A 57,671-nucleotide genomic window follows, 5' to 3' on the forward strand; every position below is an offset into this window, starting at 1 on the left:
TACAGCACCGAACCGAGCATGATCGCCAAAATGACCAAAAGTACAATCGGACTCAGGTTATACCAAAACACCGACTGTGTCGGGTCTATATAGTGCATAACCAAGCCAAAAGATAAATTTAGCACCACTAAAGTCAGCACAATTGCCAACGAACAAATAGTGGTCGACCAAAATAAGCTTTTCTGATGTCCTGAAGAAGAAAGTATTTCCATCGCCAAATAGCCTGCCTCACTGCATACCTGCACATTCATCATAAAATAAAAAAGCGGGGAAATCCCGCTTTTTCACGATGATGAGTTAACAGGATTATTCTTCACGAATCCCTGTTAAATCTACAGAGGCTGCATCGATATTGACATCGATATAACCATCTTTTTTCTTTTTTGCAAGGTCGCTACGGCTACGTTGCAAATTGTCTAGATATGCTTGATCAATATCGCCAGTGACATAAACACCATCAAATACTGAACAGTCAAACTCGCTGACTTCTGGCACTTTTGGAATACGAATTGCATCCTTTAAATCTTCCAGGTCTTGGAAAATTAAGCGGTCAGCACCAATAATTTCACGAATTTCTTCAACAGTACGATCCGATGCAATCAGTTCAGTCTTGGCTGGCATATCAATACCGTACACGTTTGGATATTTCACCATTGGTGCAGCCGATGCAAAATAGACATTTTTTGCACCTGAATCACGTGCCATCTGAATAATTTCATTACAGGTTGTACCACGGACGATTGAGTCATCGACCAATAGAACGTTTTTACCTTTAAATTCAAGCTCAACTGGGTTGAGTTTTTGGCGCACTGATTTTTTACGTTGTTGCTGACCTGGCATAATAAAGGTACGTCCCACGTAGCGGTTTTTCATAAAACCTTCGCGGAATTTAATACCTAACATATTTGCAAGTTCAAGCGCAGAGGTACGACTGGTATCTGGAATTGGAATAACCACATCAATACCGTGGTCTTCGCCCCATTCTTTCAAAATGCGGTTTGCCAGTTTTTCACCCATTTTAAGGCGAGCTTTATATACAGAGATACCATCAATGGTCGCATCTGGACGAGCAAAGTACACATACTCAAAAATACATGGGAAGTATTTTGGATCTGTTGCACATTGCTTAGTGAATAATTCACCATCTGCATTGATATAAACAGCTTCGCCTGGTGCGATATCGCGTTCAACCTTAAAGCCAAGTGCAGTAATCGCAACCGATTCAGAAGCAATGATATATTCAGTCTTGCCCGACTCAGTCACACGTGAACCATAAATTAATGGACGAATACCATTTGGATCACGGAAACCTACTAAGCCTTGTCCTGTCACCATTGCAACAACACCGTACGCACCGCGGCAACGCTGATGTACACGATGTACAGCATAGAAAATATCTTCTGGAGTTGGATGTAAAGTTCTCAGTTTTTGCAACTCATGTGCAAATACATTCAACAATACTTCCGAATCCGAATCCGTATTCATATGGCGTAAATCTGTTTCAAACAGATCTTGACGGATATCATCGGCATTGGTCAAGTTACCATTATGCGCCAAGGTAATCCCGTAAGGAGAGTTCACATAAAATGGCTGCGCTTCTGCACTGCTTGATGAACCCGCAGTTGGATAACGCACATGCCCAATACCATAGTTTCCTTGTAAGGCACGCATATGGCGGGTATGAAACACATCACGCACCAAGCCATTGTCTTTGCGCAAAAATAAACGCCCATTATGACAAGTAACAATACCTGCTGCATCTTGTCCACGATGCTGCAACATCGTTAAAGCATCAAACAATAATTGGTTAACTGGCGCATGACCAGCAATCCCAACAACTCCACACATAGCAACCTCGCAGACAAGCTTGGATTAATTAAAAGGGTTTTTAGTTGAATGTTCTGAGCGATTCCCTAAGGAACTTCCCTGCCCAAAAGAGGAGTCATCCGAAGTTACAACTTCAGCCTGACCCTGATGATTCATGTGTTTAATAGCATCACTAGCAACATCTTTTGATAAGTCGGTTGCAAGCGGTGCATACGGCAATAATGCCTGAACAAATAAGGAATGTTGCCATGATTGGGCACTGTGTAACCACGGTGCAAGACTTTGCATGACAATCAGGACAATAAATAAGCTCTTGACTACACCAAACATCCCACCGGCAAGACGATTGAGCGGGTCAAGTTTGAGCGTTTTAAGAATACCACTTAAAATTGATGTTACTATCCATGTCAGCACAATAATCGCCAACGCCACACAGGCAAACGCAGCCACTTTTTGCACCATAAGGCTATGGCTAAAACCAGACATAAATGGTGCAAGCGTACTCGCCAAACTGGTCGCAACAAACAGTGCAAGAATCCATCCTAGCAAACTTGCCAATGCACTGAGTAAGCCTCGTCGCAATCCGTTAATGCAGCTAAACACCAAGATTGCAAGGACAATAATGTCTATGGTATTCATAAATTTACGTCATAGCACGAATACAATCTTGCACCAAGTCAGGACCTGTATAAATCAGACCACTGTAGATCTGAACTAGACTTGCACCCACCTGTTGCTTAGCATGTGCTTGTTCACCTGTCAAAATTCCACCTACACCAATGAGAGGAATCTGATTTTTTAACACAGCAGCAAAAGTTTTTAAACAGGCTGTACTTTTTTCAAACACAGGCGCACCTGATAAACCACCCGCTTCATCGCCAAATGGTAAGTTTTCTACGCCTTCACGCGACAGAGTCGTATTGGTCACAATCAAACCATCGATTTTGTATGCCAGAAGCTGTTTCGCAATAAATGCAATATCATCTGTGCTTAAATCAGGCGCGACTTTCAAAACTAAAGGGACATAGTGCCCGTATTGTTCAGCCAGTTCAGTCTGACGATTTTTCAAAGTTTTAAGCAAATGCGTCAATGCTTCTCCACTTTGCAAGCTACGCAAATTTTTTGTATTCGGTGAAGAAATATTCACTGTTACATAAGACGCATAGTTATAAACTTTCTCTAAACAGATTAAATAATCATCAGCTGCTTTTTCGACAGGAGTATCGGCATTTTTACCAATATTGATTCCTAAAACCCCTTTATATTGTGCAGCCTTAACATTTTCTACAAGCTTATCTACGCCGTCGTTATTAAACCCCATACGGTTAATAATCGCTTTGGCTTGTGGAAGACGAAATAATCGTGGTTGCGGATTGCCCGCTTGTGGTCGTGGCGTGATGGTTCCAATTTCGATAAAACCAAAACCTAGTGCAGCGAGTGCATCAATATAGTCGCCATTTTTGTCTAGACCTGCCGCCAATCCAACTGGGTTAGGGAATTCAATTCCCATACAAGTGACAGGTTTTGCGATAAATTTAGAGTTTACTAGCCCCATTTTATGCGCAGTTTTCAGCCATGACAATGTAAGTTCATGCGCACGCTCTGGTGCTAACGAAAACAACAAAGGGCGAGCCAGCGAATACATCATAAAATCATCGAGTGGGTAGTTTGAAAACCGCTTTATTATAGGCATGCATACGCAAAAACACCATGCTTCACAACGCTTTATTTATAATATTCGTAAACAAGATGTTGCGATTTTCATCACTAATTCCTGAAAAATCATTGAATTGCTCTATGGCGATGAACAATTCAATGACAATTTTATCTTAAGCAAGCGGAATAAAACTCGCCTTTTGTGTTGATAAGCCTTCAGCAATCACTGCCTGTTCATAAATTCTTGCCTCTGCCAGTGCAAATGGCTGAAATGCCAATTGAGTCAAACGCTCAGCAATATAGGCCACCACATTCATGTGACACACGACGACAATTGACTCATAAGGAAGTTTCGACAACCAATCGACTGCCAAATCTGGATCATCATCAGGTTTAATGTGGTCACATAACATGACAGGTACATTAGAAAAATAATACTGGATATGCGCCAAAGTTTCCTGTGCCCGTAACAATGGACTCACTACAAATAAATCTGGCTGAACTTTATGGCGCAAAAATTCTGCGGTTTGCTCAGCTTGCAAATGTCCACGTTTAGTCAGTGGGCGTTTAATATCATTGCCATGCACTGGAGGAGCGGCTTCACCATGACGAACCAAAGTTAATTGCATAAAATTTCCTGATCAAGTGCAACTAGAATTGTTTATAACTCAACAATATGAAGTTTGCTTTACACATGCTGGTGTGGCAGAACAAATTCAACATCGCTACGATGTCCATTTTTCATCAGCGACAAAGCAATCGATAGCGGTGGTGCCTGTTCAAAAATTACCTCATACAACGCATTGGTAATCGGCATATAAACATCAAGCTCTTTAGCTCGAGTACGTACCTGCACAATGGTATTAATCCCTTCGGCAGTTTGCCCAAGTTCTTCTGTTGCCTGTTGCAAGCTTTTACCTTGACCCAAAGCAAAACCGACCTGATAGTTGCGACTGAGAGGACTATTACAAGTAGCAAATAAATCTCCCACGCCCGACAAACCCAAGAATGTTAACGGGTTTGCACCTAGTTTTACTGCGAAACGGCTCATTTCCGCCAATGCACGGGTTAGAATCATACTACGAGTGTTTTCGCCGATTCCATGCGCAGCAGCCATTCCCATTGCGACTGCATAAATATTTTTTAATGCACCGCCCAACTCTACACCATGTACATCATCGCTGGCAAAGACACGAAATAATGCACTATGCAAAGCTTGCTGCACTGCATAACGTACTTGCTCTGAATGGCTGGCAATCACTGTACCTGCAGGCATACCCGCCATAATTTCTTTCGCCAGATTTGGACCCGACAACACACCATAAGGCACTTCTGGCAACTCTTCACGAATAATTTCACTCATGAAACTAAACGTGTTCGCTTCAATTCCCTTGGTCAATGAAATGATCGCCTGAGCGCTAATAAATGGCTTGATTTGCTGAATCACACTTCGGAAAGAATGACTTGGAATCGTCACTAAAATCAGATCCCGATCACGTGCCGCATATTCTAAATCTGCGGTAATCTGTAAACTGTGTTCCAGTTCAAAATCAGGTAAATAGCGTTTATTAATATGCGTCTGGTTAATTTCCTGAGCTGTATCAGCATCACGAATCCAAAGTATGGTATCACAGCCATTACGCGCTGCAAGATTTGCCATCGCTGTCCCAAAACTACCACCACCCAGCACAGTAACGCGTAAAGCTGTTTTCTTATCTACAGGTACAGCTTCAACCAAATCGGTAAATTTCACTTCAGACATTGTAGTTTCTCTATTTTTTTAAGGGGCTGACCAATAACGAACATAAGCAGCCAAATCAACTGTAGCACGGGCAGGTAACTGCTTATCGGCAGTGCCTACATAAATAATACCTGAAATCAAATCATGTGCTTGCAAACCTAATGCAGCTTTTAGCGCCACTGATTCAACTACAGCACCTGTACGCCACATTGTCGCAAAACCTTGACTTTGTAAAGACAGTAGAAAATTCTCAACTGCTGCACCAGAACTTAAAATTTGCTCATACGCAGGGACTTTAGGATGCTCAACAATCTGAGTCAGTGCCAATACCAATATCGGTGCACGAAAAGGATGGTTTTTGACGCGCTCAATCTGTACTGGATCAGTTTCAGGAAAATATTGCTGCATCGCTTGAGCCAGTAATTCACCAAAGGCTGCTCTTTGGTTATTTTCAATCACCACAAAACGAGTTGGTTTTAAACGATGATGATCAGGTGCAGTCAACGCTGCAGTAAATGCCAAATCAAGCTGCTGTTTATTTGGAGCAGGTTCAACCAGATGCCCAACAGATTGACGGTGTTGAATGTTGTCATGAACCACTTTTACTGTTGTATTTGCCATAAATACTGCAATCTTTTTTCATCTAAACAATGCGATTTAGATTAACACACTCTAAAAAATGAACTCTAGTTTTGCTGCAAGAAAAAACCAAGTGTTAAACGCGATCCGCAAAATCGTAGCAGAATCTGCATTTCTCATACAGATTTTCACTATTGTTTCATCGTATTGCTGCTCAATATAACCATACATCAGATTTTTGAGGTCACACATGAAACCTTATTTACGTGTTGCCACTTATATCGGATTGAGCATAGTCTTCACTGCATGTAGCTCCAATCCACCTGCAACGCTTGCACTGCAAAAAGAAAACCATGAGTTTGAAGTGACTGGCTTAGGAAAGACCGCAGTCATTGCAAAAAATAATGCCATTATTGCTGCCAATAAAACCTGCGCTCGACAAAGTGCAATTATTCGCAGTGAAAACACCAGTTACCATGGTCTTTTCAAGAATGTAACTGATGAACAAACAGGACAAAGCATGACTGCTGCCGCTGAAATTCTGGGTGGGATTTTAGGGCGTAGTTCAAATCTACAACGTGATGATGACTACCAAACCACCTTAACTTTCTATTGCCAAGCCAAATAAAACATAAAAAAAGGATCACACTAGTGATCCTTTTTTTATAGATTTGGCAAAACTAGCAATAACCATCCATACGAGTCAGTGGTAATTTTTGCCCAATCGCTTTTTCAATATCTGACAAGTAAAACGCATCATCTTCCGACAAGAAGCTGATACTCACACCTTGAGCACCTGCTCGACCTGTACGCCCAATACGGTGTACATAGTCATCAGACTGTTCTGGTAACGTGAAATTCACAACATGTGATACGCCATCAACATGAATCCCACGCCCTGCAACATCAGTCGCAATCATAATGTTGTGCTGTCCATTTTTAAATTGGTCGAGCATTTTCAGACGTTTATCCTGTGCGATTTCACCTGAAAGCATCACCACTTTATAGCCATCTTTTTTCAGATGATCATATAAACGGCGCACCTGATCACGTCGATTGGCGAAAATCATGACTTTTTCAATTGGCTCATGCTGCAAGACTTCCTGCAACAGACGATATTTATCCTGATTTGAAACGACGTAAATCCGTTGCTCAACGTCAGCATTGGTTTTCTTCTCTGGCTCAATTTCAACCGTCACAGGTTCAAATAACCATTGGCGTGCCAAGTTTAAAACGTCGTAGCTAAAGGTTGCCGAAAACATCAAAGTTTGACGCTGCTCTTTACGTGGCGAGAAACGTACAATACGTTTAACCGCAGGAATAAAGCCCATATCTAGCAAACGGTCAGCTTCATCAATCACCAGAAATTCAACCTGATCCAACCAGACTTCTTTTTGCTCGGTGAAATCAATCAGACGCCCTGGTGTTGCCACTAAAATGTCAACAAAACCCGCATCGAGCTGTTTCTTTTGCTTATCAAAATCAACACCACCCAGTAAAGTCACCACATTGAGTGTAGTAAATTTAATTAAATCTTTGGCATCTTGCTCAATTTGCAATGCCAGTTCACGCGTTGGCGCTAGAATCAGTGCACGTGGCTCACCACGGTAACGCTGTTCCTGAATTGGATTATGCAACAAGTCATTAATAATGCTGATTAAGAATGCAGCTGTTTTCCCTGTTCCTGTTTGTGCTCGACCAATCGCATCATGACCTGCAAGCGTAAACTTTAAAACCTTTTCTTGAATCGGCGTCATGCTGCTAAAGCCCAACGCATCAATCGCCTGTTTTAACTGAGGATGTAAATTTAAGGTTTCGAAACCAGATGACATAAACCTGTTAATCCGTTATACGCGTAAAATAGGTGTTTATTATAAACAAAAAACGCCCCAAATGTTATGGAGCGTTTTCTTCGGTCAAGCCTGAAGATAAATCAGTCTAATGGCTGAACTTCTTCTGCTTGAAAACCTTTTTGACCTTGTACAACGCTGAATTCAACGCGTTGACCGTCACGTAAAGAACGATGACCGTCACCCATGATTGCGCGGAAGTGAACGAATACGTCATCGCCGCTGCTGCGTTGAATAAAGCCGAAACCTTTAGTGTCGTTGAACCATTTAACTACGCCTTGTTCACGTACTGTCATTAGTTAATCCTCTGTGATTAAAAATAAAGGATCACCCGGTGTTGCAAACAGTAGAGCGACAAGGTTTAAAAATAGTTATTATTTTTAAGCTTGTGATCATTCTGTAAAACTATTAACAAAATCCGGTTATATCCACATTGTCATAGGTTTCTTAGCAAAAAGCACCCTACATCCAGACCTGAGATTAGCATGCCTTTACTAGAATTGATACAAATATTTTTCATAAATATCGTATTTTATCACTTCATTTTTTTTCTTACATTTAGATGTTTTTTCCAGTGCATTTGGTCTTTTTTAGGCTTAAGCTTTTTGTTAGTATTTAGACCTTTATTGAGTTTAGAATCCAGTTTTATGACCGATCCTAAGGCCACTTTCATTGAAATTGATGCAATAGGAAAACCATGTCCTATGCCATTATTGATGTTGAAACGCGCAATAAAGTCTGCACCAGCTCAACAAAAATTCTGTCTAAAAGCTTCTGACCCCAATAGTGAAATTGATATTTTACGCTATTGCCAATTACAGAAGCGACAATGCCAAATGATCAAGATTTCAGAACACGAATTACATTACATTATTGAATAATAATGAATAATTTGTGTAAAAAATGAAAAACACTGGCATAAAAGTTTACATTTATCTACCCTTTTTACCTTAATTGTGCGTATAAAGCAGATTAAGATAAACACATTGGTCTTTACTAGATATCCTTATAAGGAGTTTTCATGACTGACAGCAGCAATCAATTGATGCCCCTGTCATTGTCTGCACCAGGTGTAAACTTGGGTGCATACATCAGTACTGTCAATCAGATTCCTATTTTGACTGCCGAACAAGAAAAAGAGTTGGCAGAACGCTACTATTATGACCAAGATCTTGATGCAGCAAAAATGCTGGTCATGTCGCATTTGCGTTTTGTGGTTCATATTGCACGCACCTATGCAGGCTATGGTTTACCGCAAGGCGACCTGATTCAGGAAGGCAACCTTGGTTTAATGAAAGCCGTAAAACGTTTTGACCCGAACATGGGTGTGCGTTTGGTGTCTTTTGCAGTGCACTGGATCAAGGCTGAAATTCATGAATATGTCATTCGTAACTGGCGCATTGTAAAAATTGCGACCACCAAAGCGCAGCGTAAATTATTCTTTAATTTGCGTAGCTTAAAAAAATCCAGTAAAAAACTGACTCTTAAAGAAGCTCAGGCAATTGCTGATGACTTAAATGTCACACCAGAGCAAGTGCTAGAAATGGAAGGCCGTTTAACTGCTTATGATGCGGCTTTTGAAACGCAAAATGATGACGATGACGAAGGTTCAACTCACGTTGCGCCTGCTTTGTATTTGGAAGATAGTCGTTATGACCCTGCGCGTTTGGTTGAAAATGAAGACTACGAAGAACAAAGTACATCTGCACTGCATGATGCGATGAATCAGCTGGATGACCGTTCTCGTAATATTTTACAACGCCGCTGGTTGGATGATGATAAATCAACCTTGCATGAACTGGCTGCTGAATACAATGTTTCAGCAGAACGGATTCGTCAGCTTGAAAAAAATGCGATGGAAAAAATTAAAGTTGCCATGTCATCCAACTAAAATTTTGAAGTGTTAAACACGATAAATCAGGCTGATTATTCAGCCTTTTTTATCGCCTGAGTTTTAGACAAATAATCGTAACCCACCTAAAAATCTATGTTATGGTATAGCGCAAAATCATGACGGAATAGCGCAATGTGGCTTGCAATCTCTGCATTGAATCTTGCGATCGCAGTTATACTTGGTGCTTTTGGTGCGCATGGCTTAAAAGCTCGAGCAACCATTGACCAACTCTCTTGGTGGCATACTGCAACGGATTATTTTTTCTATCATGCTCTAGGTTTGCTGGCACTGGCTATTTTGGCAAAAGTGTCACCGCAGTTTCCGATCAAACTGAGCTTTGTGTGCATCCAGATAGGGATTATATTCTTCTGTGGTTCGTTATATGTCATGGGTTTAGGTCTGCCACGTATTTTAGGGGCAATTACTCCAGTTGGTGGAACCTTCATGATTATTGGCTGGTTAGTCTTGGCGTGGAATGCCATGAAATTTGCAAAATGAGGACAGCATGCAAATCTTTTTAAATGGCGTTGCGACTGAAACGTCCTGTGAAAATCTACTGGCATTGGTTCAATCTCTCGCTTTGGAGAATAAACGCTTTGCAGTTGAACTCAATGAAATGATTGTGCCGAAATCAAAATTAGAGCAAACCCAAATTCAAGCACAAGACCATATTGAAATTATTCATGCCGTTGGTGGTGGTTAATAGGACATAATTATGCAAGATGCTCAATTTAAGGATTCTCCTTTAATTATTGGTTCACGTACTTTTCAGTCACGTTTATTGGTTGGCACAGGAAAGTATAAAGATCTTCATGAAACCGATCTGGCAATTCAAGCCAGTGGTGCAGAAATTGTCACTGTCGCGATTCGTCGTGTGAATATCGGTCAGCATCCAGACCAACCGAATTTGCTTTCTGTGATTCCACCTGAGAAATACACGATTTTGCCGAATACCGCAGGTTGTTTCGATGCCAATAGCGCAGTCAGAACTTGTATGTTGGCGCGTGAGCTTCTCGACGGACACAACTTGGTGAAGCTTGAAGTGTTGGGCGATGAGAAAACCTTATACCCAAATATCATGGAAACTTTAAAAGCCGCACGCACCTTGATCGATGATGGCTTTGAAATCATGGTTTACACTTCAGATGACCCAATTGTAGCGCAAGAACTTGAAAGCATGGGCTGTGTCGCGATTATGCCACTAGGCAGTTTGATTGGTTCAGGTTTAGGGATTCTAAACCCACATACCATTTCAATTATTAAAGAAAATGCCAAAGTTCCAGTATTGGTCGATGCAGGTGTGGGTACTGCCAGCGATGCAGCGATTGCAATGGAATTGGGCTGTGATGGTGTGTTGATGAACACTGCGATTGCCAATGCGCAAAACCCGATTTTAATGGCATCTGCCATGAAAAAAGCGGTTGAAGCAGGTCGTGAAGCGTTCTTAGCTGGACGTATGCCACGCAAACGCATGGCAAATGCAAGCTCACCCGAAACAGGTTATTTCTTTAAATAACTGAATAAACGCATAAAAAAAGCCAAGTTAGACTTGGCTTTTTTGTTACCAGCGGAATTTGTCCCAGTTTTCTGGATTCGCCCAGAACTTAGAGTTGAACCAGTCAGGCACATGCTTGTAAGTCAAAATATTAAATTGCCACAAGCTAATACTGCCCTGTTGCTGAGTTTTATCCAGCATTTGGGTTAAGCCTAAAGCACGCATCAACTTGACGTCTTGGCTTTGACACACAACTACTAAGCGCTTTGCCATAAGGTCACGCAACTTGACTAAAAGCTGTGACTTTTCAGCTTCACTTAAATTCTGCATTGCTGGTGTGTCGAGCAAAATAAAACCCAAGTCATAGCGACGGGTAAATGGCAGACTTAAAAAATCAGATACGTTAAAATATTGCCAGTCAATTGAGTGTTGTAAGCCGTGTTGGCAAAGATCCTGTCCAATACACAATGCAGTTTCAATGGGCTGCTCCTGACATAAATCGTCTAGCATTGAAGTGATGACATTTTGTTCAGCCATAAACTGCACCTTTATCTGAGTTAGAGAGAAATTGATATGGAATTACAAGGCATTTGTCACAAAATGCATGCCGACTTAGCCAACCATAGTGTAACCGAACAGAACACTCAAAAAGCGCATGTTGAATACAGCTTTATTCTAGACCAATCTCAGATCAATTTACCCTTTACTTTAGGCCAAGAGCTTGAAATTGAATGGACTGGGCAGATTTTTTGTGTGTCTTGCGGTGCAAAAACCCCAAAATCCTATTCACAAGGTCACTGTTTCAAATGTTTTAAAACCAAAGCATCTTGCGACATGTGCATCATGAAGCCTGAAACTTGCCATTATCATCTCGGGACTTGCCGTGAAGATGAGTTTGCACAAAATGTCTGTTTTCAGCCGCACATTGTCTATTTAGCCAATTCAAGTGCTTTAAAAGTCGGGATTACCCGTATCACACATATGCCAACCCGCTGGCTCGATCAAGGCGCAACTCAGGCTTTGCCGATTATGCGAGTCGGCTCACGGCGCTTGTCGGGTCAGCTTGAAATTATGTTTGGTGAACAAGTGGCAGATAAAACCGACTGGCGCAAATTACTGAAAGGCGAAGCTGAACCGCTAGATTTGGTTGAAGTTCGTGAACAACTGGTTGAGGAATTTGCGCCAAAAATTCAACGTATTCGTGATGAATTTAGCCAAAATTTGCAATTTGATGAAGGCATTGAATTACTTGAAAATGAGCAAATGCGCGAATTTGTTTACCCTGTCGAGCAATATCCTGAAAAAATCAAATCGCATAATCTCGACAAAACCCCCACGATTCGCGGCGTGTTGCAAGGCATCAAAGGTCAATATCTGATTTTAGATACAGGCGTGATTAATATTCGTAAATATACAGGCTACGAAATTATTATTCGTACCTAAATTTGAAATCATAAAAAAGGCAGGAATTTCCTGCCTTTTTTATTTTAACGCACTGCCAATAATTGCAAAATCGCATGCACAGGATCTTCGGTATCCCCTGAAATCAGTTGCTTATGCATACTTAAATGCTGCATGGCTTGTATTTGCGCCACTTCAACATTCATCAATTTTTCAATTTCAGTTGCCAAGATTTCAGGGTTTGCCTGATCCTGCACCAATTCCTGAATGACTTTTTTTCCTGCAATAATATTGGGCAAAGAAAAATACGGAATCTTGATCATGAATTTCATGATGCGATACGTTAACCAATGTAGCTTGTAAAATGTCACCATTGGGCGGTGCAATAACATCGCTTCAAGTGTGGCCGTCCCCGAAGCCAAAGCGACAATATTGCTGGCATCCATGACCAAACGCCCAATTTTTGATTCAGTATGCTGATTGTCGAGGATATGAATTTTTGTTCGAACACTTTCAGGATAACTTGCCAAAATTTTCTGAATTTGCTCAAAACGCTGGGCATTAATTGCAGGAACAAGATATTCATATTCAGGATATTTGGCTTGTAAAATTTGTGCTGCACCAAAAACTAAAGGCGCAAGTCGCTCTACTTCTCCACGGCGACTCCCTGGCAACAACGCAATATATTTGGCTTGTTCAGGAAGATTAAGCGCTTGTCGAGCTTGCTGAATCGGGTTACTGAGTGGTAACTGTTTCGCTAGCGGATGCCCAACAAAAATCGCAGGAACCTGATACTTTTGATAAAAGGCTTTTTCGAATGGAAACAAGCACATGACCAAATCGATATTTTGCTTAATACCAAATACACGCTTTTGTCGCCATGCCCATACAGAAGGACTGACATATTGCACAGTTTTAATTGGAAGCTGTTTTTGTTTTAGGCGCTTAGACAAACGTAAATTAAAATCTGGGGCATCAATTCCAATAAAAATATCAACAGGATTGTTTTGCCAACGTTCAACCAAACCATCACGTACAGCAAATAATTGCTTCAGTTCTTTTAAGACTTCAACCAACCCCATGACAGCAAGAGTATCCATCGGATAAAAACTCTGAAAGCCTTCAGCAATCATTTGTGGACCGCCAATACCCTCAAATTCGACGTCAACACCCTGCTCTTTGAAACAACGCATCAGTTCAGCCCCAAGCGTATCTCCTGAAACCTCACCGACGACAATGCCGATTCTCAATTTACGTTTTTGCAAGAATGTTTTCCTTTTGGGTGTGTCATCGACAATATTATAAAAGATTTCTAGACGTTACTTCATGCTTGGTTTGAATATAAAACACTTGTTCTCTTCTCATATATTTCTGCAAATCACTTTCAATCATCATTATGCTGAAAAATTACACTCAAACATACAACGGTAAATTTAATCTGAAAATACCAAAACAGCATTCACCCACATCATGACCTACTAACATAAAACTTCAATATTTTAACCACTCATACGAGACCACGATTGCAAAAATCTAAGATCGATGCGAACGTCAAATGGACAGCGTCGAGATGAAATCCCCCCGATCATCCGCTTCAGCAGGATGCTTATGCCCTGCTGAGCTTGGTGGCAAATCATGAGTTCAATGACCTGCCAACTTGCAAATAAATCACAATAATGTAGCAGGAAAAAATATCTGACAGACCTATCTCAAGCGCAAGGTTACTCAGATATGCCTACCAATTATAGTGTCCTGTCAAATTCAAATACTGACCATTTTAGTCTGATTTTATAAGGTTTTTAAAACCAATCAAAATGATTGGTTTTTCAATTATTTTTTATTAAAAAACAAAATCTTATAAAAAATTTAATTTTTTATTTTCTGTAATGCTTGACGGAAAATCAATATAAGATGTATTTTAAATACATCTTATAAAAAACGTGCGAGTATTCGTTATGTTAAGCCAACATCAAATTGACCTCATTAAATCAACTGTTCCAGTTTTGCGTGAAAACGGGGTTGCGCTTACAGATTATTTTTATAACCGTATGCTAACCAACAATCCACAGTTAAAAGAAACTTTTAACATGGGTCATCAACGCAGCGGCGCGCAAGCAAAAGCACTTGCGGGGGCGGTATTGGCATATGCTGAAAACATCGAAGATCCTAGCGTACTTGCACCTGTTGTTGAACTGATTTGCCACAAACATGTCAGTCTGAATATTCAAGCACCTGAGTATGACATTGTCGGTGAAAACCTGTTGCACTCGATTAGTGAAGTGCTCAGTATTCCAATGGATCACGAACTGATTGAGGCATGGGGTCTAGCATACGGACAACTTGCAGATTTGTTTATTGCAACTGAACAGAAAATTTATCAAGAACATCAACAAACTAAAGGTAGCTGGTTAGGCTGGCGTGATTTTGTTATCTCTAAAAAAGTCAAAGAAAGTGATGAAATTACCTCGTTCTATTTGGTTCCAAAAGATGGCGGTGCATTACCTGAATATAAAGCAGGTCAATATGTAACTGTGCGTGTACTTGTTCCTGAACTAGGTATTAAACAACCACGTCAATACAGCTTGTCAGACTGCGCTTCAGGCAACTATTTCCGTATTTCAGTAAAACGTGAAAATGCCAAAGTTGAAGGACAAGATCCTGGTTATGTTTCTTCAACTTTACACCAGCACTTAAACGTCAATGACGTTGTCGAACTTTCTGCACCAACAGGTAACTTCTTCTTGGTTAACCCTGAAAAAACCAATGTGTTAATTAGTGCAGGTGTTGGCTTGACACCAATGGTTGCCATGTTGAACCAGTTGTTAACAGAAAATACTGATCCAAGTGCAAAAATATCATTCTGGCAAAAAATCAAAGCACAGTTTAGTCCGACAGAAGCTAAACCATCTGTTCATTTCATTCATGCAACACGTGGTTCACGAGTACATGCCATGAAAAATGCCATTCAAGGATTGGCAGAGCAGCATGATAATTTAAATGTCTTTGTTGCTTATGAGCATCCTGAGCAACAAGATGTGTTGGGACAAGACTACCATGCGAAAGGTCGTCTAGATTTATCGACACTAGATCGTAAATGGTTACCTGAAAATGCTGATTATTATTTATGTGGCCCAATGCCATTTATGCAAATTCAAAATAAAGCCTTGCTAGCTCTCGGTATTCCACAAGAAAATATCCACAGTGAAGCCTTTGGTACAGGTGGCGTTGCCCTATAACTTACCTGCTACCATAAAAACCAAAAGCCATTTCTATCTAGAGATGGCTTTTTTTATTGATCTTTTCAGCGCAAATGTCTTCATTTTTAGACACACGACACCCCTCTCGACTGTAATACGAAGGCTTCTGGCTTTTAAAAATATTTAAAACTCTCGAAAAGTGGCACAATGATTTTGAATGAAGTTTTTCAATTGATCATCCTCCCTTTAATTTTTTAAAGTAGTGAATTGATTTTTATTGGTATTTTTAAATACCTAAATCAAAAATTCATTAAAAATCATTATTTTATAATCAAAAAATTATTTATTCTTTTTTTGAATAAGCAAATCATTTTTTATGAGTACGTTTTTTCATAAAAAATCCTAATATATGCATAAATTTATATAATGGCACATGATCATGGTTGATGCGGTTCAGTTTATTTTAGCAGGCATGCTGGTGGGTTTTTGTGTAGGGATCACAGGTGTTGGTGGTGGTTCACTCATGACTCCAATGCTGATCAGTTTATTTAAAATCGAACCACATATCGCAATTGGTACTGACTTGATCTATGCCTCCATTTCTAAATTTTGTGGTTCAATCGTTCATGCCAAAAAATTCAACGTCGTTTGGCCAATTGTTTCATGGTTGGCTTTAGGCAGTATTCCAGCGTCATTTGCTACGCACTGGGTACTAGAACACTATTTAAGCCATTCCTCTGAATATAAAGCAGTCTTGACCATGGTCTTGGGCTTTATGTTGACCTTGACTGGTATTTCCATTATTTTCCGTTCAAAAATCGAGAAACTCTTTAACCGTTTCCGTAAAAAAGAACCTCAGTCCACAGAATTAATTTTGACAGGCAAGCGCCGCATTTATGTGGTTCTTATGGGAATTGTACTGGGTGTATTCGTGACCTTATCATCGGTTGGTGCGGGTGCATTTGGTGTTATGGCGCTGATTCTGCTTTTCCCAAATCTACCTATGATTCGGATTATCGGCTCTGATGTTGCACATGCGGTATTACTGACTTTCGTTGCGGGGATTGCTCACATGAGTTCTGGCAACGTGGACTTTCATTTACTCGGCTGGTTACTGATTGGTTCTATTCCTGCAATTATTTTTGGTACGCTCATCAGCTCAAAATTGCCTGAAAAAATGATTCGTAAAATTTTAGGGATTACCCTGTTATTGCTCGGGATTAACTTTATTTTGCATCCTGTCAAAGAAAAGCCGAAACCAAAAGCTGAAACTGCAATGCTCGTTCAGCCTGTAAACAGTTCCCAACAACATGCTTAATGCTGTCGGGCATTAGACTAATAGACGTTTTTAATCCAAAGATTTAGCGCTACGATCATCTTTTGTTTCTGAAAGCATGCTATAGTCAGACTCATCCAGATGATCCTATTTTTTAACCAGTGAAGGCAATGAATAGTTTACAGTCCCATTCTATTACGTCAGCCGATATTGATGACATCAATATCCAAAGCATCCAACCGCTTGTTACTCCAGCACAATTAAAAGAAGAACTTCCCCTTTCAGAGAAGGCTTATCAAACTGTGCTTAACGGACGTGAAACGATTCGCAAGATTTTGGATGGTGAAGATAAACGCTTATTTGTCGTGATTGGACCATGCTCAATTCACGATCCTAAAGCCGCACACGAATATGCTGAACGTCTTAAAGCACTTAGTGAAAAAGTTAAAGACACTCTTTATTTGGTTATGCGTGTTTATTTTGAAAAACCGCGTACAACAATTGGCTGGAAAGGCCTGATCAATGACCCGGATATGAATGATTCATTCAATATTGAAAAAGGTCTGCGCATTGGTCGTAAACTATTGCTTGAACTCAATGAAGTGGGTTTACCTTGTGCAACTGAAGCGCTCGATCCAAACTCACCACAATATTTACATGATTTAATTTCATGGTCAGCGATTGGCGCGCGTACTACAGAAAGCCAAACTCACCGTGAAATGTCTTCAGGTCTATCTTCACCTGTTGGCTTTAAAAATGGTACAGATGGTGGTTTAACCGTCGCAACCAATGCCATGCAAGCCGTTAAACACGGACACAGCTTCCTCGGTTTAAATGAAGATGGTCAGGTTTCTGTGATTCGCACCAATGGTAACCCATACGCACACGTGGTATTGCGTGGTGGTAACGGCAAGCCAAACTACGATGCAACCTCTGTTGCAGAAGCAGAACAGGCTTTGGCAAAAGCAAAAGTCAGCAACAAGATCATGATTGATGCCAGCCATGCCAATTCTAACAAAGACCCGTACTTACAGCCACTTGTTCTCAAAAATGTTACTGAGCAAATCATCAATGGTAACAAGTCAATTGTGGGCTTGATGGTGGAAAGTCACCTTAAAGGTGGACGCCAAGATATTCCAGAAAATCTTTGTGAACTTGAATATGGCAAATCAGTTACTGATGGCTGTATTGACTGGGAGACCACGGAAAAAACGTTGCTTGAAATGCACGATGCATTGAAAGACGTCTTACCAAACCGCTAGTTATTTGACAATACGCCATCAGCAAGATGGCGTTTTTTATGAATGATCATCGTATGAACAGTTTAGAACGCGCGCTTAGCCAGACCACTAATTTTCAGTATATTCATGAACGCCTACTCAGTTCTGGGCAACCGACCGTTGAACAACTCAAACTGATTAAAGCGTATGGAATCAATACTGTTATTAATTTGGCTTTAAGCGATGCCAGCAATGCACTTGAACATGAAGATAAGATTTGCCTTGAATTAGGGCTAAACTATATTCACCTACCGATTGACTGGGAACTTCCCGACTCGGAACAGGCTCTGTTTGTGCTTGATACTTTAAATTTTCTCCTTAAACAACAAAGTATCTGGATTCACTGCTCGAAAAATTATCGTGTTAGTGCCTTAATGTATTTATATCGTCAGTATTATATGAATGTCGATATTGAACAGGCACAGCAATCGATGCATCAAATCTGGGAACCAAATGATACCTGGACAGGTTTGATTCACAATGTTGCCTTACAGCTGCAAGGGCGCAAAGCAACGCTTGAACTTCAACAAGCCCTCATGGGAACAAAAGCATTCTCGTGAATGCCCTATAGATCAGCTTGCTGCCACTAACAATACGGTGGCAGTCGCCAAAATCCCTTCCTGACGCCCTGTAAAGCCCAATTTTTCAGTTGTTGTGGCTTTAATGCTAATTTGTGATACATCTACATCAAGCACATCTGCCACACTTTGACGCATATCCAGATTATATTTCGCCAATTTTGGACGTTCGCACGCAACGGTCATATCTGCATTACCCAACACATAACCACGATCCAAAATCAGTTGATAAACATGCTGCAATAACTTGCGGCTATCTGCACCCTTAAACTCGGGATCTGTATCTGGAAAATGCTGCCCAATATCACCGAGCGCCAATGCACCGAGTAACGCATCACAGAGTGCATGCAACACTACATCGCCATCTGAATGTGCTTTTAACCCTTGAGTATGTGGAATCTGAATTCCTGCCAAAGTGACAAACTCACCGTCTTCAAAAGCATGAACATCCATACCTTGACCAATTCGAATTTTTGTAACCACGCTAAACATCCTTTATCAAGACTTGTGTTTGTTATCGCTGATTCGCTATAGTTAGCGCTAGCATCATCTCGTCAAAGTATAAGCGATCATGTCGTTGAATTTTAATCTTTATACCAATAAAGCATTTGGCTGTATGGTTTTGCTCAGCGTATTAGCATGCTCTTCGAGCTATGCCTATCAGCCCTTATGTAGCAATCAATCACATCCAAACTACTGTAAAACACAATATAAAACTCAAGTTGACCAGATCAATAAGCTGTACTTTACCTCAAATCTGGTCACCAATGCGCCATTACGCTTATTACAAGATACTCAACATATGTGGCATTCCCGTTTAAAACAGTGCAAAAGCAAAAACTGTTTTGAACAGCAATTTAATCTACGCGCCGAAGACTTAAATGCCTATAGCGCTTTAAACCAAAGTCTCACTCAGCATTTTATCAAATATCATCATGGGAAAATTTCCCAGCCACAGACCTATTTGCAGATTCATCAACTTGATCAGAATAAAATGAAAATTGAAGGCTGGATGTATCGAAATCCCAATGCCAGCCTCGATAAGCTCAGTTTTGCTTTTCTGGCGTATTTAAACAATACAGACAAAACAAAAGTCACCAACAATGAAACCACCTGTCAGTATCAATTTAATTATCAGAAAACCTTATTAGTGGTGACCAGTACCAATCATGTGGCAAAACAGAATTGCCAACGCTTTACTGGCATTTATCGCCTTTATGATTAATGTGCAGATAGAGGAAAAATATTTGTCTATTTTTGTTGAGCCGTTAATATAAGCTCAGCCAAGTGCAGATCTTCAGGGTAAGTAATTTTAATATTGTCAGAACGCCCTTGCACCACAATAACAGGCTGCCCAGCAAATTCAAGCGCACTAGCTTCATCAGTAATATTCATTTCTGCTGCCAATGCCTGCTCTATAGCTGCTTTTAATACAGAAAACCGAGCAATCTGTGGTGTCTGTGCCTGCCAAAGTGCATCACGACTCACGGTGGTTTCAATCTGCTGCTGATTGGCAACACGCTTTAAGGTATCACGTACAGGAGTCGCTAAAATAGCACTACAAGCCTGCTGCTGCGCTTGTTCAACCAAATCCTGTAAAGACTCTAGTGTAATACACGGACGCGCTGCATCATGTACCAACACATAGTCATCATCGGCTGCAAAAGCTTGCAAATACTGCAAAGCGTTCAGCACAGAATCAACACGTTCGCGCCCACCTTCACAAAAATGTACGCGTTCAGGACAAGCAAGTGGTAACTGTTTGGCAAATTGATCTTGTGAGTTAATCGCAAGCACATAACCTGCTAAAGGAAGTTTATTCAACCGTGCCACACTATGTTCCAACACGGTCTGATCTAAAATTTTTTGATATTGTTTTAATTCGGTGGGTGAAAATCTGCGGCCTGAGCCCGCAGCGGGAATAATAGCCCAAAGTTTAGTGCATGTCTGGGCTGTCTTCATCTTCATTGGTACCTAAATCTTTCTGCTTATTTGGGTCAACATACGTCGATTGATACTGTGTGCTAATCGTGCTCATTTGTACAAAGGTTTCATGTGGTTTAATTAACCCCAAGTCCAAACGCGCATGTTCTTCTATGGCTTCTGCACCATTTTTCAAATCGTAAACCTCTGCACCCAAGATACGGTTACGTTCTTTGAGTTCTTGGTTCACTTCAGTCTGTTGCTGGATTTGTTGCATGAGTTTTTTATGATCATAATAACCATCCTCACCAAACCAGAACATATATTGACACCCTGCGACCAAAACGATCGCAAGGCACAATATGATACGACTTGAAAAAGAGTTAAAGGTCTCTTTCCAAAACATCAACATAAAGCTTAGTTCAAACCTTTAAATTCAGCTTTACCGCGATAAATCGCTTGAGTCAATTCTTCAATACGAAGTAATTGGTTGTATTTTGACACACGGTCAGAACGGCAAAGTGAACCAGTTTTGATTTGACCTGCAGCAGTACCTACAGCCAAGTCAGCAATAGTTGAATCTTCTGTTTCACCTGAACGATGTGAAATAACAGTGCTGTAACCATTTGCTTTTGCAAGGTAAATTGCATCTAGGGTTTCAGTCAAAGTACCAATCTGGTTGTACTTGATCAAAATTGAGTTTGCAACGTGCTGGTCAATACCACGTTGTAAAATCTTCGGATTGGTTACGAACAAGTCATCACCAACCAACTGGATTTTGTCACCCAAGATTGAAGTCAAGTAAGCCCAACCTTCCCAGTCCGACTCATCCAAGCCATCTTCAATTGAGATAATTGGGTACTGTTTAGCCAAACCAGCAAGGTAGTCAGCAAACTGATTGCTTGTAAATGCTTTGTTACCTTCACCTGCAAGGATGTACTGACCATCTTTGTAGAATTCTGAAGATGCACAGTCAAGTGCCAACATGATGTCAGAACCTGCTTTATAACCAGTTTGTTCAATTGCTTGAAGAATCACAGTAATCGCTTCTTCGTTTGAACGAAGGTTTGGTGCAAAACCACCTTCATCACCTACAGCAGTGTTCAAGCCTTGCTTTTTCAATACAGATTTCAACGCATGGAAGATTTCTGCACCAGCACGCAAGCTTTCAGCAAATGATGTAAAACCTACAGGCTCAATCATAAATTCTTGAATATCAACCGTATTATCTGCATGTGCACCACCATTTAAGATGTTCATCATTGGCACTGGCATAGACAAAGTGGTTTGACCACGTAAGTTTGCGATATATTGGAACAATGGAAGTTTTTGTTCAGTTGCTGCTGCACGTGCTGCTGCTAGAGATACAGCCAATGTTGCATTTGCACCCAATTTTGCTTTGTTTTCAGTGCCATCAAGCGCAATCATTTGTTCATCAAGTGATTTTTGCTCAAATGTACTTTGGCCAACAAGCAAATTGCGAATATCGTTATTCACATTTTGTACTGCGGTACGCACACCTTTACCTAAGTAACGTGATTTATCACCATCACGAAGTTCAAGTGCTTCACGAGAACCTGTTGAAGCGCCTGATGGTGCGCATGCACGACCAACAACCCCAGAGTCTAAAATAACATCCGCTTCGATGGTTGGGTTACCACGAGAGTCCAAAATTTCGCGCGCACGGATGTCAACGATTTGGCTCATGAACAATTCCTCTGTTAATTAATAATCTAATGCTATTTTTGGCATTAGTGTGTGTCTAATTTTTCAAATCCTTTCACCAACGTATCCAGTTCCTTGAGCTGAGCCAAGAACGGTTCTAGTTGGGACAAACGCAACGCACATGGGCCGTCACATTTTGCTTCATCTGGATTTGGATGAGCTTCTAAAAATAAACCTGCTAGCCCTGTTGCCATACCTGCACGTGCAAGTGTGGTAATTTGAGCACGGCGACCACCTGCTGAGTCTGCTCGCCCACCTGGTGTCTGTAATGCGTGAGTCACATCAAAGAACACAGGAACATTCATGGCCTTCATGGTGTCAAAGCCAAGCATGTCAACTACAAGGTTGTTATAACCAAATGCAGAACCACGTTCACACAGAATCAATTTGTCATTGCCCGCTTCCAGACATTTATTCAAGATATGACGCATTTCATGTGGCGCTAAAAACTGTGCTTTTTTAATGTTAATAATGGCATTGGTTTTTGCCATTGCTTCAACAAGGTCAGTTTGACGGCTTAAAAAAGCAGGAAGCTGAATAATATCTGCAACTTCAGCCGCAGGTGCAGCCTGATACGGCTCATGCACATCGGTAATGATTGGCACATTAAACTGTTTCTTAATGTCAGCCAGCCATTCCAGACCTTTTTCCAAACCAGGACCACGAAACGAATACAAACTCGAACGATTGGCTTTATCAAAACTGGCTTTAAAGACATACGGAATGTCTAAACGCTTACAAATATCGATATACGTTTCTGCAATCTCAAATGCAAGATCTTTAGACTCTAGTACATTCATGCCGCCGAATAGTACAAATGGCAAATGATTTGCCATTTGTATATCGCCTAAACGTACAATCTCTTGTGGTTTTAATTGTGACATTTAAACTTTCCAAAACTGGAGTAATTTAGTTTTTGCTTTTTTGATACTGTTTTTTCGCGGCATCAATAAAGCTGGCAAATAACGGGTGTCCATCACGTGGCGAGCTGGTAAATTCTGGATGGAACTGCACCGCAATAAACCAAGGATGAGCAGGAATCTCTACCGTTTCAACCAAATGCTGTGCTGTTGAATAACCAGAAATTTTCATTCCCGCCGCTTCAAGCGGTGCAATGAAACGGTCATTCATTTCATAACGGTGACGGTGACGCTCAGTAATCTCGGCTTTACCATACACTTCACGTGTTTTGGTTCCAGCAACCAATTCAGATTTTTGCGCACCTAAACGCATTGTGCCGCCCAAATCAGACTCAACACTACGTTGTTGCAGTTCGCCGCGCTCATCTAACCATTCGGTAATTAAACCAATCAATGGATATTTTGTAGAGCGATTGAATTCGGTTGAAGTTGCTTCTGGTAATCCTGCAACGTGACGTGCATATTCGATCACAGCAAGCTGCATACCCAAGCAAATTCCCAAGAATGGAATTTGGTTTTCACGAGCATACTGAATCGCTTTCATTTTGCCTTCAGTACCACGTTCACCAAAACCACCAGGAACCAAAATTGCATCAGCATCTTTCAGTTCAGCAGCAACATCTTTCGATTCAAGTGCTTCTGCATCAACATAATCGATTTGCACTTTCACGCGGTTTTGAATGCCTGCATGCAGCAATGCTTCATTGACAGACTTATAAGCATCTGGCAGTTCAACATATTTACCCACCATCGCGACACGTACAGTGTACTCTGGGTTAAACAATGCTTCACACACCTGATCCCAATCGGTCAAATCTGCTTCTGGCAAATCGTTGTAACCAAAACGTTCACAGATCAAATCGTCAACATTTTGCTCATAGAAATTACGCGGAATCTGATAAATGGTTTTTGCGTCTTTACAAACGACAACTGCACGTGCTTCCACATTGGTAAATAGTGCAATTTTGCGTTTGGTGTCTGCATCAACATCATGTTCGGTACGACAGATCAAAATATCTGGCTGAATACCAATTGAAAGCAATTCTTTTACAGAATGCTGAGTTGGCTTGGTTTTTAATTCAGCCGCAGATTTGATGTATGGCAATAACGTCAGATGCATAAGCATGCTGCGTTTGTGTCCAAGTTCAACCAACAACTGGCGAACAGACTCCATAAATGGAAGTGACTCGATATCCCCAACTGTACCACCGATTTCAACGATAGCTACATCATAGCCTTCGCCTGCGCGAAGTACACGTTCTTTAATATTGTCCGTAATATGTGGGATAACCTGTACCGTACCACCAAGATAATCACCACGACGTTCTTTGTTAAGGACGTCTTGATACACTCGGCCACTGGTAAAGTTATTGAGTTTGGTCATTTTCGCACGACGTAAGAAACGTTCGTAATAACCCAAGTCTAAGTCTGTTTCGGCCCCATCTTCAGTTACGAAGACTTCACCGTGTTGGAAAGGACTCATTGTCCCTGGATCGACATTAATGTATGGATCCATTTTAACCATGGTTACTTTTAAACCACGAGCTTCTAAAAGTGCAGCAACTGAAGCAGCTGAAATACCTTTACCTAGTGATGATACAACACCACCAGTAACGAAAATAAAATGGGTCATTCGGTTTCTCGTACAATCAAGCCTAAATCGGCATGCAATGCTGGGCAATTTTACTTTACTCTGGCCCTATAAAGCAAAGTCATTCCACAGGTATTCACATAACAAATTACAATTGTCTATTTTACCATCAAATTCGATGCAATATGGTGACATATCTGTACATTTGCAATCGATTTTTTATTGCTATAATGTCGTATCTTTATTTAAGTCAATTTTGTTACGTGATGAATAAGAAATTTATTATCTGTGGTGCAATCGCAGTAGGTTTACTCCTTGCGGCATGTTCGTCTAAAAAAGAAGAAGCACATCCTGATGAACAGCAGGCTCAATCCGAGCAAGCGAATAATCCTGCTTCAGAGCAATTCCATTCAATTAATGAAAACAGCAATACGCCTGCTTCAGATGTTGCACCACCTGCACCGCCAGCCAAAAAAGTTGTGAAAATTCAGCGTGAAGAAACTGAAAATACATCAACAGAAATTCGCAGTGAAGTGAAAGATGCTGATACAGCGGCGCCAGCAACAAATAGCTCAACCAGTTCAACAACTGGCGCTACGACAGGTTCAAGCAATAACTACAGCACAAGCAACAGCCAAGTTGTGACTGAGAAAAAACCAGAATCCAGCAAAAAAGCGCGTTTGAGCGAAGATGATGCTGTTGCCGCTGCAATTGCTGCAGCCAAACCTGCTCTCAGTAACTAATTCATCTGAATCATAAAAAAACCAGCAAGAATGCTGGTTTTTTTATTACAGGGCCATTTAAATTGTGGCAGCTAATTCTGCCCCTTGTCGAATCGCACGTTTAGCATCGAGTTCACCCGCTTCTTTTGCCCCGCCAATCAAATGTACAGATTGACCTTGTGCAAGCAATTCATCATACATTGCAGTATAGGATTCCTGCCCTGCACAAATCACGACATGGTCAACTTCCAGTAATTTATGCTGTTCATTCACAATAATATGTAAACCCTGATCATCAATTTTTTCATAGCTGACCCCAGACAACATATGCACATTACGGTGCTTTAAGCCCATACGGTGAATCCAACCCGTGGTTTTACCCAACTGCGCACCAACCACACTGTTTTTTCGCTGCAATAAAAATACTTCTCGGGCAGCCGATTCGGGACGGGCTGCTTTTAGCCCTCCTGTATGTTCATAGGCTGGGTCAATCCCCCATTCATCATAAAATTTTTCTGGCACAATACTGGCGCTGGTTCCTGACTGGGTTAGAAATTCTGCAGTGTCAAAACCGATACCGCCAGCCCCAATAATGGCTACACGCTGCCCTACAGGTTGCCGCTGTTTTAATACCTGCAAGTAATTCAGCACCTTCGGATGATCAATTCCGTCAATTTCTAATTGTCTTGGCGTTACACCTGTCGCCACCACAACCTCATCATAATTTGACTGTAACAGTGTTTCACTGCTCACCCGATGGCTCAGATTGACATTAATCTGTGTGGCATATAACTCAATTTGACGTTGAAAGTAGCGCAGTGTTTCATAAAATTCTTCTTTGCCAGGAATGGTTTTAGCAATATTAAACTGCCCGCCAATTTTATCTTCGGCATCAAAAAGATCAATCTGGTGTCCACGCTGTGCTGCATAGATGGCAAAACTTAAGCCCGCTGGCCCTGCGCCAATCACGGCGATCCGTTTTTTTTGAGTAGCTTCTTTAAAAATCAGTTCAGTTTCATAGCACGCACGCGGATTGACCAAACAAGATGCTATTTTCATGGAAAAAATCTGGTCTAGACATGCCTGATTGCAGGCAATACAGGTATTGATTTCATCTGAACGACCTTCACTGGCTTTCAATACAAACTCAGGGTCAGCGAGCATCGGGCGCGCCATAGACACCATATCGGCATGTCCAGAAGCCAACACATGTTCTGCCATTTCAGGAGTATTGATACGGTTGGATGTAATCAGTGGAATATTCACCTGACCTTTGAGCTTTTGCGTTACCCAAGTAAATGCAGCACGCGGCACTTTGGTGGCAATAGTAGGAATTCGTGCTTCATGCCAGCCAATGCCTGTATTTAGAATAGTTGCACCTGCCTGCTCAATTTTTTTCGCAAGGTCAATCACTTCAGCGAGGTTCGAACCGCCTTCGACCAGATCCAGCATCGACAACCGATAAATAATAATAAACTGCTCGCCAACCGCCTCACGGGTACGGCGCACAATCTCTATCGCAAGGCGAATACGGTTTTCATAAGTGCCGCCCCATTCATCATCGCGGTGATTGGTGCGCGCTGCGATGAATTCGTTGATGAGATAGCCTTCCGAACCCATGATTTCCACACCATCATAACCCGCATATTGCGCAAGCTCGGCACAATGTACAAAGTCTGTAATGGTCTGCTCAATTTCATCCACACTTAATGCATGTGGTTTTACAGGATTGATCGGGGCTTGTATGGGTGAAGGTGCGACAATATTGGGCTGATAAGAATAACGCCCCGTATGTAAAATCTGCATGGCAATTTTGCCGCCTGCTTCATGCACCGCTTGGGTAATTTGCCGATGTTTCTCGGCTTCTTCGTGCGTGTCGAGCTTTGAGCCACCTAAAAAAGTCACGCCTGCAGCATTGGGAGCGATACCACCTGTCACAATCAGCCCCACACCACCACGGGCACGCTCAGCATAAAAGGCAGCCATACGGGCGTAGCCTTGCGGTGCTTCTTCTAATCCCACGTGCATTGAACCCATCAATACACGGTTTTTTAATGTAGTAAAACCCAAATCCAAAGGGGCAAGTAAATGAGGATAAGTCGACATTTCGAACTCCTGCGAGCATCATGCTGGCGTTATTATGCAATTTGTTGCATTTAGTTATAGTCAAGTTTCTTTTTCAATGCAACTTGTTGCATAATCTATTCAGTCATTTTTTGTTTATCTTGTCACGATTATGTCACTTGCCCATGTTTTATTGACCAGTTTATTAGAAAAACCAAGCACAGGTTTTGAGTTGGCACGACGCTTTGATCGCTCTATGGGCTATTTCTGGAGTGCTACTCATCAACAGATTTATCGGGAACTGGGGCACATGCTCAGCAAAGGCTGGCTTTCAACCTTGGAAGATGAAGCGCAACCTTCCAGAAAAAAGATTTATCAGGTCGAGCAACTTGGGCGAATGGAACTGGCAGAATGGTTAAGCAAGCAAAGCCCTCCTGCCCAGCTCCGTGAAGATTTGATGGTGCGTCTGCGTGCAGAAGCACAGCTTGGGGGAAATTTGGTGCTGCCAGAATTGCAACGTCATTTACAGCTACATCAAGATACGTTGCAAACTTACCAAATAATTTATCAGAAAGATTTTGCAGATGAGCAGCCTTTACAACGTACCCTCTATATTCACAAAATGATTCTGGAATTGGGCATACAACTTGAGCTGGAATGGATTAAATGGTTACAACAACTTATTCCAGTCTTAGAAACATTACAAGATTAAGGTGAACTATGCCGTTTTATGTCATGCGCGACCAGCAAACGCTATTTGTACGCGAGTTTGGACAGGGGCAACAACCCGTTTTAGTGCTTTCAGGTTTGGGCATGAAAAGCTGGCAATGGCTACCTTTTTTGTATCCGCAGCGTAAAAACTTTCGGTTTATTATTCCTGACTGGCGTGGCTTTGGGCATTCTCGACACTGTGAAATTCCTCAAGGCCTAGATGCCATTTCCAGTCACTGGCAAGATTTAAGTGACGTGATTCAGCACAAGCGCCTTGAAAAATTTATCGTGATTGCATACTCGATGGGGGCAACTACTGCCATGCATGGTATGGCATACGGTGGATTGCAGCAACATATCCAAGCTTATTTACATATTGACCAAAGCCCTAAAATTGCCGTTGATGCCACATGGTCATACGGACTATTTTCCGAACAACAACAACAATTTAAACAGCATTTGCAACAGTTATCGCAGTTACTGCAAACCTATCAGCCACATCGTTATATTCATGAACTGTCGAGCCATGAACGCTTTCATCTGATTGATGTCTGGCATGAGTTACTGGAATTTCAGAACAGCAATGATCTGTTTCCCCTGCTTTTTAAAGCTGCCCAGCGACATCATGTATTGCAGCAAATTGTTTTACCGATGCAACGCCTTGACTATTTGGCGTGGTATGCCAATACCTATTTGCAGCACGATCACGACTATCGGCATGCTTTACGGCAACTGAGCTGTCCAAGCACATTTTTTATGGGCGTACAGTCCAAACTATACCCAATTGAAGGACAGCGCCTGATTGCTGAAAATATGCAGCAAGCTCACTGCGTCGAATTTGCCAATTCAGGACATACGCCCCTGATTTCTGAACCGAAAAAATTTGTACAGGCATTAGGGCAGTTTTTACAGCGACATCATTCATCTTCAGGAAAATAACATGCAAAAACTGGTGGTGTTTTCAGGCGCAGGCATGAGTGCTGAAAGCGGTATTCATACTTTCCGCGACAGTAACGGGCTTTGGGAAAACCATGCGATTGAAGATGTTGCCACACCTGAAGCATGGGCACGACAGCCTGAACTGGTACAGCGCTTTTATAATGAACGGCGCAAACAGATTTTGGCGGCACAGCCTAACCCCGCGCATCAACTGATTGCACGCCTGCAAGACTATTTTGATGTCAGCGTAATTACTCAAAATATTGATGATTTGCATGAACGAGCAGGTAACCTCAAGGTGACGCATTTACATGGCAATATTCGATTTGCCAAAAGTTCTGCGCCCAATCAAACAGCATATCCTGAAAAATATTATCCACAATAGAGGGCTGGGAACTTTGCCTAGACCGAGATTTTGCAGAGGATGGTTCACCACTGCGTCCGCATGTGGTGTGGTTCGGTGAAACCGTGCCTGAATATACCGTTGCCCAGCAAATTGTGAGGCAAGCCGATATTTTTATTGTGATTGGTTCAACTTTAGTGGTTTACCCTGTGGCAGGTCTGGTTCATGAGATTCCAGAACATTGTCAGGCATTTTATATTGACCCTAAAGCCAATCATGCTGCTGTCCCAACACAATATACTTTACTCAATAACACCGCGACTCGAGGCATGATGCAATTATTTACGCAGCTGATTGCTTCTTCATCCGAGATTTAAGTGATTCAACAGCCCTACGGTCGTAAAATTGCTGTGCACGAATACGGCGTACAGTACAGTACAGTACAGTACAACTTACAACATAATCAAAATGCAAATAAAAACGACCACTTTGCCCTGATCATATTCGGTCACAAAAACAGCATTCATGCGTGCTTTGCATGAGCTGCCAAATAAAATTGGCAGTACTGAGACCACCCCTAAGTATCCCAAATAGAAAAAGCCATCCGAAGATGGCTCACATTTTTTCAATTCAACTTAACTGGCTTGTATAAACTCTTCATCAGGTACAACCACAATTTCCGAGACTAAGTTTTCAAACTTAAAGATTTCATCTAACTGTTCTTGGGTCAATAAGCCACGTTCAAGCACCACTTCGGGAATCGTCTTGTTTTCAGCAATGCATTGTTTACCAATTTCATCACATAAACCATGCCCCAAAATCGGATCAAGCAAGGTCACAATTCCGACGCTGCGCATAACCGAATCACGACAAACTTGTTCATTGGCTCGAATACCCTGAATACATTTTTCATCCAGTGTCCGTACTGCTTGGGTTAACAGTGAAATTGATTCCTGAATAGAATAAGCAATCACAGGCTCCATAGCATTGAGCTGTAACTGCCCTGCTTCTGCAGCAAAGGTAATGGTTAAATCATTCCCAATCACTTTAAATGCAATCTGATTGACCACTTCAGGAATTACAGGATTAATTTTGGCAGGCATAATCGATGAGCCAGCCTGCATTTCTGGAAGCTGAATTTCAGCAAAGCCAGCACGTGGTCCAGAACTCAGTAAGCGTAGATCATTGCAAATTTTGCTGAGCTTAACCGCCAGGCGTTTCAGTGTGCTCGACAACAAAATAAAGACACCACAATCACTGGTCGCTTCGACATAATCTTCACTGGTTTTGACTTTTAAACCAGTCACCTGTTGCAAATATCGAGTGACCCGTTTGGCATGCCCCGATGCGGTATTAATCCCTGTACCAATCGCGGTTGCACCTAAATTAATTTCCAGCAACAACTCACGCGTGGTCTTAATCAGTCGTACATCTTCTTTTAATAACGTCGCAAATGCATGAAATTCTTGCCCCAAAGTCATCGGCACTGCATCTTGTAATTGGGTACGCCCCATTTTCAAGACCGTTTTAAACTCGAGTGCTTTATTTTCCAGAGAAGCGATCAAGTGCTGCATCTGCTCAAAAAGTGGATCGAGCATGCTGTAAGTTGCCAAGCGTAGCGCGGTCGGATAAACGTCATTGGTCGACTGCGATTTGTTGACATGATCATTAGGATTCAAAATATCGTATTGGCCTTTACGATACCCCAGCATTTCCAGTGCAATATTGGCAATCACTTCATTCATGTTCATATTGATTGAAGTGCCAGCCCCACCCTGATACACATCCAGCGGGAACTCTTTATGCCAGTGTTCAGGGTTTTGAATGATCAGGTCACATGCGCCTTGTATCGCACGGCTGATTTGCTCGCTGATTTTTCCTACTTCTAAATTGGCTTGAGCCGAGGCTTTTTTCACTTGTGCCAACGCACATAAAAAATAAGGCTGCTGCCCGATATTCAATGATGAAATCTTGAAATTTTCCAGTGCGCGCATGGTATGAATACCATAGTAACAATGGTTAGGTACTTCTTTGATTCCTAATAAATCTTTTTCTAATCGATTGGCTTGAACGCGATCCATGTTAAACCCTTAAACAAAATAATGCACTTCAACTGTGCAAAATCAAGCTTAATCAAAATTGTTCAATATCGCGTTAGCCAAACTGCTATTTCTTGGTATTTTTTATCTCAGGAATGTCACTTTTAGCCAATTAATCACTATACGATCTTATTTTTTAATCAGATAAACTATCAGGCAAGATCATGGAACAACCTGATAGTTATCAAAATTTAATCAATTTAGACTCAATTCGTCATAAAATATTTGAACTTTATGCTTTTCACTTTGTACCAATAAGTCAAATTCATCTAAACTACGGCATCTTGCTTTGAACTTGATTACACCGTAATCCGAAGAGTTGATGTTTTATGGCGATACACTTGCTCATAGAACACTCCCCAACTCGCGATATCAATAGCAAATCTGACCGCTTTTTATTCATTTTGATGAATCTTTAGTCTCTACTGTTTCATCATTATTTTTAAATTTCCCTCTAAAAAGCCTCCGATTATAGTGAATTATTTGGTAATTATTTTGTCATTACAGAGTTCATTCACATGTTGGTTCACAACACTCGAACCGTTTTTTAGACAGGATGATCTATGAACTACACGAATCCGACCGTTATTACCTTTGTTTTATATATTGTCGCTATGGTTTGTATTGGCTTGTATGCTTACCGTGCGACACGCGACTTTTCCGACTATATCCTCGGAGGTCGTAGTTTAGGCAGTTTTGTGACTGCCTTATCTGCAGGTGCATCCGATATGAGTGGCTGGTTACTCATGGGATTGCCTGGCGCAATTTATGCAGCAGGTCTATCTGAAGCATGGATTGCGATTGGTTTAACCATTGGCGCTTGGCTCAACTGGCAGTTTGTCGCAGGTCGCTTACGCGTACATACTGAAATCCAAAATAATGCCCTGACCTTGCCTGATTATTTTACCAACCGCTTCAATGATACAAAACGTGTACTGCGTATTGTCTCTGCACTCACCATTTTGATCTTTTTCTCTATTTACTGTGCTTCAGGCATGGTGGCTGGTGCGCGTTTATTTGAAACGATTTTCCATATGGACTACAGCACTGCGCTTTGGGTGAGTGCGCTTGCAACGATTAGCTACGTATGTATTGGTGGTTTCTTAGCAATTAGCTGGACAGATACGTTCCAGGCAGCGATGATGCTGTTTGCATTATTTTTGACGCCTGTATTTACTTATCTGGCGATTGGTGATGGTCAAGTACAGTTCTCCCAACTCATTGAGACTGCTCGTCCACATGCTTACGACATGTTTTCCAATTTGTCTAAAATTGCCATTCTTTCATCAATGGCATGGGGCTTAGGCTATTTTGGACAACCCCATATTTTAGTCCGCTTCATGGCTGCGGACTCAGTGAAATCAATCCCCGCTGCGCGCCGTATTGGCATGTCATGGATGATTTTATGCCTTTCTGGTGCAGTCGGTGCTGGCTTCTTTGGAATTGCATTTTTCCAAGCCCATCCTGATTTGTCTGGCAAAGTCAGTAGCAACTCTGAACTGGTATTTATGCAATTAACCCAAATTCTGTTTAACCCTTGGGTTGCTGGGATTGTCATGGCGGGGATTTTATCTGCGGTCATGAGTACGCTAAGTTGCCAGCTTTTGGTCTGTTCAACCACACTCACCGAAGACTTTTATAAAGCATTTATTCGTAAAAATGCTTCACAAAAAGAACTGGTTTGGGTTGGTCGTTTAATGGTGCTTGCCATCGCCGTCTTTGCGATTGTGTTAGCAAGCAACCCTGACAGTAAAGTTTTAGGCTTAGTTGCTTACGCTTGGGCAGGTTTCGGGGCTGCATTTGGCCCATTAATTATTTTGTCGTTGCTGTGGAAACGCATGACATTAAGTGGTGCTGTGGCGGGAATGGTGGTCGGCGCTGTGACAGTGATTCTCTGGAAAAACGTATTTGCCTCAACAGGCTTATATGAAATTGTTCCAGGCTTCATTTTAGCAACGCTCGCCATTATTGTGGTCAGTTTAATCAGCAAAGCACCGACACGTGATATGCTTGAACGCTTTGAACAAGCTGATGAAATTTATCATCGCGAACATTAATTGATTTGTTTCAGTCCATCAAAAAGGCATGCTCAAGCATGCCTTTTTATTTCTTGCTTTGTAATTTAATTTGTGTGGTTTCCTTCACCACCTGCATGACAGGATAACTACGGGTTTCCTTCACACCTGGCAAATGCCAGAGTACCTGCCCTGCTATACGGCGAAATTCGTCCATGTTTTGACTGCGAATTTTCACGACAAAATCAAAGCCGCCACTGGTCATATGACATTCTAGAATTTCAGGATATTGCTGCACCGCATCAATAAAATCTTCCAGCACATGGGGGGTAGTTTTATCCAGTAAAATTTCAACAAACACCAAAAAGCCTGCATGTAATTTCTCAGGGTTGAGATGTGCGTAATAACCCGAAATAAAATTTTCTTTATTGAGTTTCTGTACACGTGCCATCACTGCGGTTGGCGACAGGTTGACTGCTTCTGCCAATTTAATATTGGAAATTCGCCCATCTTTTTGCAACAAATCCAGAATTTTGAGGTCTGTACGGTCAAGGCTAAAAAAAGCATCTGTCATATAAATTATTCTCTAAAAATAACCCGAATTATAGTGAGTTATTCGGTAATTATTTTGCAATTATAGATTTAATCCACCTCTGGTTCAATTTTTTTAGCAACAGGACACGCGCCATGATGGAAACTGAAAAGGTCACTGCAACTCAATCGACCACTGTTACTGATATCACGGTTTTCGATGAAAAAAACAACTTCGAAAACACGATTAATCAGGCATGGCGCCGTCCTGAACCTGAAGCGGTTCAGCAACTTTTACAATTTGCCCAATTGCCAAGTGAATTGGACAAAAAAATCTATGAACTGGCATTCCGTTTATCCAGCGGTTTACGTGAGCGTAAAGCCTCTGCGGGTAAGGCAGGGATTGTGCAGGGTTTACTGCAAGAGTTTTCATTATCTTCTCACGAAGGCGTGGCACTGATGTGTCTGGCAGAAGCCCTGCTTCGTATTCCAGATACGGCAACCCGTGATTTGCTGATTCGTGACAAGATTAATCAGGGCAACTGGAAAGAACATGTCGGTCAAAGCAGCCTGATGTTTGTCAATGCAGCGGCATGGGGTCTGATGCTGACTGGCAAAATTATGCAGCCACAAAGCGGCATGAGTTTATCGGGTGTTTTAACAGGTATTTTGGCACGCAGTGGGCGCGGCATTATTCGTAAAGCTGTTGATGTTGCCATGCGCATGATGGGCGAACAGTTTGTGACAGGTGAAACCATTGAAGCAGCGTTGAATCATGCCAAAACTTTAGAAGCTAAAGGCTTCCGCTATTCATACGACATGCTCGGTGAAGCAGCATTTACTGAGCGTGATGCTGACCGTTATATGCAGGATTATGTTTCTGCAATTCATGCCATTGGTAAAGCAACCACTGATAAAGATGTTTATACAGGCGCAGGGATCTCAATTAAATTATCGGCGATTCACCCACGCTACCAGCGTTCACAGCATGACCGCGTTCATACCGAGTTGTATAGCCGCGTTTTAGAATTGGCTCGCTTAGCCAAACAGTACAATATCGGTTTAAATATTGATGCCGAAGAAACTGACCGTCTTGAACTGTCTCTAGAATTGCTTGAGCGTTTATGCTTTGAGCCAGATTTGGCAGACTGGAAAGGCATTGGTTTTGTCATTCAAGCCTATCAAAAACGCTGCTTCTTCGTAGTGGATTACATTATTGATTTGGCAAAACGCAGCAAAAAACGCCTGATGATTCGTTTGGTGAAAGGTGCGTACTGGGACAGCGAAATCAAGAAAGCACAAATTGACGGGATGAGCGACTACCCTGTTTATACCCGTAAAGTGCATACCGACTTGTCTTATATTGCCTGTGCGAAAAAATTACTGGCTGAGCCTGACTATATCTATCCACAGTTTGCCAGCCACAATGCGCAAACGCTCGCAACAATTTATCATCTCGCTAACCCAGAAAAATACTACGAAGGTCAGTACGAATTCCAATGTCTACACGGCATGGGCGAACCACTGTATGAAAATGTCGTCGGTTCAAAAGCTGAAGGAAAACTCGGTGTGCCATGTCGTATTTATGCACCTGTGGGTACGCATGAAACCCTGCTCGCGTATTTGGTGCGTCGCTTACTGGAAAATGGTGCGAATACCTCATTCGTGAACCGTATTGCTGATCAAAATCTAAAAATTGATGACCTGATTCAATCTCCAATTGAAGAAATCGAACAAGATGCCAAACAGGATAAAATCGTTGGCTTAAAACATCCATCTATTCCATTTCCAAAGAATTTGTACAGCCTAGACCGTACTAACTCCAAAGGCTTCGACCTTGCCAATGACAGTTGTCTAGAAGAATTAAATGCAGTTGCCAAACAATTCGCTCAGCATCAATGGCACAGTCAGGCACTGGTTGCAGGACAACTTGCTGAAACCAGAGGCAATAACCAAGCGGTGATCAACCCAGCCAACCATCGCGATGTGGTCGGTCACGTCAATGAAGCCACCATTGAGCAAGTTGAACAGGCATTGCAACAAGCACAGTCTCAGCATAGTACGTGGCAAAACACCCCTATTGCGTTACGTGCACAAGCGTTGGAACGTGCTGCCGACCTGATGGAAGAACGCTTGCTGGAACTGTTGGTGTTACTGTGCCGTGAAAGCGGTAAAACCTATGCCAATGCGATTGCAGAAGTTCGTGAAGCAGTTGATTTCTTACGTTATTACACAAAACAAGCACAGCATTTCCCAAATCAAAAAGCCTTACAAAGTCTGGGAACCATCTTATGTATTAGCCCGTGGAACTTCCCGTTAGCAATTTTCACAGGGCAAATTGCTGCGGCTTTAGTCACAGGAAACTGCGTGATTGCCAAACCTGCTGAACAAACCCCATTGGTTGCTTTCCAAGCCGTGAAAATGCTGCATGAAGCAGGTATTCCACAAGCCGTTCTCCAGTTCATGCCAGGTCAGGGTGAAACCATCGGGGCGAAACTCAGCCAAGATGCGCGTATCAGCGGCATTATGTTCACAGGTTCAACTGAAGTTGCGAAAATCCTGCAAAAAACAGTAGCGCAGCGTTTAACCCAACAGGGTCAACCTGTGACCTTGATTGCTGAAACTGGCGGTCAAAATGCCATGATCGTGGATTCATCTGCACTCACTGAACAAGTGGTGTTCGATGCAGTGAACTCAGCATTTGACAGCGCAGGTCAACGTTGTTCAGCACTACGTATTTTGTGTGTGCAAGAAGACAATGCAAAAACCGTATTGACCATGCTCAAAGGTGCAATGCAGCAACTTCGCGTGGGTAATCCTTACTTGCTCAAAACCGATATTGGCCCAGTGATTGATGCTGAAGCACAGCAAAACATTCAACGCCATATCAGCAAAATGCAAGGCAAAGGCTACCCTGTACATCAATTGATGTTTGATCAAACTGCGACTCAGGCTCAACTTGGACAAGGTACCTTTGTACCCCCAACATTGATTGAGTTACCGAACCTGAATGACTTAGAACGTGAAGTATTCGGCCCTGTGTTACACGTAGTAACCTATAAATACGGCGAACTGGATGCCTTGATGCAACAGATCAATGCCAAAGGATATGGTTTGACCATGGGCTTACATACCCGTATTGATGAAACCATTCAGAAAGTCGTTGATTCTGCACATGTCGGTAACCTGTACATTAACCGTAATATTGTTGGTGCAGTAGTTGGTGTGCAACCGTTTGGTGGCGAAGGCTTGTCAGGTACAGGGCCAAAAGCAGGTGGCCCGTTGTATTTGTACCGCTTAATGCAAGATCACGCATCAGCAGGTTTGACGACACCATTTGCGGTAAAAACCACATTGGTCGATCAAAATGCAACGGCAACGCAAAACTACCAAGCATTTAAAGCATGGGCTGCGAAAAACATCAGTGGCATCGACACAAATGCTGTTCCAAGCTTTATGGTCGATAAAATCTATGAATTGCAAGGCCCGACAGGTGAAAGCAACCAGTATGTGATTTTGCCACGTGAACGTGTGTTGTCACTTGCAACCACTGAACAAGAACAAGTTTATCAACTGCTTGCCATTTTCGCAGTGAACTCAAAAGCACTGCTAAAACGTGACAATGCATTCTTTGCCAAATATGCACAGTCATTGCCAAAATCCATTTTGGATGCCATCAAACTCACTGATGACATTGCCAAAGCTGACTACGATGCTGTGCTGCATCACGGTTCGCAGCAAGAACTTGAAGCGCTACAAAAAGTCATGGCAACGCGCACAGGTGCAATTGTGGGCATTACCCACATGGCGAACAACAGTGCGGATATTCCACTGGAACGTTTAGTGATTGAACGTGCGATTAGCATTAACACCGCAGCCGCGGGCGGTAACGCCAGCCTTATGACCATGACTGACTAAACTTTTCATTCCTTATTTCCTGGCTCTCCCTTAGCACCTCTGTAACTGTTTTGTTCGTTACAGAGGTTTTTTTATTTCATACAATTGCAGCACAAAACTAGGCTAAAGCAACCGAGTTTGTTAAGATGCCGTTTTCGTTTAACGTGTATTTTTTTGTTCATGACCTCTGCATATCAACAACAACTGCAAGCCAAAGTCGAGCGTATCCGCACCCAGTTTGCCGAATTTCAAACGCCAAATCTTGAAGTGTTCGATTCTCCCGAACAGCATTTTCGTATGCGCGCAGAATTTCGCATTTGGCATACCGACACAGATTTGTTTTATGCCATGTTTGAACGCAACACCGACAACAAAGAAAAACAAGTGGTACGTGTTGACAACTTCCCAATCGCAGCACAAAGCATTAATGATTTAATGCCTGTGTTGTTAAATGCACTCAAAGCACAGTCTGAACTCCATCACCGTTTATTTGAAGTGGACTTCTTGGCAACGCTTAGCGGTGAAATGCTGGTGACACTGATCTATCACCGCAAACTCGATGAACAGTGGATTGCTGCGGCTAAAGCGCTTGAACAACAACTCAATATTAAAATTATTGGTCGTAGCCGTGGGCAAAAACTGGTACTGAGCGATGACTTCGTGGTTGAACAGCTTGAAATCGATGGGCGTAACTATTTCTATAAGCAAATTGAAGGTGGCTTTACCCAGCCAAATGCCAAAGTCTGCGAAAAAATGCTGCACTGGGCATGCGATGTAGCAAATGATGCATCGGGACATTTGCTTGAGTTGTACTGTGGCAATGGTAATTTTACCCTACCGCTTTCACAAAAATTTGAGCGTATACTGGCAACCGAACTGGCAAAATCGTCAGTCCATGCTGCCGAGTGGAATATTGCCAAAAACCAGATTGAAAATATTCAGATTGCCCGTTTAGCTGCTGAAGAGTTTACCCAAGCCTTTCATGGCGAGCGTGAATTCCGTCGTTTACAGGAAGCACAAATCAACTTAAGCGAATATCAGTTTGATACCGTGTTTGTCGATCCGCCGCGTGCAGGAATTGACGATGCCACCTTACAACTTTTACAGCAGTTTAAACGCATCATTTATATTTCATGTAACCCAGACACTTTACATGACAACTTGAAAACTTTGAGTCAGACACACCGTATTCAACGTTTTGCTTTGTTTGATCAGTTCCCATATACCCACCATGTTGAAAGCGGCGTGTTGCTGGAAAAAATCTAAACTTTTAAGATCAAGCCACACAAAAAATTAAAGCCGATCAATGATCGGCTTTTTTTACGACAGAACATAATGAAAGAAGCCTTCAACCTGATTTCACTGAAAATTATTACTAAGGCTATTGAAAATAAATTAGGCAAGATGACGGAGTCTTACAGTTTTCAGCGTATCTTAGGACCAACCTTCGGTTTGACCTGAGAAGTGCTGCTTCGCAAGGCTTTCGGGATGAGTGGCACAGCCACGCAAGGGCAACCAACTTGCGCAGCTCTGCTGCTCATTGCAAACTCGGTCAAATACCATTACTTTAATTAAGCCATTGAAAAATAGCATCTTTCCAATTCAGCCCTGACCTCAAACATGCAACTGACATTTTCGTGTATCCAATTTCTCTAGAAATTTAATATCTGATTATTGTTATTTAGATACAACCTGCGATTCGCTTAATGCAGGTTCTTGAGTCAATTTGGATTGCACCGCTTTTCGGTTTAAGACCAGATTCAATAAAATTGCAGCAAAGGTTGCCGTGCCAATCCCGCCCAAATCAAACTGCCCGATATGCAATGAATAGTTGCCTGTCCCCATAATGATGGTGATTGCCGCCACCAGCATGTTGCCATTTTGAGCAAAATCAACCTGATTGCTCATCCAGATCCGAGCACCTGCAATGGTAATTAGACCAAAGACCACAATGGATGCACCACCCAAAATCGCCACAGGAATGGTACTGACCACAGCACCAAATTTTGGTGACAAGCCCAGTAACATTGCAAAAACACCCGCAATCACAAACACCAAAGTGGAATAAATACGCGTCGCTGCCATCACCCCGATATTCTCTGCATAGGTGGTCATACCTGTACCACCAATCGATGCAGACAACGTGGTACACAAACCATCGGCAAAAAAAGCACGTCCCATATACGGCGAGATATTTTGTCCAGTCATGGCACTGACGGCTTTGAAATGTCCCAAGTTTTCAGCGATCAGAATAATCGCCACAGGTGCAATCAACAGCATGGCATTTAAGCTAAATTCAGGGTGATGAAAGGTTGGCAGACCAAACCATGCAGCATTGGCAATCGGCGCAAAATCAATCGGCTTACCCAAACCCAAGACATTCGCCAAGATAAAATACAGCGCATATGACAACAACAAGCCAACCAGTAACAGTAAACGGCGTAACATACCTTTGGTAAAGACCGCAATCCCGCCAATACACAACACTGTCACCAGTGCCATCCATGTATCAAAGCTATTGCCCGATACCCCTTTAATGGTCACAGGTGCGAGGTTCAACCCGATGATCATCACGATTGAACCCGTCACCACAGGTGGCAGCAAGTTTTCAATCCATGCCGTGCCGATTTTCATAACCAGTAAACCAACCAGCATATAGACAATGCCGCAGGCAATAATTCCACCGAGTGCCAGTGCAATGTGTGGATTCACACCGACTCCGTTATAACCTGTCACCGCAGCCACTGCACCAATAAACGCAAAACTTGAACCCAAATAACTTGGGACGCGTCCACCCGTGATCAGAAAGAAAATAATTGTGCCGATACCTGTAATCAGCATGGTCAGACTTGGATCAAAACCCATCAACAATGGTGCAAGTACCGTTGCACCAAACATAGCGAAAGCATGCTGAATACCTAACACAAGGGTTTGCCCTGCAGGTAGGTATTCATTAGTTGCAACAGGGGTTTGCTCCAGATTCCCTTGATAAGGTCGCCATTGATTAAACCAACTTTCTTTCATAGTAATACTCCCTTGTTCATCAAGGTGTTGTCATGATTGATGGCGTGTCAAATGATGATAGGCACGATCAAAATAGATCAGCCCCTGCGCACCTGTATGATTGAGTTGTAAATCTTGCACTTCACAAAACAAAATGTCATGTGTGCCCATTGCCACGACTTGACTAATTTTACAGTCAAATGCCACCACTGCGTCAGTTAAAACAGGTGAACCTGTACTTAAAGATATCCATCGTCCTTGGGCAAAGCGCTCTGGCATTGGAGTTTTGCCACCAAACACATTTGACAGTTGTGTATGCTGCTGTGCCAATGTATTCACACATAGCACTTGGTTTGACTGGAATACAGGATACACCGATGCATTGCGGTTTAGGCACACCAATAGCGTCGGTGGGCTATCGGTTACACTACACACGGCTGAAGCAGTAAAACCTGCCCGACCTGCTTCACCATCGGTGGTGACAATATTTACGGCTGCCGCCAGATTACTCATGGCATTACGGAACTGTTGTTGGGTTGTATTTAACGCTGTCGCTGTTTTAAGAACATGATTTTCTGCTGCTTGTGTCATCATTTTATTCAATGCAGCAGCCGTTTGTGAACTCGGTTGTAAAATACTCATGGTTTGCTCCTTGCATACATCGCGGTTGCCCCTTTAAACAGGGTCAAATCACTGCCTGAAAAGTTGATTAAAGATGTGCAACTGAAGCAATTTCAACCAAGGCTTCAGCTTTGACCAAACCACATTGAATGCAATAACGTGCGGGTTTGTCGTTCGGGAAAAATTCGGCATAGACCTGATTAATCGCGGCGTAGTCCGCCCAGTCTTTAATAAAAATCGAATTAAAGGTCACGTCATCCATACTACCACCCGCAGTGACAATCACCTTTTGAATGGTTTCCAACACATAACGGGCTTGTGCTGCGGCATCACCAACATGCACCACATCGTTATTGGCATCGAGGGGCAATGTGCCTGAGACATAGACAATATTGTTGGCTTCGGTTGCAGGGACATATGGCGCAAGCGGTTTACCTGTTCCTTCTGGAATAATCACATTTTTTGGCATGGCAAAATCTCCTTAAACCGCTTCAGCTTTGGGTTGAGCAACTGGGTCAAAACTTTCTGCAAAATTTTGTGTGTCAGACACCCAACCGAAGAAGGTTTTGACATTAAATAAAGTCGCTTCATGCACTTCGACTGGCCCTGCCTGATAGCAGGCATCATCGAGCAGCACCCCGAAATATTCCAAAAAGAAACCATCACGCAAGGTTGATTCCACACAGACGTTGGTCGCAATGCCTGTAAACACCAGATTGCGAATGCCTTTGGCTCGCAAAATGCTGTCGAGTTGCGTATGAAAGAAACCGCTATATCGAGGTTTTTCAATCACAATATCTTGTGGCGCAGGTTGCAGCTCATCAATCAGTTCATAATCCCAACCGCCTTTAGACAAGAGCTTGCCTTGTAGTTCGGGCTTTTTCTTCATGGTCTTAATGGCATTGGATTTATGAAAATTCGGAGAGCCTTCGCCACCTGCTTCGACATAGTCAGCATCCCAACCATTTTTAAAGAAAATCACCTGAATGCCCACAGCATGCGCTACATCAATCGCCTTTTGAATTTGTTGTACGACTGGCTGGGTTTTCGATACATCAAACCCTGCCAAATCCAGATAGCCACCTAAACTGGTATAGGCATTTTGCATATCCACCACGATGAGCGCAGTTTGTTTGGCATCAAGCTGAATCGACTCAGGTTCCGCTTTTAAAATCGGTGCAGTGGCTGGGGTAAAACTGGCACGGATCGTTGAATGGTTCATGCGCTTTTCTCCATAGAAAAATCAGTCACTTGGCTTGGGACAATACTGTCTGCCAAAGTACGGCTTTTCATGAGTGGTTGAATTTTTTCACCAAAATCTTTAACCCCTAAAACAAAGTCATCGAAGGTCAGCAAAATGCCATCTGTGCCTTTGACTTCGGCAATTTCATCCAGCATGGCAGCCACTTTGACATAAGAACCCACTAAAGTTCCCATGTTGATATTCACAGGTGAAACGCTCGAAGCCATGTGACGAATATTGGTATCACTGCCTGAAATCTTATCTTTGCCTCCCTGATCTTGCAGCCAAGCAATCGCTTGCATGTCTGCACCCTCGTTATAGCTTTGCCATTTTGCGAAAGCCTGTTCATCGGTTTCATCTGCAATCACCATAAACAGCACAAAGGTACTGACATCACGCCCAGTTTTATCGGTTTGTGCTTTCAGGCGGTCATTGATTGAGGCATAAGCGGTTGGCGTATTGACGCCCTTACCAAAGACAAAGTTATAGTCGGCATATTGTACGGAGAATGCCAAACCCTCATCGGACTGACCTGCACAAATAATTTTTAAATCTTTGGATGGCTGAGGTTTCACCTGACAGTCATCCATTTGGAAAAATTCGCCTTTAAAGTCCGACTTTCCTGTCGCCCAAAGCTCTTTTAATACTTGAACATATTCCGACAAATACTGATAGCGCTTGCCAAAATACTCATCGCCTGGCCACATACCCATTTGGCTGTATTCGGGGCGTTGCCAGCCTGTAACGACATTCAGACCAAAGCGCCCATTAGAAATCGAATCCAGTGTCGCTGCCATACGCGCTACAATTGCAGGGGGCATGACCAGTGTCGCTGCGGTTGCATAAATCTTGATTTTAGATGTGACGGCTGCCAGACCTGACATTAAGGTAAAGCTTTCTAGGTTATAGTCCCAAAACTCGGTTTCACCGCCGAAACCCCGCAACTTGATCATCGATAAGGCAAAATCAAAACCATACTGCTCTGCGCTTTGTACAATTTCCTTGTTCAGCTCAAAGGTCGGTTTGTACTGTGGTGCATTTTTAGAAATGAGCCAACCATTGTTACCAATCGGACAAAAAACACCTACTTGCATACTGACACCTCGTTTATTCATAAGTGTAAAAATCAAGACTGTGGTGCACTCACAGAATTTGTATTATCAATTAAGCAATTTAAATGCCAATATTTTTTATTATTAAATTTCAATATATTGAGTTTATCTTATGGTTTTATTATTTAGACCATTTAGTCCAACTATTATCTAATTTGAAACACACACGCACAAGTCTCGTGCATTTTTTGCGCACTAATCTTTCAGTGATACCTATTTCAGTACAAGGATTTGCTACAATTGCCTGAAAATAGAATCAGGTTAGACCCGATGCACAATGAGCCACTTATTTCTGTAAAAAAAAGTAGAAATGCACAACAAAAACAACAACTGATTTTGCAAGCAGCACTGGATGTTTTCTCGACTTATGGTCTACAAGGTGCAAGCATGGAACAGATTGCCGATGTGGCAGGTATTTCCAAATCAAATCTGTTTTATTATTTTGCAGGGAAAGATGATTTATATGTCGCGGTACTGTCACAAGTACTGACTGCATGGTTAATGCCGCTGAATCAAATGGAAAAACAGCAAGACCCTGCGCAGGCACTGGGCAATTATATTGAAGCCAAATTTCAGCTTGCGAAAGATTCTCCACAAGCGTCGCGTTTATATGCGCTGGAAATGATGCAAGGCGCGCCGCATATCAGTACGATTTTAAAAAGTTCACTGAAAAAACTGATACAGCAAAAAACTGCAGTCATTAATGACTGGATTGAACAAGGTCGTTTAAAGCCTGTATCAGCGCTGCACTTAATTATTCATATTTGGGCAGTGACACAGCACTATTCGGATTTTGCAGTACAAACTCAAGCCATTTCAGGCAAAACCCTTAAAAATAAAAACTTCTATCAGGAAGCGTTGGCAACTTCGAAGCAACTCTTGATTGAGAGTCTTATTCCTGCGGCGGCTGAAAGTTAAGATGACAGGCATCACCTGCCATCTTGGAAAAATTTAAATGATTTGACAGGCATCTTCAAAACTTAACCGTGGCAAACGCCCATAAAGTTTCTCAGGATTGCCGTAACCGATATTGATCAACAGATTGCTTTTCCATGTGGTGCCTGACAAAAAGGTTTCATCCACTAAAGTTGGGTTAAAGCCCGACATTGGGCCTGTGTCCAAACCCAAACTACGACATGCCAAAATTAAATAAGCGGCTTGCATGGAGCTATTACGAAAAGCAGTTTCATGTGCGAGTTCAGGGCTAGAAGTAAACCATGATTTGGCATTGCCATGTGGAAATAACTCAGGCAGTTTTTCATAAAACTCGCTGTCATACGCCACCAAAACTGTCACAGGCGCAGTCATGGTTTTTTCTACATTGCCTGAAGATAACGCAGGTTTAAGTTTGGCTTTGGCTTCTGCACTTTGAATAAACACAAACCGCGCAGGTGAACAGTTGGCCGAAGTTGGCGCCATTTTCAGCAAATCATAAAGCTCCTGAAGCAACTCAGGTGCAATGACTTTATCTTGCCATGCATTATGCGTCCGCGCTTCGCTAAACAATTTTTCTAAAGCATATTCTTCCAGTTTTAAACTCAAACTATTCATGACTTTTTCCTTGATTTAAGAACATAAATATTGCAATACACACGAATTAAACCAATCTGCTTGGGTCACACTGCTGGCGTGCCCACCTGTTGGGTACAACTCAAAATCTGCATGGGGAATTAAGCGGGAAAGTGCCAGACCACGTTGCCAAGGCGCCAAAAAATCATCCTGATTGGCAATCACCAAAACTGGATGAGACACCTCTCGTGCAGTCTGTTCAGGCTGATATTGACGTAATGCCGCCAACCGTTTTTCTACATTTTCTAAAGGTGCAAAATGGGCAATCGCCTGTTGCTCCTGCTGGCACAGTTGTAAATCATGCGTTGAAATCCACGTAGGCGGATACAAAAACAAGGCTTGTGCCTGCACATAAGCCGCAACGCCTGCTTGCCGTAACAACGTCAAACGTGTAGCAAAACAACGGTTGGTATGTGCATCAAGCCGATCCCATGCATTGACCACGACCAGTTTCTCTACAAGTTGTGGTACTTGACGTGCGAGCTCCAAACCAATAAAACCACCCAAAGCATGCCCAATAAAATGACACTGAGTGATTTTTTGCTCTTCTAAAATCTGCCGTAACTCATCTGCCATCATGGGTAAGTTATACCCGTCTGGTAAGATTTCACTCTCAGGTAAAACCCCAGTCTGATCATAGGTCAGCACATGGAACTGTTGCTGCAAATGAGTAATTTGTGCTTGCCAGTACTGCGCATGTCCACCCAAACCCGAACTCAACACCACTGTTTTGGCTTGAGAGCGTACTGACCGATAAAAAGAAACTGCCATTTTTTAAACCAAATAGTCCAAATTTATTATTTTAGTAGCAATAAAAATGCCAGTTTTAGAATGGTGAATTATTGTATTGCCTTATAAATCTTTTATTTATATTAAAAAATAATATACTTAGCAGATTTTTTTAAATCCAATCAAGGCAGGTGTTTTTAAAATTTATACCAAAAAATAAAATTTATAACTTATTCAACCTCAAGCATAATTTCAATTTTGAAGCATCAATAGCTCACTTGAATGTTTGATTGATCAAATCACGCCATACGGGTCAGAGCCATGAATTTGTAAATAAATATGACAACGATCATAAATTTATTTACTTGTTTTTGATTACAATTTCATGAAAACCACTATTGCTTAACACAATCTCCATTTTTCCTATAACTTTAGCCAACTTGTTTTTTTATTTTTTTAAATTATATTCCGAACTATCTTAGGTTGCGTTACGAAGGCTTTATGAGTTTTTTGCAGAAATTTTTTGGTGCACAAGACAGCACAAATGACCGCAAAAATCATGTGGCATGGGTTGAAAATGATTGTGCATGTAAATCCAATGAACAACTCCTTCAAACTTTAGCTTTAACTCAGGATGAGGATGTAATAAAAGGAATCAAGCGCATACTACTTTCACGTGGTTTCAGCCGCAAAGAATTAAATCAGCTGACTTGCCCAATTCAATAGTCCTGACTTGCAAAATAGCCACCCTCAATGCGGTGGCTATTTTATTTTGAGACATATAAGTGTACAAACTCCCCAAGCGCAGCCGATTTCGTTACAATACCGCTTTGTTCTAAACATTTAGGTTATTTGCGTGAAGTGGTTACAAATACATATTACTGTTGATCAAGCACAAGTTGATTTTACTGAAACATTGTTACTTTCTTTGGGCGCAGTCAGTGTCACTCTAGATGATGCTGAAGATCAGGCATTGCTTGAGCCACTTCCAGGCGAAACTCCACTTTGGAACAAGGTGATTGTAACAGGCATCTACCAACAAGATGACAGCGAACAAATCGATGTTGATAGCCTAATCAAATTTGTTCAGGAACAGCTTCCAGAAGCGCCTGTACGTTTTGACGAACTTGAAGATCAAGCATGGGAACGCGCATGGATGGACTATTATGAGCCAATCCAGATCGCTGAAAAATTCTGGATCGTGCCTGAATGGTTAGAAGCACCCGAGGCAGATGCAACCAACATTAAACTTGATCCAGGTCTAGCGTTTGGTACAGGCAATCACGCAAGTACTTTCTTGTGTTTACAATGGCTCGGCAGCATCGATCTCAAAGACAAAATTGTGGTTGATTATGGCTGTGGTTCTGGCATTTTAGGTGTTGCAGCACTGCTATTGGGTGCGAAAAAAGTTTATGCAACGGATATTGATCCGCAAGCTGTACTTGCAACCAAACAAAATGCTGAACTCAATGGCGTACTTGACCGTTTGTTTGTTGGCTTACCTGAAGAATTTAACGCCGAGTTCAAGAGTCAACAGGCAGATGTTTTGGTCGCCAATATTTTAGCTGCCCCTCTCATGGCACTTGCACCAGAATTTGCGAAATTACTTAAAGCTGATGGTGAATTTGCTTTAGCAGGCGTTATTGAAGAGCAAGTCGAAGATGTTTCTGGAGTTTATCAAGAATTCTTTGATATCTTGAACATCGAAAAACGCGAAGAAAACTGGTGCCGTATTTCAGGTAAACGCCAAAGCTAATCCGTTTTAGGCAATCACTATGTGTGACATACAAACCCAATGCCCAAACTGCAAGACACAATATCTGATTTCTCCAACTCAGCTGTCGATTGCACAGGGCATGGTTTGTTGTGCCAAATGTGACCAGAATTTTAACGCGTATGAATTATTAAGCCATTCGCCTTATATTGTACAATTAGACAGCCAATTTCAGAATGTTACCTTACTCACCCATCATCAAATTCATGAGCGTGGCGGTGCAGAAGCAGTACTGGCGATTTTTGACCGTAAACTTGATTCATCAAATACCGATTTGCTCAATTACCTAAATAGTCACCAGTTTGGTGAAGAGCATCGGTTTGACTTAAAAAAACCTGATTCTTTTTTTAATTTTTCAAAAAATACCTCAACTCGATTTTTTAACTTAAGTATTCACGCATTTTTATTTGTTCTGAATCTGGTCGTGTTTGGATTTGTCGTGAGTCAAATTACCAATAACAATAGCGACCTGAAACAGCAGTTTCCTTTACTGGCTATTTTTTCAACCCACACATGCAGCATGGTTCAATGCAACACTAAAACCGTCAATGCGTTACAAGTTGAGGCAACTCATATTTATGACGACTACCCGGGGTTAACCACGATTACAGGAAAGCTGATCAATAATAGCGATCATCCACAAAGTTTACCGAGCATACAAATCATTACCGCGCAAAAAGTATTCAGTTTTATACCTACGCATTACCTGCCACTTCCGCAACAACATAAACAACACGTAGATGCAAAACAAACTCAATATTTTCGTATCGATATTCCATCACATGACGCGCATCAACCCTTTAAATTGCAACTCAAACCATCGTTAAACTAGATCACAGAAAAAAATACCCAAACACCAACCATCAATTAAATCTATAGCCTTGTACAAGTTTTCGCTGTTTATGATATTTTTTATTCAGTGGGGGAATTTGTGTTTTTAAATAATCTATAAAAGCAATTTTATAAATATTTTCAATTAAAAAAAACGATAAAAAATAGCAATTTTTTGCATTAATTTTACTCACTTTTTATATGACAGTGGTATGATACGCGCCACGAAAGCTTGACCACACAAACATCTCGTAGAAATTCCCATAATGAAATAAATTGCCAGATGTGCATTATCCCCATATTGCGCATGTAGCAGTTTTTTTATTTTAAAATTTGGGCTGTAACATTTCTTTAACAAAAGTTACGCTTATTTTTTAACCAATACAGATAATGTATGGCAAGCTAGTTACTTATTTTTAATATTCTCTTCACAAGCTGAATTGGGTATTTTTTAACCTTTTATAAACTCAACCACTTTTACCCTAGTGGTTATAGATTATTCGGATTAAAACGCATGAATAGCAAATCTCCTATTTTTACTGCACAATCTGATGTAGCGCTTCGCATCCACGTGGATCGCGCAGTTCGTCATTATTTTGCACAACTGCAAGGCGAGCAACCTGCTCAGGTATATGACATGGTGCTAGCAGAAATGGAGAAACCTCTTTTATCTGTTGTTTTAGAATACACTCGCGGCAACCAAACTCGCGCTGCTGAAATTCTAGGACTAAACCGTGGTACTTTGCGTAAAAAGTTAAAAGCTCACGGTTTAATGAGTGAATAAATGATAAAATGCTCACGTCGTCGTGGGCATTTTTTTTGCCTAAATGTTTAATCTGAAGACTTGAAAATCATGACTATTAAGCGCGCTTTAATCTCAGTTTCTGATAAGACTGGTATTGTTGAATTTGCTCAAGAACTTGCAAATTTGGGTATTGAACTTCTTTCTACTGGCGGTACATATAAGTTGCTTAAAGACAACAATATTGCTGTCGTTGAAGTATCTGAACATACTGGTTTCCCTGAAATGATGGATGGTCGTGTTAAAACCCTACATCCAAAAATTCACGGTGGTATCCTTGCTCGCCGCGGCCTAGACGAAGCGGTTATGCAAGAACACAACATCGACCCGATTGATCTTGTGATCGTGAACCTTTATCCATTTGCAGCAACTGTTGCAAAACCAAACTGTTCACTTGCAGATGCGATTGAAAACATCGACATCGGTGGTCCTACTATGGTTCGTGCTGCGGCTAAAAACCATGCATCTGTAGGCATCATCGTCAATGCGTCTGACTACGCAACTGTTGTCGCTGAACTTAAAGCAAACGGCGCATTGTCTTACGAAACCCGTTTTGACTTGGCTGTTAAAGCATTTGAACATACTGCTCAATACGACGGTATGATCGCTTCTTACCTTGGCGCTCGCGTAGGTAAAGAAGAAGGTCAAGCAGAAAAATTTGCTCGTACTTTCAACACACAATTAGTGAAAGCACAAGACCTTCGTTACGGTGAAAACCCGCATCAATCAGCTGCTTTCTATGTTGATCCTGCTGCAAAAGAAGCATCAGTTTCTACATCTAAACAGTTACAAGGTAAAGAATTATCTTATAACAACATCGCGGATACCGATGCAGCACTTGAATGTGTGAAATCTTTCGCTAAACCTGCATGTGTCATTGTAAAACATGCCAACCCTTGTGGCGTTGCGGTATCTTTAGACGGTATCAAAGCTGCCTATGACCTTGCATATGCAACTGATCCAGAATCTGCATTTGGTGGCATCATTGCATTTAACCGCGAGTTAGATGTTGAAACAGCGAAAGCCATTGTTGAACGTCAGTTCGTTGAAGTGATCATCGCACCAAGCATTGCTGAAGGCGTACTTGAAGTGACTGGCGCGAAGAAAAATGTTCGCGTATTGGTTTGTGGTGAACTTCCTGCAATCGATGCACGTGCACCACAACTTGACTACAAACGCGTAAATGGCGGCTTGTTGGTTCAAGACCAAGACTTGGGCATGATCAAAGCTTCTGACTTGAAAGTTGTGACTAAAGTTGCTCCAACTGAACAAGAAATTGATGACCTGATCTTTGCTTGGAAAGTTGCAAAATACGTGAAGTCAAACGCGATTGTTTATGCAAAAGGTCGTCAAACTATCGGTGTTGGCGCAGGTCAAATGAGCCGCGTAAACTCAGCTCGTATTGCTGCAATTAAAGCAGAACATGCGGGTCTAGTGGTTGAAGGTGCAGTTATGGCATCTGACGCATTCTTCCCGTTCCGTGATGGTATCGACAATGCTGCAAAAGCAGGCATTAAATGTATCATCCAACCGGGCGGTTCTATGCGCGATGAAGAAGTGATTGCAGCAGCAGATGAACACGGTATTGCGATGGTGTTCACAGGTATGCGTCATTTCCGTCACTAATTGAACAACAATTAAGACATTATAGATCATTGCACAAAGTCCTCTCTATTTCATAGCTGAGGGCTTTGTGCCCTTTCGATTCATGGAGTATGAACCGATGAATATTCTCGTTTTGGGTAGCGGTGGTCGTGAACATGCCTTGGCATGGAAAATCGCGCAAGATGCAAAAGTCAGCAAAGTCTTTGTAGCACCAGGTAACGCAGGTACTGCAACGGAAGAAAAATGTGAAAATGTACAACTGGATATTCTCGACAATCCAGCCATCATTGAATTCGCAAAAAATAATGATGTCGCTTTAGTTGTTGTCGGTCCAGAAGCGCCACTTGTCAATGGTGTGGTCGACGCTGGTCGTGCTGCAGGTCTTAAAATTTGGGGTCCAACTCAATACGCTGCACAACTTGAAGGTTCAAAAGCTTTTGCCAAGCATTTCTTGAAACGTCATAACATTCCAACTGCATTCTATGATGTGTTCACAGAAGTAGACGCAGCGAAAGCCTTTGTTGAACAGCATGGCGCACCAATCGTCATTAAGGCGGATGGTCTTGCAGCAGGCAAAGGCGTAATCGTTGCCATGAGCAAAGACGAAGCGTTTGCTGCTATTGATGACATGTTGGCAGGCAACAAGTTTGGCGATGCTGGCTCACGTGTGGTGATTGAACAGTTCCTTGCAGGCGAAGAAGCATCGTTCATCTGTATGATCGACGGTCAAAACATTTTACCAATGGCAACTTCACAAGATCACAAACGTATCTTTGAAGGTGACCAAGGTCCAAACACAGGCGGTATGGGTGCATATTCTCCTGCTCCTGTCGTGACTGCTGATGTATTTGAACGTGTGATGACCCAGATCATGCGCCCAACTGTTGATGGTATGGCAGCAGATGGTCATGTCTATACAGGTTTCTTGTATGCAGGCTTAATGATTGACGAACAAGGTCAACCTCGTGTCATCGAGTTCAACTGCCGCTTTGGTGATCCAGAAACCCAACCGATCATGATGCGTTTACAATCTTCGTTGGTTGACTTGGTTGAAGCTGGTCTTGAAGGCAACTTACCTGCAGAAGCACAGTGGGACGAGCGTAAATCGATTGGTATCGTACTTGCGGCTGAAGGTTATCCTGAAAGCGTTCGTAAAGGCGATGTGATTTCGGGTCTAGGTCAATCTCCTGAAGGCACAAAAGTCTTTCATGCAGGCACAGCAACCAATGCCAAAGGACAAATCATCACTTCAGGTGGTCGCGTACTCTGCGTGACAGCGTTGGGTGACAGCGTTCTTGAAGCACAAGTCAATGCATTGGAAGTCTGTGGTCAGATTACCTTTGATGGTATGCAATACCGTAGTGACATCGGTTACCGTGCGATTGCCCGCGAACAAGCGTAAACTCCGATTTTTATCCTAAAAACGCTCTTTCGAGGGCGTTTTTATTTTTGCAGTCTTAACCACAAATTTTCATATGATTTGTGTTTTTTATTGTTTTGACTTAAAAAGACAAAACTTTATACTGCCAGCTTTCTAGCTCAGATATACTTTTGTGAAAATATTTCGATGAAAATCAATTGTGCAACATACAGATTCTATATGCTCCCCTATTGTGCATTTTATTTTCTTGGTATCATGAGCACAATTTTCACACTGATGTAACTGATCTATGACTTGTCTGTCTGCTACACATCAGTCTTGACAAGTATCAACATCATTTTCAATACACTCATCGATAATCGATTTCAGCATATTTGCTGCTATGTAGTAGTGCGTAGAAATTATGATCGGTCAGTGAATGTATTTGTCATGTTCTGAAGTTTCATCCAAACACTGAACATTATTGACTTAGGGACACACACCTCATGAAAAAATTATTGGGCGTTGTTTTAGGTACAAGCGTACTCCTTGCGGCTGGTTGCAGTAAAAATGCACCTGAACAAAGCAACAACACGAAAGCTGCCGATGCAGGTCAACCACAAAAAATCGTATTGGCATCGACAGGTTCAGACGCTGATATCTGGCGTTATATTGCAACATTGCCTGAGACCAAAAAAGCAGGGATTGACCTCAAAGTCCAAAACTTCACTGACTATGTTGCCATGAACACTGCGATTGCCAACAAAGAAGTCGATGCAAATGCATTCCAGTCATATGCTTACTTGGTGGCATATAACGCAAGCAATGAGAAGAAAATTGCGCCTGTTTCGACAACTTACCTTGAACCAATGGGTATTTACTCAAGCAAATACAAGAAAGTTGATCAGTTCCCACAAGGTGCAAGCGTTGCTATTCCTAACGATGCAGCCAATGAAGCACGCGCGTTATTGTTATTACAAAGCGCAGGCTTAATCAAACTAAAAACTGGTTTTGACCCAGCCAAAGGCACACCAAACGACATCACTGACAATGCCAAGAAAATTGACATTAAACCAATTCAAATGGCAACTGCAGTACGCGCAAAAAATGATGTTGACGCCATTGTTCTAGGCAACACTTTGGCAATGGAAGGTGGTTTGAATGTACTGAAAGATTCTATCTATTATGAGCCAGTCGATCAGTCAACCAAACTCAATGTCAACATTGTTGCAACTGCTGACTCACGTAAAAATGACCCTGCACTAAAAAAACTGGGTGAGCTTTACCACACTGAAGCAGTGAAGAAATATGTTCAAGAACATTTTGCGGGCACAAAAGTAGATGTAAATAAACCAATCAGCTACCTGACTGAAAGCAAATAGTCATATAATGTTGTCAACGAACAGGCAAAGCTTCTTTGCCTGTTTTTTCTTTTTCGCATAGTTTTTGACCACATGATTCAATTTAAAAACATTTCAAAACACTATCAGCTCAAAGGGCAAACACTGCGCGCGCTCGATCAGATCAATCTCGAGATTCCTGAAGGCAGTATCTTTGGCATTATTGGCTATAGTGGCGCAGGTAAAAGTACGTTAATTCGTTTGATCAACTTGTTGGAACGTCCAACAGAAGGTCAGGTTATCATTCATGACAAAGATTTTACTGCTTTAGATGCGCGTGCATTACGTCAAGAGCGTGCCAATATTGGCATGATTTTCCAGCACTTCAATTTGCTTGAAACCAAGACAGTAGCAGAAAATATTGAAATGCCAATGAAATTACTCGGCGTCAGTAAAGAAAAACGCCAGGCTCGTTTAGATGAACTGCTGTCCTTTATTGATCTGAGCCATAAAAAAAATGCCTACCCTGACGAACTGTCTGGTGGTCAAAAACAGCGTGTCGGGATTGCCCGTGCGCTTGCCAATCATCCTAAAATTTTGCTGTGCGATGAAGCAACCTCTGCACTTGACCCACAGACGACACAATCTGTCTTGGCTTTATTGAAAAAAATCAATAAAGAACAAAATATTACGATTGTTATGGTCACCCACGAAATGGACGTGATCGAAAGCGTCTGTGATTATGTTGCGGTCATGGAGTCTGGAAAAGTCATTGAAACAGGTAAAACGGTTGATATTTTCAGTAAGCCACAGCAACCGACCACCAAAAACTTTATTCAGACTGTGCTACAGCAACAATTGCCACGCAATATTCTCAAGCAGCTTGAACATCAGCATGAACACAGCATTTATTGCTTGCAGTTTTTAGGTCAATCGGCACAGCAACCTGTGATTCAGGCCATGATCAAACAGTTTGATATTAGCCTGAATATTTTGTTTGCCAACATGACTGAAATTGACGGTACAGTGATTGGTCAGATGTTTGTACAGATTTTGGGTGATTCTGCCATCGTCGCTCAAGCAACAGACTACCTCAAACAGCAAGGGGTTGAAGTTCGTCAGCAAGGAGAACAATCATGAGAGACTGGATTGTACAATGGTTGACTGAAGTGACTCAGCCGTTCTGGCACAGCTCTTTAAGCATTGATCAGTTTGTCACAGCCTTGCAAGAAACCTTTCAAATGGTGTTCTTCTCCCTGATTTTTGGGGGAATCTGGGGGCTGATTCAGGCAATTATTTTATTGGTTACACGCCCAGCAGGGATTTTGCCAAACCCTGTGATTTATCATGTACTCAATCCGATTGTAAATGCCTTGCGTTCTTTACCTTTCATTATTTTGCTGATTGCGGTGATTCCATTTACTCAGTGGCTGGTGGGAACATCGATTGGTACGTGGGCAGCGATTGTGCCTCTAACTATCTATGTCGGGCCATATATGGGACGCCTGATCGAAACTTCATTGCTTGAAGTTAATGAAGGAATTATCGAATCGGCACAGTCAATGGGTGCAACACCGTGGCAAATCATTTTCAAGTTTATTTTGCCTGAAGCGCGTAGCTCCCTGATTTTAAACATGACCACTGCTACCATTAGTCTGATCGGTGCAACTGCTATGGCAGGTGCTGTCGGTGCAGGCGGGATTGGTGACTTGGCAATTTCTTATGGTTATCAGCGCTTCGACAGTAGCGTAGTAATTTTAACCGTGATTGTGCTATTGATTTTGGTTCAGATTGTACAAACACTCGGTACTTGGCTTGCCAAATTACGTTAAATCAATGCTATAAATAAAAAATGCCATCCCATGATGGCATTTTTTATGCGTGATGATTAGAAGCGGTAAATCACGCCGACTTTGGCAGAAGGTAACCATTTGTATTTATCTTCATTGGCGATTTTATTTTCCTGTGCTTTTAAGTCGCTTTGGAACTGGGCATTGGTTCCGCCTGAGTTGACCGTTGCATTCGAGGTCAACGTCACCGCTGGATTATCGGTATAGTATGCCCCCACTTCACCAAAGACACCCCAATGCTCGCTCAGCATTGGATGCGCACCAATTCCGACATATGGGGCAATCTCGTTTTTGTATTTCATTTGGCCTGTAATATTGCCTGTAATGTTGTATTTGTTGTCATTAACAAAAACATTGCCATCGTTGGACTTTGAGGTCAGCTTGTAATCATTGTCCAGATATGCTGCCCCTGCTGCAACATATACCGACTTGGCAAAGTGATTACTGCTTGCTCCCCAAGGGTGCATTTCTGCATTTAAATAGACGTTATTGTTGTTGTGCTGATTAAGGTCATATTTAGTTCCATGACTCTTAATATTATTACGCCAGTTAATATCACCACCGTTATAGCCCAAGCTTACACCTACATAAGGGTTCACATCCCATGTAAATGCCCCGCCATAACCAGTTGTCCCTGCTTCAGCACGAAATGAACTTGGCAAATAAGTTTTATAAGTATTGCCTGGTTCCGTAATGACTGGCTCATCTGCCATGACCACACCTGTAATTGAAACCAGTGCCGAGGCAACCAGAATTTTCTGAATGTTCTTCATGATGCTTCTCCTGACCAAGCGTGAATTCCCACGGGTTGTGTTGCTATTATGGCTGGACATATTAAGTTGAAAATGGATGATTTTTATGCAAAATTTGCTGAATTTATGTTATTTTTTTAATCTGTTTTTCAAAACATCCGAATAAAATATTTAAAAAACCATTTTAAATCAAAATAATGAAATCTCATCAATATACATAAAATAACCAAATCACACATATGAGATTTTCTTAAGCTCAACCATGATACTGCTTTTTCTGAAATCTTGAGCGTTTTGCTATTTTTCCAATCGCATGCTCTCGTTTTTAGTGTAAAATCGTTGTAATTTTTTGAGCATAATTTTGGGATAAGCATATGTCTGAGCTTGCTACGATTATTGAACAGGCCTTTGAAAACCGTGCCAACTTTACTGCAGCAGACTGTCCTGCTGAAGTTCGCGCTGCTGTTGAGCAAGCGATTCAAGGTTTAGACAACGGTAGCCTTCGTGTTGCAGAAAAAATTGAAGGTGAGTGGGTTGTTCACCAATGGTTAAAAAAAGCTGTGCTTTTATCATTCAAATTGAATGACAACAAACCAATCGAATCTTGCGACCTTCGTTTCTACGACAAAGTAGACACTAAATTCAAAGGTTGGACTGAAGAACAATTTAAACAAGCTGGCGTACGTGTTGTACCACCAGCAGTTGCACGTCGTGGTAGCTTCCAGGCGAAAAATGTCGTGCTTATGCCTTCTTATGTGAACATCGGTGCATACGTTGACGAAGGTACAATGGTTGATACATGGGCGACTGTAGGTTCATGTGCACA

General features: G+C 41.9%; 57 protein-coding genes and 1 pseudogene (2 of these 58 only partly in view). 30 read left to right on the plus strand and 28 right to left on the minus strand.

Going from position 1 to position 57,671, the window contains the following annotated elements; all coding sequences use genetic code 11:
* The 7 genes from P255_RS08050 to P255_RS08080 all read right to left on the minus strand — a co-directional run.
* Window positions 1-212: the 5' end (the start) of a M48 family metalloprotease gene (locus tag P255_RS08050; protein ID WP_004900562.1), read on the minus strand. It extends 1,675 nt beyond the left edge of the window; the window shows 212 of its 1,887 coding nt (coding positions 1-212); it begins with the start codon at window positions 210-212; its stop codon lies beyond the left edge, outside the window.
* 94 nt (window positions 213-306) lie between these two features.
* Window positions 307-1,848: an amidophosphoribosyltransferase gene (gene purF / locus P255_RS08055; RefSeq protein ID WP_004900560.1), complete on the minus strand. Its 1,542-nt coding sequence runs from the start codon at window positions 1,846-1,848 to the stop codon at window positions 307-309.
* 24 nt (window positions 1,849-1,872) lie between these two features.
* Window positions 1,873-2,466 (minus strand): CvpA family protein, encoded by a 594-nt coding sequence (locus P255_RS08060; RefSeq protein ID WP_004900558.1) that lies wholly within the window; start codon window positions 2,464-2,466, stop codon window positions 1,873-1,875.
* Between the two features lie 4 nt (window positions 2,467-2,470).
* Entirely contained in the window at window positions 2,471-3,475 is a 1,005-nt protein-coding gene (locus P255_RS08065; protein WP_004900557.1) for a quinone-dependent dihydroorotate dehydrogenase, read from the minus strand.
* A gap of 181 nt (window positions 3,476-3,656) precedes the next feature.
* The gene (locus tag P255_RS08070) at window positions 3,657-4,112 is read right to left on the minus strand and encodes a SixA phosphatase family protein (RefSeq protein ID WP_004900555.1); all 456 of its coding nucleotides are present in this window, start codon (window positions 4,110-4,112) and stop codon (window positions 3,657-3,659) included.
* Window positions 4,113-4,171: 59 nt separating this feature from the next.
* Entirely contained in the window at window positions 4,172-5,245 is a 1,074-nt protein-coding gene (locus tag P255_RS08075) for an NAD(P)H-dependent glycerol-3-phosphate dehydrogenase (RefSeq protein WP_004900553.1), read from the minus strand.
* 18 nt (window positions 5,246-5,263) lie between these two features.
* Window positions 5,264-5,845: a nitroreductase family protein gene (locus P255_RS08080; RefSeq protein ID WP_004900551.1), complete on the minus strand. Its 582-nt coding sequence runs from the start codon at window positions 5,843-5,845 to the stop codon at window positions 5,264-5,266.
* A gap of 208 nt (window positions 5,846-6,053) precedes the next feature.
* Here P255_RS08080 and P255_RS08085 point away from each other — a divergent pair, with 208 nt between their 5' ends.
* The gene (locus P255_RS08085; RefSeq protein ID WP_004900549.1) at window positions 6,054-6,431 is read left to right on the plus strand and encodes a hypothetical protein; all 378 of its coding nucleotides are present in this window, start codon (window positions 6,054-6,056) and stop codon (window positions 6,429-6,431) included.
* A gap of 52 nt (window positions 6,432-6,483) precedes the next feature.
* Here the strand turns inward: P255_RS08085 and rhlB are convergent, their stop codons facing one another.
* Both rhlB and P255_RS08095 read right to left on the minus strand, forming a co-directional pair.
* Entirely contained in the window at window positions 6,484-7,635 is a 1,152-nt protein-coding gene (gene rhlB / locus P255_RS08090) for an ATP-dependent RNA helicase RhlB (RefSeq protein WP_004900546.1), read from the minus strand.
* A 101-nt stretch (window positions 7,636-7,736) separates the two neighbouring features.
* Window positions 7,737-7,949, minus strand: coding sequence for a cold-shock protein (locus P255_RS08095; RefSeq protein WP_004751565.1), 213 nt, complete (start codon window positions 7,947-7,949; stop codon window positions 7,737-7,739).
* 351 nt (window positions 7,950-8,300) lie between these two features.
* Between P255_RS08095 and P255_RS08100 the strand changes: the two genes are divergently transcribed.
* From P255_RS08100 to P255_RS08120, 5 genes are all read left to right on the plus strand, one after another.
* Complete coding sequence (locus P255_RS08100) at window positions 8,301-8,534, plus strand: sulfurtransferase TusA family protein (RefSeq protein WP_004751563.1); 234 nt, start codon at window positions 8,301-8,303, stop codon at window positions 8,532-8,534.
* Between the two features lie 140 nt (window positions 8,535-8,674).
* Complete coding sequence (gene rpoH, locus P255_RS08105) at window positions 8,675-9,544, plus strand: RNA polymerase sigma factor RpoH (RefSeq protein WP_004900543.1); 870 nt, start codon at window positions 8,675-8,677, stop codon at window positions 9,542-9,544.
* Between the two features lie 135 nt (window positions 9,545-9,679).
* On the plus strand, window positions 9,680-10,045 hold the full coding sequence (locus P255_RS08110; RefSeq protein ID WP_004900540.1) for a DUF423 domain-containing protein: 366 nt from the start codon (window positions 9,680-9,682) through the stop codon (window positions 10,043-10,045).
* A gap of 7 nt (window positions 10,046-10,052) precedes the next feature.
* Entirely contained in the window at window positions 10,053-10,250 is a 198-nt protein-coding gene (gene thiS / locus P255_RS08115; RefSeq protein ID WP_004751558.1) for a sulfur carrier protein ThiS, read from the plus strand.
* Between the two features lie 12 nt (window positions 10,251-10,262).
* Complete coding sequence (locus P255_RS08120; protein WP_004900538.1) at window positions 10,263-11,063, plus strand: thiazole synthase; 801 nt, start codon at window positions 10,263-10,265, stop codon at window positions 11,061-11,063.
* Window positions 11,064-11,108: 45 nt separating this feature from the next.
* On the opposite strand, the gene P255_RS08125 is transcribed toward P255_RS08120, so the two are convergent.
* Window positions 11,109-11,579 carry a DUF6231 family protein gene (locus P255_RS08125; protein WP_004900533.1) on the minus strand — a complete coding sequence of 157 codons (471 nt, stop codon included), beginning with the start codon at window positions 11,577-11,579 and terminating at the stop codon, window positions 11,109-11,111.
* 36 nt (window positions 11,580-11,615) lie between these two features.
* Between P255_RS08125 and P255_RS08130 the strand changes: the two genes are divergently transcribed.
* Window positions 11,616-12,485: a DUF2797 domain-containing protein gene (locus P255_RS08130; protein WP_004900530.1), complete on the plus strand. Its 870-nt coding sequence runs from the start codon at window positions 11,616-11,618 to the stop codon at window positions 12,483-12,485.
* A gap of 44 nt (window positions 12,486-12,529) precedes the next feature.
* On the opposite strand, the gene lpxB is transcribed toward P255_RS08130, so the two are convergent.
* The gene (gene lpxB / locus P255_RS08135; RefSeq protein WP_004900528.1) at window positions 12,530-13,708 is read right to left on the minus strand and encodes a lipid-A-disaccharide synthase; all 1,179 of its coding nucleotides are present in this window, start codon (window positions 13,706-13,708) and stop codon (window positions 12,530-12,532) included.
* A gap of 783 nt (window positions 13,709-14,491) precedes the next feature.
* On the opposite strand from lpxB, the gene hmpA reads away from it, so the two are divergent.
* The 4 genes from hmpA (at window position 14,492) to P255_RS08155 (ending at window position 18,756) form a co-directional block, all read left to right on the plus strand.
* Entirely contained in the window at window positions 14,492-15,679 is a 1,188-nt protein-coding gene (gene hmpA, locus P255_RS08140) for an NO-inducible flavohemoprotein (RefSeq protein WP_407637956.1), read from the plus strand.
* Window positions 15,680-16,079: 400 nt separating this feature from the next.
* Window positions 16,080-16,958 (plus strand): sulfite exporter TauE/SafE family protein, encoded by an 879-nt coding sequence (locus tag P255_RS08145; protein ID WP_004900522.1) that lies wholly within the window; start codon window positions 16,080-16,082, stop codon window positions 16,956-16,958.
* Window positions 16,959-17,086: 128 nt separating this feature from the next.
* Window positions 17,087-18,178 carry a 3-deoxy-7-phosphoheptulonate synthase gene (locus P255_RS08150; protein ID WP_004900520.1) on the plus strand — a complete coding sequence of 364 codons (1,092 nt, stop codon included), beginning with the start codon at window positions 17,087-17,089 and terminating at the stop codon, window positions 18,176-18,178.
* Window positions 18,179-18,231: 53 nt separating this feature from the next.
* Window positions 18,232-18,756 carry a protein tyrosine phosphatase family protein gene (locus P255_RS08155; protein ID WP_035365336.1) on the plus strand — a complete coding sequence of 175 codons (525 nt, stop codon included), beginning with the start codon at window positions 18,232-18,234 and terminating at the stop codon, window positions 18,754-18,756.
* A 12-nt stretch (window positions 18,757-18,768) separates the two neighbouring features.
* On the opposite strand, the gene ispF is transcribed toward P255_RS08155, so the two are convergent.
* A complete protein-coding gene (gene ispF, locus P255_RS08160) occupies window positions 18,769-19,257 on the minus strand; it encodes a 2-C-methyl-D-erythritol 2,4-cyclodiphosphate synthase (RefSeq protein WP_004900517.1) in 489 nt (162 codons plus the stop codon).
* An 88-nt stretch (window positions 19,258-19,345) separates the two neighbouring features.
* On the opposite strand from ispF, the gene P255_RS08165 reads away from it, so the two are divergent.
* On the plus strand, window positions 19,346-19,999 hold the full coding sequence (locus tag P255_RS08165; protein WP_004900515.1) for an A1S_1983 family putative colistin resistance protein: 654 nt from the start codon (window positions 19,346-19,348) through the stop codon (window positions 19,997-19,999).
* Window positions 20,000-20,025: 26 nt separating this feature from the next.
* On the opposite strand, the gene ispD is transcribed toward P255_RS08165, so the two are convergent.
* Genes ispD through P255_RS08190 form a run of 5 tightly spaced genes read right to left on the minus strand, consistent with a single transcriptional unit; the run spans window position 20,026 to window position 24,975 of the window.
* A complete protein-coding gene (gene ispD / locus P255_RS08170; protein WP_004900512.1) occupies window positions 20,026-20,742 on the minus strand; it encodes a 2-C-methyl-D-erythritol 4-phosphate cytidylyltransferase in 717 nt (238 codons plus the stop codon).
* Window positions 20,711-21,103: a cell division protein FtsB gene (gene ftsB / locus P255_RS08175; protein WP_035365337.1), complete on the minus strand. Its 393-nt coding sequence runs from the start codon at window positions 21,101-21,103 to the stop codon at window positions 20,711-20,713. Before ftsB ends, ispD begins: the two co-directional genes overlap by 32 nt.
* Before the next feature lie 11 nt (window positions 21,104-21,114).
* Window positions 21,115-22,404 (minus strand): phosphopyruvate hydratase, encoded by a 1,290-nt coding sequence (gene eno, locus P255_RS08180; protein WP_004900507.1) that lies wholly within the window; start codon window positions 22,402-22,404, stop codon window positions 21,115-21,117.
* A 44-nt stretch (window positions 22,405-22,448) separates the two neighbouring features.
* Window positions 22,449-23,306, minus strand: coding sequence for a 3-deoxy-8-phosphooctulonate synthase (kdsA, locus tag P255_RS08185; protein ID WP_004900504.1), 858 nt, complete (start codon window positions 23,304-23,306; stop codon window positions 22,449-22,451).
* Window positions 23,307-23,331: 25 nt separating this feature from the next.
* Window positions 23,332-24,975 carry a CTP synthase gene (locus tag P255_RS08190; protein WP_004900501.1) on the minus strand — a complete coding sequence of 548 codons (1,644 nt, stop codon included), beginning with the start codon at window positions 24,973-24,975 and terminating at the stop codon, window positions 23,332-23,334.
* 224 nt (window positions 24,976-25,199) lie between these two features.
* On the opposite strand from P255_RS08190, the gene P255_RS08195 reads away from it, so the two are divergent.
* The gene (locus P255_RS08195) at window positions 25,200-25,676 is read left to right on the plus strand and encodes a hypothetical protein (protein ID WP_004900499.1); all 477 of its coding nucleotides are present in this window, start codon (window positions 25,200-25,202) and stop codon (window positions 25,674-25,676) included.
* Window positions 25,677-25,733: 57 nt separating this feature from the next.
* Here the strand turns inward: P255_RS08195 and P255_RS08200 are convergent, their stop codons facing one another.
* Entirely contained in the window at window positions 25,734-27,761 is a 2,028-nt protein-coding gene (locus P255_RS08200) for an NADPH-dependent 2,4-dienoyl-CoA reductase (protein WP_004900493.1), read from the minus strand.
* 130 nt (window positions 27,762-27,891) lie between these two features.
* Here P255_RS08200 and P255_RS08205 point away from each other — a divergent pair, with 130 nt between their 5' ends.
* The 3 genes and pseudogenes from P255_RS08205 (at window position 27,892) to P255_RS08215 (ending at window position 30,089) form a co-directional block, all read left to right on the plus strand.
* Window positions 27,892-28,431, plus strand: a complete 540-nt coding sequence (locus P255_RS08205; RefSeq protein ID WP_004900492.1) for a PadR family transcriptional regulator — start codon at window positions 27,892-27,894, stop codon at window positions 28,429-28,431.
* 8 nt (window positions 28,432-28,439) lie between these two features.
* The gene (locus P255_RS08210; protein ID WP_004900489.1) at window positions 28,440-29,369 is read left to right on the plus strand and encodes an alpha/beta fold hydrolase; all 930 of its coding nucleotides are present in this window, start codon (window positions 28,440-28,442) and stop codon (window positions 29,367-29,369) included.
* Between the two features lies 1 nt (window position 29,370).
* Window positions 29,371-30,089 (plus strand): annotated as a pseudogene (locus tag P255_RS08215) (SIR2 family NAD-dependent protein deacylase).
* Between the two features lie 258 nt (window positions 30,090-30,347).
* Here the strand turns inward: P255_RS08215 and aspA are convergent.
* Entirely contained in the window at window positions 30,348-31,793 is a 1,446-nt protein-coding gene (aspA, locus tag P255_RS08220) for an aspartate ammonia-lyase (RefSeq protein WP_004900481.1), read from the minus strand.
* Window positions 31,794-32,374: 581 nt separating this feature from the next.
* On the opposite strand from aspA, the gene putP reads away from it, so the two are divergent.
* Complete coding sequence (putP, locus tag P255_RS08225; RefSeq protein WP_004900476.1) at window positions 32,375-33,868, plus strand: sodium/proline symporter PutP; 1,494 nt, start codon at window positions 32,375-32,377, stop codon at window positions 33,866-33,868.
* A gap of 46 nt (window positions 33,869-33,914) precedes the next feature.
* Here putP and P255_RS08230 read toward each other — a convergent pair whose 3' ends face one another.
* Window positions 33,915-34,400, minus strand: a complete 486-nt coding sequence (locus tag P255_RS08230) for an Lrp/AsnC ligand binding domain-containing protein (RefSeq protein ID WP_004900472.1) — start codon at window positions 34,398-34,400, stop codon at window positions 33,915-33,917.
* A gap of 116 nt (window positions 34,401-34,516) precedes the next feature.
* Between P255_RS08230 and putA the strand changes: the two genes are divergently transcribed.
* Together putA and trmA are read left to right on the plus strand one after the other, a co-directional pair.
* Window positions 34,517-38,275, plus strand: a complete 3,759-nt coding sequence (gene putA, locus P255_RS08235) for a trifunctional transcriptional regulator/proline dehydrogenase/L-glutamate gamma-semialdehyde dehydrogenase (protein ID WP_035365340.1) — start codon at window positions 34,517-34,519, stop codon at window positions 38,273-38,275.
* Between the two features lie 159 nt (window positions 38,276-38,434).
* The gene (gene trmA / locus P255_RS08240) at window positions 38,435-39,520 is read left to right on the plus strand and encodes a tRNA (uridine(54)-C5)-methyltransferase TrmA (RefSeq protein WP_004900468.1); all 1,086 of its coding nucleotides are present in this window, start codon (window positions 38,435-38,437) and stop codon (window positions 39,518-39,520) included.
* A 411-nt stretch (window positions 39,521-39,931) separates the two neighbouring features.
* On the opposite strand, the gene P255_RS08245 is transcribed toward trmA, so the two are convergent.
* The 5 genes from P255_RS08245 to rutA all read right to left on the minus strand — a co-directional run bounded on the left by P255_RS08245 (window position 39,932) and on the right by rutA (window position 44,215).
* On the minus strand, window positions 39,932-41,284 hold the full coding sequence (locus tag P255_RS08245; protein WP_155756904.1) for a solute carrier family 23 protein: 1,353 nt from the start codon (window positions 41,282-41,284) through the stop codon (window positions 39,932-39,934).
* Window positions 41,285-41,308: 24 nt separating this feature from the next.
* The gene (gene rutF / locus P255_RS08250) at window positions 41,309-41,899 is read right to left on the minus strand and encodes an NADH-dependent FMN reductase RutF (protein ID WP_004900462.1); all 591 of its coding nucleotides are present in this window, start codon (window positions 41,897-41,899) and stop codon (window positions 41,309-41,311) included.
* A 67-nt stretch (window positions 41,900-41,966) separates the two neighbouring features.
* Entirely contained in the window at window positions 41,967-42,347 is a 381-nt protein-coding gene (gene rutC, locus P255_RS08255; RefSeq protein WP_004900459.1) for a pyrimidine utilization protein C, read from the minus strand.
* Window positions 42,348-42,359: 12 nt separating this feature from the next.
* Window positions 42,360-43,100 (minus strand): pyrimidine utilization protein B, encoded by a 741-nt coding sequence (gene rutB, locus P255_RS08260; protein ID WP_004900456.1) that lies wholly within the window; start codon window positions 43,098-43,100, stop codon window positions 42,360-42,362.
* A complete protein-coding gene (gene rutA / locus P255_RS08265; protein WP_004900453.1) occupies window positions 43,097-44,215 on the minus strand; it encodes a pyrimidine utilization protein A in 1,119 nt (372 codons plus the stop codon). Before rutA ends, rutB begins: the two co-directional genes overlap by 4 nt.
* Before the next feature lie 288 nt (window positions 44,216-44,503).
* Between rutA and P255_RS08270 the strand changes: the two genes are divergently transcribed.
* Window positions 44,504-45,151, plus strand: a complete 648-nt coding sequence (locus P255_RS08270; protein WP_004900451.1) for a TetR family transcriptional regulator C-terminal domain-containing protein — start codon at window positions 44,504-44,506, stop codon at window positions 45,149-45,151.
* A gap of 33 nt (window positions 45,152-45,184) precedes the next feature.
* On the opposite strand, the gene P255_RS08275 is transcribed toward P255_RS08270, so the two are convergent.
* Complete coding sequence (locus P255_RS08275) at window positions 45,185-45,784, minus strand: malonic semialdehyde reductase (protein ID WP_004900449.1); 600 nt, start codon at window positions 45,782-45,784, stop codon at window positions 45,185-45,187.
* A 15-nt stretch (window positions 45,785-45,799) separates the two neighbouring features.
* The gene (gene rutD, locus P255_RS08280) at window positions 45,800-46,573 is read right to left on the minus strand and encodes a pyrimidine utilization protein D (RefSeq protein ID WP_004900447.1); all 774 of its coding nucleotides are present in this window, start codon (window positions 46,571-46,573) and stop codon (window positions 45,800-45,802) included.
* Between the two features lie 459 nt (window positions 46,574-47,032).
* Here rutD and P255_RS08285 point away from each other — a divergent pair, with 459 nt between their 5' ends.
* From P255_RS08285 to P255_RS08325, 9 genes are all read left to right on the plus strand, one after another.
* A complete protein-coding gene (locus P255_RS08285; protein WP_035365127.1) occupies window positions 47,033-47,257 on the plus strand; it encodes a hypothetical protein in 225 nt (74 codons plus the stop codon).
* A 130-nt stretch (window positions 47,258-47,387) separates the two neighbouring features.
* The gene (prmA, locus tag P255_RS08290) at window positions 47,388-48,287 is read left to right on the plus strand and encodes a 50S ribosomal protein L11 methyltransferase (RefSeq protein WP_004900441.1); all 900 of its coding nucleotides are present in this window, start codon (window positions 47,388-47,390) and stop codon (window positions 48,285-48,287) included.
* 19 nt (window positions 48,288-48,306) lie between these two features.
* Window positions 48,307-49,137, plus strand: coding sequence for an MJ0042-type zinc finger domain-containing protein (locus tag P255_RS08295; protein ID WP_004900438.1), 831 nt, complete (start codon window positions 48,307-48,309; stop codon window positions 49,135-49,137).
* Between the two features lie 513 nt (window positions 49,138-49,650).
* On the plus strand, window positions 49,651-49,920 hold the full coding sequence (fis, locus tag P255_RS08300; protein ID WP_004751481.1) for a DNA-binding transcriptional regulator Fis: 270 nt from the start codon (window positions 49,651-49,653) through the stop codon (window positions 49,918-49,920).
* A gap of 69 nt (window positions 49,921-49,989) precedes the next feature.
* Window positions 49,990-51,564 (plus strand): bifunctional phosphoribosylaminoimidazolecarboxamide formyltransferase/IMP cyclohydrolase, encoded by a 1,575-nt coding sequence (purH, locus tag P255_RS08305; protein ID WP_004900435.1) that lies wholly within the window; start codon window positions 49,990-49,992, stop codon window positions 51,562-51,564.
* A 97-nt stretch (window positions 51,565-51,661) separates the two neighbouring features.
* On the plus strand, window positions 51,662-52,945 hold the full coding sequence (gene purD, locus P255_RS08310; RefSeq protein WP_004900432.1) for a phosphoribosylamine--glycine ligase: 1,284 nt from the start codon (window positions 51,662-51,664) through the stop codon (window positions 52,943-52,945).
* A 464-nt stretch (window positions 52,946-53,409) separates the two neighbouring features.
* On the plus strand, window positions 53,410-54,285 hold the full coding sequence (locus P255_RS08315) for a MetQ/NlpA family ABC transporter substrate-binding protein (protein WP_004900429.1): 876 nt from the start codon (window positions 53,410-53,412) through the stop codon (window positions 54,283-54,285).
* A 72-nt stretch (window positions 54,286-54,357) separates the two neighbouring features.
* Window positions 54,358-55,383: a methionine ABC transporter ATP-binding protein gene (locus P255_RS08320; protein ID WP_004900426.1), complete on the plus strand. Its 1,026-nt coding sequence runs from the start codon at window positions 54,358-54,360 to the stop codon at window positions 55,381-55,383.
* Window positions 55,380-56,075, plus strand: coding sequence for a methionine ABC transporter permease (locus tag P255_RS08325; RefSeq protein ID WP_004900424.1), 696 nt, complete (start codon window positions 55,380-55,382; stop codon window positions 56,073-56,075). The genes P255_RS08320 and P255_RS08325 overlap by 4 nt, the downstream gene beginning before the upstream one ends.
* A 56-nt stretch (window positions 56,076-56,131) precedes the next feature.
* On the opposite strand, the gene carO is transcribed toward P255_RS08325, so the two are convergent.
* On the minus strand, window positions 56,132-56,866 hold the full coding sequence (carO, locus tag P255_RS08330; RefSeq protein ID WP_004900422.1) for an ornithine uptake porin CarO: 735 nt from the start codon (window positions 56,864-56,866) through the stop codon (window positions 56,132-56,134).
* A 353-nt stretch (window positions 56,867-57,219) separates the two neighbouring features.
* On the opposite strand from carO, the gene dapD reads away from it, so the two are divergent.
* A protein-coding gene (dapD, locus tag P255_RS08335; protein ID WP_004751466.1) for a 2,3,4,5-tetrahydropyridine-2,6-dicarboxylate N-succinyltransferase crosses the window boundary here: on the plus strand, window positions 57,220-57,671 show its 5' portion. 370 nt of this gene lie beyond the right edge of the window; 452 of the gene's 822 nt are visible here — the first part of the coding sequence; the start codon lies at window positions 57,220-57,222; its stop codon lies off the right edge, out of view.

The organism is Acinetobacter brisouii CIP 110357 (genome assembly GCF_000488275.1).
In the GTDB taxonomy this organism is placed as follows: Bacteria; Pseudomonadota; Gammaproteobacteria; order Pseudomonadales; family Moraxellaceae; genus Acinetobacter; species Acinetobacter brisouii.

What these genes read in the sequence shown, in the direction of transcription:
- purF (WP_004900560.1), bottom strand. Translation starts at nt 1,848, where the DNA reads ATGTGTGGAGTTGTTGGGATTGCTGGTCATGCGCCAGTTAACCAATTA.
- P255_RS08060 (WP_004900558.1), bottom strand. Translation starts at nt 2,466, where the DNA reads ATGAATACCATAGACATTATTGTCCTTGCAATCTTGGTGTTTAGCTGC.
- P255_RS08065 (WP_004900557.1), bottom strand. Translation starts at nt 3,475, where the DNA reads ATGATGTATTCGCTGGCTCGCCCTTTGTTGTTTTCGTTAGCACCAGAG.
- P255_RS08070 (WP_004900555.1), bottom strand. Translation starts at nt 4,112, where the DNA reads ATGCAATTAACTTTGGTTCGTCATGGTGAAGCCGCTCCTCCAGTGCAT.
- P255_RS08075 (WP_004900553.1), bottom strand. Translation starts at nt 5,245, where the DNA reads ATGTCTGAAGTGAAATTTACCGATTTGGTTGAAGCTGTACCTGTAGAT.
- P255_RS08080 (WP_004900551.1), bottom strand. Translation starts at nt 5,845, where the DNA reads ATGGCAAATACAACAGTAAAAGTGGTTCATGACAACATTCAACACCGT.
- P255_RS08085 (WP_004900549.1), top strand. Translation starts at nt 6,054, where the DNA reads ATGAAACCTTATTTACGTGTTGCCACTTATATCGGATTGAGCATAGTC.
- rhlB (WP_004900546.1), bottom strand. Translation starts at nt 7,635, where the DNA reads ATGTCATCTGGTTTCGAAACCTTAAATTTACATCCTCAGTTAAAACAG.
- P255_RS08095 (WP_004751565.1), bottom strand. Translation starts at nt 7,949, where the DNA reads ATGACAGTACGTGAACAAGGCGTAGTTAAATGGTTCAACGACACTAAA.
- P255_RS08100 (WP_004751563.1), top strand. Translation starts at nt 8,301, where the DNA reads ATGACCGATCCTAAGGCCACTTTCATTGAAATTGATGCAATAGGAAAA.
- rpoH (WP_004900543.1), top strand. Translation starts at nt 8,675, where the DNA reads ATGACTGACAGCAGCAATCAATTGATGCCCCTGTCATTGTCTGCACCA.
- P255_RS08110 (WP_004900540.1), top strand. Translation starts at nt 9,680, where the DNA reads ATGTGGCTTGCAATCTCTGCATTGAATCTTGCGATCGCAGTTATACTT.
- thiS (WP_004751558.1), top strand. Translation starts at nt 10,053, where the DNA reads ATGCAAATCTTTTTAAATGGCGTTGCGACTGAAACGTCCTGTGAAAAT.
- P255_RS08120 (WP_004900538.1), top strand. Translation starts at nt 10,263, where the DNA reads ATGCAAGATGCTCAATTTAAGGATTCTCCTTTAATTATTGGTTCACGT.
- P255_RS08125 (WP_004900533.1), bottom strand. Translation starts at nt 11,579, where the DNA reads ATGGCTGAACAAAATGTCATCACTTCAATGCTAGACGATTTATGTCAG.
- P255_RS08130 (WP_004900530.1), top strand. Translation starts at nt 11,616, where the DNA reads ATGGAATTACAAGGCATTTGTCACAAAATGCATGCCGACTTAGCCAAC.
- hmpA (WP_407637956.1), top strand. Translation starts at nt 14,492, where the DNA reads ATGCTAACCAACAATCCACAGTTAAAAGAAACTTTTAACATGGGTCAT.
- P255_RS08145 (WP_004900522.1), top strand. Translation starts at nt 16,080, where the DNA reads ATGGTTGATGCGGTTCAGTTTATTTTAGCAGGCATGCTGGTGGGTTTT.
- P255_RS08150 (WP_004900520.1), top strand. Translation starts at nt 17,087, where the DNA reads ATGAATAGTTTACAGTCCCATTCTATTACGTCAGCCGATATTGATGAC.
- P255_RS08155 (WP_035365336.1), top strand. Translation starts at nt 18,232, where the DNA reads ATGAACAGTTTAGAACGCGCGCTTAGCCAGACCACTAATTTTCAGTAT.
- P255_RS08165 (WP_004900515.1), top strand. Translation starts at nt 19,346, where the DNA reads ATGTCGTTGAATTTTAATCTTTATACCAATAAAGCATTTGGCTGTATG.
- ispD (WP_004900512.1), bottom strand. Translation starts at nt 20,742, where the DNA reads ATGAAGATGAAGACAGCCCAGACATGCACTAAACTTTGGGCTATTATT.
- ftsB (WP_035365337.1), bottom strand. Translation starts at nt 21,103, where the DNA reads ATGTTTTGGAAAGAGACCTTTAACTCTTTTTCAAGTCGTATCATATTG.
- eno (WP_004900507.1), bottom strand. Translation starts at nt 22,404, where the DNA reads ATGAGCCAAATCGTTGACATCCGTGCGCGCGAAATTTTGGACTCTCGT.
- kdsA (WP_004900504.1), bottom strand. Translation starts at nt 23,306, where the DNA reads ATGTCACAATTAAAACCACAAGAGATTGTACGTTTAGGCGATATACAA.
- P255_RS08190 (WP_004900501.1), bottom strand. Translation starts at nt 24,975, where the DNA reads ATGACCCATTTTATTTTCGTTACTGGTGGTGTTGTATCATCACTAGGT.
- P255_RS08195 (WP_004900499.1), top strand. Translation starts at nt 25,200, where the DNA reads ATGAATAAGAAATTTATTATCTGTGGTGCAATCGCAGTAGGTTTACTC.
- P255_RS08200 (WP_004900493.1), bottom strand. Translation starts at nt 27,761, where the DNA reads ATGTCGACTTATCCTCATTTACTTGCCCCTTTGGATTTGGGTTTTACT.
- P255_RS08205 (WP_004900492.1), top strand. Translation starts at nt 27,892, where the DNA reads ATGTCACTTGCCCATGTTTTATTGACCAGTTTATTAGAAAAACCAAGC.
- P255_RS08210 (WP_004900489.1), top strand. Translation starts at nt 28,440, where the DNA reads ATGCCGTTTTATGTCATGCGCGACCAGCAAACGCTATTTGTACGCGAG.
- aspA (WP_004900481.1), bottom strand. Translation starts at nt 31,793, where the DNA reads ATGGATCGCGTTCAAGCCAATCGATTAGAAAAAGATTTATTAGGAATC.
- putP (WP_004900476.1), top strand. Translation starts at nt 32,375, where the DNA reads ATGAACTACACGAATCCGACCGTTATTACCTTTGTTTTATATATTGTC.
- P255_RS08230 (WP_004900472.1), bottom strand. Translation starts at nt 34,400, where the DNA reads ATGACAGATGCTTTTTTTAGCCTTGACCGTACAGACCTCAAAATTCTG.
- putA (WP_035365340.1), top strand. Translation starts at nt 34,517, where the DNA reads ATGGAAACTGAAAAGGTCACTGCAACTCAATCGACCACTGTTACTGAT.
- trmA (WP_004900468.1), top strand. Translation starts at nt 38,435, where the DNA reads ATGACCTCTGCATATCAACAACAACTGCAAGCCAAAGTCGAGCGTATC.
- rutF (WP_004900462.1), bottom strand. Translation starts at nt 41,899, where the DNA reads ATGAGTATTTTACAACCGAGTTCACAAACGGCTGCTGCATTGAATAAA.
- rutC (WP_004900459.1), bottom strand. Translation starts at nt 42,347, where the DNA reads ATGCCAAAAAATGTGATTATTCCAGAAGGAACAGGTAAACCGCTTGCG.
- rutB (WP_004900456.1), bottom strand. Translation starts at nt 43,100, where the DNA reads ATGAACCATTCAACGATCCGTGCCAGTTTTACCCCAGCCACTGCACCG.
- rutA (WP_004900453.1), bottom strand. Translation starts at nt 44,215, where the DNA reads ATGCAAGTAGGTGTTTTTTGTCCGATTGGTAACAATGGTTGGCTCATT.
- P255_RS08270 (WP_004900451.1), top strand. Translation starts at nt 44,504, where the DNA reads ATGCACAATGAGCCACTTATTTCTGTAAAAAAAAGTAGAAATGCACAA.
- P255_RS08275 (WP_004900449.1), bottom strand. Translation starts at nt 45,784, where the DNA reads ATGAATAGTTTGAGTTTAAAACTGGAAGAATATGCTTTAGAAAAATTG.
- rutD (WP_004900447.1), bottom strand. Translation starts at nt 46,573, where the DNA reads ATGGCAGTTTCTTTTTATCGGTCAGTACGCTCTCAAGCCAAAACAGTG.
- P255_RS08285 (WP_035365127.1), top strand. Translation starts at nt 47,033, where the DNA reads ATGAGTTTTTTGCAGAAATTTTTTGGTGCACAAGACAGCACAAATGAC.
- P255_RS08295 (WP_004900438.1), top strand. Translation starts at nt 48,307, where the DNA reads ATGTGTGACATACAAACCCAATGCCCAAACTGCAAGACACAATATCTG.
- fis (WP_004751481.1), top strand. Translation starts at nt 49,651, where the DNA reads ATGAATAGCAAATCTCCTATTTTTACTGCACAATCTGATGTAGCGCTT.
- purH (WP_004900435.1), top strand. Translation starts at nt 49,990, where the DNA reads ATGACTATTAAGCGCGCTTTAATCTCAGTTTCTGATAAGACTGGTATT.
- purD (WP_004900432.1), top strand. Translation starts at nt 51,662, where the DNA reads ATGAATATTCTCGTTTTGGGTAGCGGTGGTCGTGAACATGCCTTGGCA.
- P255_RS08315 (WP_004900429.1), top strand. Translation starts at nt 53,410, where the DNA reads ATGAAAAAATTATTGGGCGTTGTTTTAGGTACAAGCGTACTCCTTGCG.
- P255_RS08320 (WP_004900426.1), top strand. Translation starts at nt 54,358, where the DNA reads ATGATTCAATTTAAAAACATTTCAAAACACTATCAGCTCAAAGGGCAA.
- P255_RS08325 (WP_004900424.1), top strand. Translation starts at nt 55,380, where the DNA reads ATGAGAGACTGGATTGTACAATGGTTGACTGAAGTGACTCAGCCGTTC.
- carO (WP_004900422.1), bottom strand. Translation starts at nt 56,866, where the DNA reads ATGAAGAACATTCAGAAAATTCTGGTTGCCTCGGCACTGGTTTCAATT.